At 73.5% G+C, this 56535-nt stretch carries 50 protein-coding genes (1 of these 50 only partly in view); 12 read left to right on the top strand and 38 right to left on the bottom strand.

The window, feature by feature from the left end:
• Window positions 1-2658 carry the 5' portion of an AAA family ATPase gene (locus ACFVHB_RS11740; RefSeq protein WP_380318931.1) on the bottom strand. It extends 438 nt beyond the left edge of the window, so 2658 of the gene's 3096 nt are visible here — the first part of the coding sequence; it begins with the start codon at window positions 2656-2658; its stop codon lies off the left edge, out of view.
• Between the two features lie 625 nt (window positions 2659-3283).
• Between ACFVHB_RS11740 and ACFVHB_RS11735 the strand changes: the two genes are divergently transcribed.
• Together ACFVHB_RS11735 and ACFVHB_RS11730 are read left to right on the top strand one after the other, a co-directional pair.
• A complete protein-coding gene (locus ACFVHB_RS11735) occupies window positions 3284-3934 on the top strand; it encodes a LuxR C-terminal-related transcriptional regulator (protein ID WP_380319001.1) in 651 nt (216 codons plus the stop codon).
• 358 nt (window positions 3935-4292) lie between these two features.
• A complete protein-coding gene (locus ACFVHB_RS11730; protein WP_380318928.1) occupies window positions 4293-6122 on the top strand; it encodes a bifunctional metallophosphatase/5'-nucleotidase in 1830 nt (609 codons plus the stop codon).
• A 140-nt stretch (window positions 6123-6262) separates the two neighbouring features.
• Here the strand turns inward: ACFVHB_RS11730 and ACFVHB_RS11725 are convergent, their stop codons facing one another.
• From ACFVHB_RS11725 to ACFVHB_RS11715, 3 genes are all read right to left on the bottom strand, one after another.
• Window positions 6263-7720 (bottom strand): aldehyde dehydrogenase family protein, encoded by a 1458-nt coding sequence (locus tag ACFVHB_RS11725; RefSeq protein WP_380318925.1) that lies wholly within the window; start codon window positions 7718-7720, stop codon window positions 6263-6265.
• A gap of 80 nt (window positions 7721-7800) precedes the next feature.
• Complete coding sequence (locus ACFVHB_RS11720; protein WP_380318922.1) at window positions 7801-8667, bottom strand: helix-turn-helix domain-containing protein; 867 nt, start codon at window positions 8665-8667, stop codon at window positions 7801-7803.
• Between the two features lie 78 nt (window positions 8668-8745).
• Window positions 8746-10032 carry an MFS transporter gene (locus ACFVHB_RS11715; RefSeq protein WP_380318919.1) on the bottom strand — a complete coding sequence of 429 codons (1287 nt, stop codon included), beginning with the start codon at window positions 10030-10032 and terminating at the stop codon, window positions 8746-8748.
• A 102-nt stretch (window positions 10033-10134) separates the two neighbouring features.
• Between ACFVHB_RS11715 and ACFVHB_RS11710 the strand changes: the two genes are divergently transcribed.
• Window positions 10135-11103, top strand: coding sequence for a DUF5937 family protein (locus ACFVHB_RS11710; RefSeq protein WP_380318916.1), 969 nt, complete (start codon window positions 10135-10137; stop codon window positions 11101-11103).
• Between the two features lie 192 nt (window positions 11104-11295).
• On the opposite strand, the gene ACFVHB_RS11705 is transcribed toward ACFVHB_RS11710, so the two are convergent.
• From ACFVHB_RS11705 to ACFVHB_RS11620, 18 genes are all read right to left on the bottom strand, one after another.
• Window positions 11296-12756 (bottom strand): glutamate synthase subunit beta, encoded by a 1461-nt coding sequence (locus ACFVHB_RS11705; protein WP_380318913.1) that lies wholly within the window; start codon window positions 12754-12756, stop codon window positions 11296-11298.
• Window positions 12749-17353 carry a glutamate synthase large subunit gene (gltB, locus tag ACFVHB_RS11700; RefSeq protein ID WP_380318998.1) on the bottom strand — a complete coding sequence of 1535 codons (4605 nt, stop codon included), beginning with the start codon at window positions 17351-17353 and terminating at the stop codon, window positions 12749-12751. Before gltB ends, ACFVHB_RS11705 begins: the two co-directional genes overlap by 8 nt.
• A gap of 480 nt (window positions 17354-17833) precedes the next feature.
• Window positions 17834-18571: a VIT1/CCC1 transporter family protein gene (locus tag ACFVHB_RS11695; RefSeq protein WP_380318910.1), complete on the bottom strand. Its 738-nt coding sequence runs from the start codon at window positions 18569-18571 to the stop codon at window positions 17834-17836.
• 150 nt (window positions 18572-18721) lie between these two features.
• Window positions 18722-19744 (bottom strand): prolipoprotein diacylglyceryl transferase, encoded by a 1023-nt coding sequence (gene lgt, locus ACFVHB_RS11690; RefSeq protein ID WP_380318907.1) that lies wholly within the window; start codon window positions 19742-19744, stop codon window positions 18722-18724.
• 141 nt (window positions 19745-19885) lie between these two features.
• Window positions 19886-20749, bottom strand: a complete 864-nt coding sequence (locus ACFVHB_RS11685; protein WP_380318904.1) for a DsbA family protein — start codon at window positions 20747-20749, stop codon at window positions 19886-19888.
• 61 nt (window positions 20750-20810) lie between these two features.
• Window positions 20811-21272: a MauE/DoxX family redox-associated membrane protein gene (locus ACFVHB_RS11680; protein ID WP_380318901.1), complete on the bottom strand. Its 462-nt coding sequence runs from the start codon at window positions 21270-21272 to the stop codon at window positions 20811-20813.
• Window positions 21273-21396: 124 nt separating this feature from the next.
• Window positions 21397-21657 (bottom strand): hypothetical protein, encoded by a 261-nt coding sequence (locus ACFVHB_RS11675; RefSeq protein WP_380318898.1) that lies wholly within the window; start codon window positions 21655-21657, stop codon window positions 21397-21399.
• A gap of 186 nt (window positions 21658-21843) precedes the next feature.
• Window positions 21844-22653: a tryptophan synthase subunit alpha gene (gene trpA / locus ACFVHB_RS11670; protein ID WP_380318895.1), complete on the bottom strand. Its 810-nt coding sequence runs from the start codon at window positions 22651-22653 to the stop codon at window positions 21844-21846.
• A 2-nt stretch (window positions 22654-22655) separates the two neighbouring features.
• Entirely contained in the window at window positions 22656-23915 is a 1260-nt protein-coding gene (gene trpB / locus ACFVHB_RS11665) for a tryptophan synthase subunit beta (protein WP_380318891.1), read from the bottom strand.
• Window positions 23916-23961: 46 nt separating this feature from the next.
• Complete coding sequence (gene trpM, locus ACFVHB_RS11660) at window positions 23962-24111, bottom strand: tryptophan biosynthesis modulator TrpM (protein ID WP_380318888.1); 150 nt, start codon at window positions 24109-24111, stop codon at window positions 23962-23964.
• A gap of 10 nt (window positions 24112-24121) precedes the next feature.
• Window positions 24122-24928 carry an indole-3-glycerol phosphate synthase TrpC gene (trpC, locus tag ACFVHB_RS11655; protein ID WP_380318885.1) on the bottom strand — a complete coding sequence of 269 codons (807 nt, stop codon included), beginning with the start codon at window positions 24926-24928 and terminating at the stop codon, window positions 24122-24124.
• Between the two features lie 318 nt (window positions 24929-25246).
• On the bottom strand, window positions 25247-25687 hold the full coding sequence (locus ACFVHB_RS11650) for a DUF2752 domain-containing protein (protein WP_380318882.1): 441 nt from the start codon (window positions 25685-25687) through the stop codon (window positions 25247-25249).
• Window positions 25688-25798: 111 nt separating this feature from the next.
• On the bottom strand, window positions 25799-26041 hold the full coding sequence (locus tag ACFVHB_RS11645; protein WP_380318879.1) for an HGxxPAAW family protein: 243 nt from the start codon (window positions 26039-26041) through the stop codon (window positions 25799-25801).
• Window positions 26042-26286: 245 nt separating this feature from the next.
• Entirely contained in the window at window positions 26287-26892 is a 606-nt protein-coding gene (locus ACFVHB_RS11640) for a TIGR02234 family membrane protein (RefSeq protein WP_380318876.1), read from the bottom strand.
• A 26-nt stretch (window positions 26893-26918) separates the two neighbouring features.
• Window positions 26919-27389, bottom strand: coding sequence for a Uma2 family endonuclease (locus tag ACFVHB_RS11635; RefSeq protein WP_380318873.1), 471 nt, complete (start codon window positions 27387-27389; stop codon window positions 26919-26921).
• A gap of 77 nt (window positions 27390-27466) precedes the next feature.
• Window positions 27467-28990 carry an anthranilate synthase component I gene (locus ACFVHB_RS11630; protein WP_380318870.1) on the bottom strand — a complete coding sequence of 508 codons (1524 nt, stop codon included), beginning with the start codon at window positions 28988-28990 and terminating at the stop codon, window positions 27467-27469.
• A 41-nt stretch (window positions 28991-29031) separates the two neighbouring features.
• Window positions 29032-29412: a phosphoribosyl-AMP cyclohydrolase gene (gene hisI / locus ACFVHB_RS11625; RefSeq protein WP_380318867.1), complete on the bottom strand. Its 381-nt coding sequence runs from the start codon at window positions 29410-29412 to the stop codon at window positions 29032-29034.
• Window positions 29413-29472: 60 nt separating this feature from the next.
• Window positions 29473-29940, bottom strand: a complete 468-nt coding sequence (locus ACFVHB_RS11620) for a hypothetical protein (RefSeq protein ID WP_380318864.1) — start codon at window positions 29938-29940, stop codon at window positions 29473-29475.
• Between the two features lie 125 nt (window positions 29941-30065).
• On the opposite strand from ACFVHB_RS11620, the gene ACFVHB_RS11615 reads away from it, so the two are divergent.
• The 3 genes from ACFVHB_RS11615 (at window position 30066) to ACFVHB_RS11605 (ending at window position 32267) form a co-directional block, all read left to right on the top strand.
• On the top strand, window positions 30066-30674 hold the full coding sequence (locus tag ACFVHB_RS11615; RefSeq protein WP_380318861.1) for a hypothetical protein: 609 nt from the start codon (window positions 30066-30068) through the stop codon (window positions 30672-30674).
• 28 nt (window positions 30675-30702) lie between these two features.
• Window positions 30703-31353: a TIGR03085 family metal-binding protein gene (locus ACFVHB_RS11610; protein WP_380318858.1), complete on the top strand. Its 651-nt coding sequence runs from the start codon at window positions 30703-30705 to the stop codon at window positions 31351-31353.
• A gap of 131 nt (window positions 31354-31484) precedes the next feature.
• Window positions 31485-32267 (top strand): VOC family protein, encoded by a 783-nt coding sequence (locus tag ACFVHB_RS11605; protein WP_380318855.1) that lies wholly within the window; start codon window positions 31485-31487, stop codon window positions 32265-32267.
• 66 nt (window positions 32268-32333) lie between these two features.
• Here ACFVHB_RS11605 and hisF read toward each other — a convergent pair whose 3' ends face one another.
• From hisF to hisD, 8 genes are read right to left on the bottom strand one after another with little or no spacing between them, the layout of a single operon-like run.
• Window positions 32334-33104 carry an imidazole glycerol phosphate synthase subunit HisF gene (hisF, locus tag ACFVHB_RS11600; RefSeq protein ID WP_380318852.1) on the bottom strand — a complete coding sequence of 257 codons (771 nt, stop codon included), beginning with the start codon at window positions 33102-33104 and terminating at the stop codon, window positions 32334-32336.
• Entirely contained in the window at window positions 33101-33541 is a 441-nt protein-coding gene (locus ACFVHB_RS11595; protein WP_380318849.1) for a Rid family hydrolase, read from the bottom strand. The genes hisF and ACFVHB_RS11595 overlap by 4 nt, the downstream gene beginning before the upstream one ends.
• Window positions 33538-34263 (bottom strand): bifunctional 1-(5-phosphoribosyl)-5-((5-phosphoribosylamino)methylideneamino)imidazole-4-carboxamide isomerase/phosphoribosylanthranilate isomerase PriA, encoded by a 726-nt coding sequence (gene priA / locus ACFVHB_RS11590; RefSeq protein ID WP_380318846.1) that lies wholly within the window; start codon window positions 34261-34263, stop codon window positions 33538-33540. Before priA ends, ACFVHB_RS11595 begins: the two co-directional genes overlap by 4 nt.
• 19 nt (window positions 34264-34282) lie before the next feature.
• A complete protein-coding gene (hisH, locus tag ACFVHB_RS11585) occupies window positions 34283-34918 on the bottom strand; it encodes an imidazole glycerol phosphate synthase subunit HisH (RefSeq protein WP_380318843.1) in 636 nt (211 codons plus the stop codon).
• A gap of 58 nt (window positions 34919-34976) precedes the next feature.
• Window positions 34977-35129, bottom strand: a complete 153-nt coding sequence (locus ACFVHB_RS11580; RefSeq protein ID WP_380318840.1) for a hypothetical protein — start codon at window positions 35127-35129, stop codon at window positions 34977-34979.
• Window positions 35126-35719: an imidazoleglycerol-phosphate dehydratase HisB gene (gene hisB / locus ACFVHB_RS11575; protein WP_360191190.1), complete on the bottom strand. Its 594-nt coding sequence runs from the start codon at window positions 35717-35719 to the stop codon at window positions 35126-35128. Before hisB ends, ACFVHB_RS11580 begins: the two co-directional genes overlap by 4 nt.
• A 6-nt stretch (window positions 35720-35725) precedes the next feature.
• Window positions 35726-36826: a histidinol-phosphate transaminase gene (locus ACFVHB_RS11570; RefSeq protein ID WP_380318837.1), complete on the bottom strand. Its 1101-nt coding sequence runs from the start codon at window positions 36824-36826 to the stop codon at window positions 35726-35728.
• A complete protein-coding gene (hisD, locus tag ACFVHB_RS11565) occupies window positions 36823-38157 on the bottom strand; it encodes a histidinol dehydrogenase (protein ID WP_380318834.1) in 1335 nt (444 codons plus the stop codon). Before hisD ends, ACFVHB_RS11570 begins: the two co-directional genes overlap by 4 nt.
• A gap of 92 nt (window positions 38158-38249) precedes the next feature.
• Here hisD and ACFVHB_RS11560 point away from each other — a divergent pair, with 92 nt between their 5' ends.
• The 3 genes from ACFVHB_RS11560 (at window position 38250) to ybaK (ending at window position 41151) form a co-directional block, all read left to right on the top strand.
• On the top strand, window positions 38250-39830 hold the full coding sequence (locus tag ACFVHB_RS11560) for an oxidoreductase (RefSeq protein WP_380318831.1): 1581 nt from the start codon (window positions 38250-38252) through the stop codon (window positions 39828-39830).
• A gap of 72 nt (window positions 39831-39902) precedes the next feature.
• Entirely contained in the window at window positions 39903-40631 is a 729-nt protein-coding gene (locus ACFVHB_RS11555; RefSeq protein WP_380318828.1) for an LON peptidase substrate-binding domain-containing protein, read from the top strand.
• 25 nt (window positions 40632-40656) lie between these two features.
• Window positions 40657-41151: a Cys-tRNA(Pro) deacylase gene (gene ybaK / locus ACFVHB_RS11550; RefSeq protein WP_380318826.1), complete on the top strand. Its 495-nt coding sequence runs from the start codon at window positions 40657-40659 to the stop codon at window positions 41149-41151.
• Between the two features lie 36 nt (window positions 41152-41187).
• On the opposite strand, the gene ACFVHB_RS11545 is transcribed toward ybaK, so the two are convergent.
• The 6 genes from ACFVHB_RS11545 to ACFVHB_RS11520 all read right to left on the bottom strand — a co-directional run bounded on the left by ACFVHB_RS11545 (window position 41188) and on the right by ACFVHB_RS11520 (window position 47592).
• Window positions 41188-41997, bottom strand: a complete 810-nt coding sequence (locus ACFVHB_RS11545; protein ID WP_380318823.1) for a hypothetical protein — start codon at window positions 41995-41997, stop codon at window positions 41188-41190.
• Between the two features lie 83 nt (window positions 41998-42080).
• Entirely contained in the window at window positions 42081-42893 is an 813-nt protein-coding gene (locus ACFVHB_RS11540) for an ABC transporter permease (protein ID WP_380318820.1), read from the bottom strand.
• Window positions 42890-43891, bottom strand: coding sequence for an ABC transporter ATP-binding protein (locus tag ACFVHB_RS11535; protein WP_380318817.1), 1002 nt, complete (start codon window positions 43889-43891; stop codon window positions 42890-42892). The genes ACFVHB_RS11540 and ACFVHB_RS11535 overlap by 4 nt, the downstream gene beginning before the upstream one ends.
• Before the next feature lie 101 nt (window positions 43892-43992).
• A complete protein-coding gene (locus ACFVHB_RS11530; RefSeq protein WP_380318814.1) occupies window positions 43993-45201 on the bottom strand; it encodes an NYN domain-containing protein in 1209 nt (402 codons plus the stop codon).
• Window positions 45202-45563: 362 nt separating this feature from the next.
• On the bottom strand, window positions 45564-46592 hold the full coding sequence (locus ACFVHB_RS11525) for an aspartate-semialdehyde dehydrogenase (protein WP_380318811.1): 1029 nt from the start codon (window positions 46590-46592) through the stop codon (window positions 45564-45566).
• A 109-nt stretch (window positions 46593-46701) separates the two neighbouring features.
• Complete coding sequence (locus ACFVHB_RS11520; RefSeq protein ID WP_380318808.1) at window positions 46702-47592, bottom strand: dihydrodipicolinate synthase family protein; 891 nt, start codon at window positions 47590-47592, stop codon at window positions 46702-46704.
• Window positions 47593-47663: 71 nt separating this feature from the next.
• On the opposite strand from ACFVHB_RS11520, the gene ACFVHB_RS11515 reads away from it, so the two are divergent.
• On the top strand, window positions 47664-48551 hold the full coding sequence (locus ACFVHB_RS11515) for a LysR family transcriptional regulator (protein ID WP_380318805.1): 888 nt from the start codon (window positions 47664-47666) through the stop codon (window positions 48549-48551).
• A gap of 58 nt (window positions 48552-48609) precedes the next feature.
• Here the strand turns inward: ACFVHB_RS11515 and dnaE are convergent, their stop codons facing one another.
• On the bottom strand, window positions 48610-52143 hold the full coding sequence (dnaE, locus tag ACFVHB_RS11510) for a DNA polymerase III subunit alpha (protein WP_380318802.1): 3534 nt from the start codon (window positions 52141-52143) through the stop codon (window positions 48610-48612).
• A gap of 188 nt (window positions 52144-52331) precedes the next feature.
• Between dnaE and ACFVHB_RS11505 the strand changes: the two genes are divergently transcribed.
• Window positions 52332-53660, top strand: a complete 1329-nt coding sequence (locus ACFVHB_RS11505) for a DUF2252 domain-containing protein (protein ID WP_380318799.1) — start codon at window positions 52332-52334, stop codon at window positions 53658-53660.
• Window positions 53661-53664: 4 nt separating this feature from the next.
• Here the strand turns inward: ACFVHB_RS11505 and ACFVHB_RS11500 are convergent, their stop codons facing one another.
• A complete protein-coding gene (locus tag ACFVHB_RS11500; protein WP_380318796.1) occupies window positions 53665-54873 on the bottom strand; it encodes a hypothetical protein in 1209 nt (402 codons plus the stop codon).
• 199 nt (window positions 54874-55072) lie between these two features.
• On the opposite strand from ACFVHB_RS11500, the gene gltX reads away from it, so the two are divergent.
• A complete protein-coding gene (gltX, locus tag ACFVHB_RS11495; RefSeq protein ID WP_380318995.1) occupies window positions 55073-56434 on the top strand; it encodes a glutamate--tRNA ligase in 1362 nt (453 codons plus the stop codon).
• The last annotated feature ends 101 nt before the right edge of the window (window positions 56435-56535 follow it).

Genomic DNA, 56535 nt, shown 5'->3' with positions numbered 1-56535 from the left:
GCCGGTGGCGGCGGCGAGGGCGCGCAGGGCCCGTCCGATGGTGCGGGGGGTGCCCCAGGTCCGGGCGAGCCGTAGTTCCTCCTCGGCGAGGGCGACGGCGGGGCCGGGTTCGCCGAGCAGGGTGTGGCAGTCGGCGGCGGCGGAGCGCCAGGGGGTGACGATCGGGCTGCGGACGTGCCGTTCGTCCTGTCGGCGTCCGCATTCGAGCAGGTCGGCGAGGGCTGCGGCGGGTTCGCCGGTGGCGAGTCGGAGCATGCCGCGGGCGTAGAGGTACTCGTTCCATTCCCAGGAGTCCTGGGCGCGGTCGGCGGCGATGGCGCGGGCGAGGCCGTGGGCCTGCCAGTAGCGGCCGGTCTCGGTGAGGGCGAGGACGGCTTGGGCGACGAGGTGGGCGTTCTGCTGGCCGAGCAGTCCGGCGTAGCGGGCGCGGGTGGCCTGGGCGTCGGCGGGTCCGGGGGTGCCGGGGGTGCCGGGGGTGCCGGGGGTGCCGGCGGGTCCGGGCGTACCGGTGGGGGTGCCGTCCTCGGGCGGGGTGCCGCACCACCAGGACCAGACCGGCCGTTCGCCGCGTGCGCCGGGCTCTGCCCCGGGTCCGGTGCCGTGGCCGGTCCTCCCCCGGGTGCCGGGTCGTTGTCCGGGGTGCGGGCGGGCGGCGGGCGCGGGCCCGGTGAGGGCGAAGTCGTCGAGCAGTGCCTGGTACTCCCCGCGCATCACGCGGGTCTCGGCGCGGACGCTCAGCAGGCACTGGTAGCCGGGGTCGAGCGAGGGGCCGCGGTAGGCGGCGAGGCCGCGTTCGACCAGCCGGTCGGCTTCGGGCAGCAGGTCGGCCCATTGGGCGAGGGTGGCGGCGGAGACCTGGACGTAGGAGCGGCAGAGCGGGTCGACGGGGGCGTCGAGGAGTTCCCGGATCCGGCCGCCGACCTCGGCGGCGGAGAGCGTGCCGCTGGTCGAGTCGAACTCGGTGAGCAGCGCGTACGCGGGCGGCGCGAGCCGCTGGTTGCTGCGGGCGGCGAAGCGTTGGACGCCCTCGACCACCTGGAGCCAGCTGCGGCCGTCGTGGGCGGCGATCAGCGCGGCGGCGGCCTGGACGGCGTGGACGAGGTCGTCGCGGTCGGCGAAGCGTTCGGCGAGTTCCTCCATGAGTTCCAGGGCGGCGGGAGTGTCGCCGCGGGCGGCGAGGACGGCGCCGAGCGTGTTGGCGGTGCGGAAGACGCCTTCGTCGGACTGCTGGAGGTGGACGGCCTCGGCGAGGTGGCGGACGCCGGCGGTGCGCTCGTCCGGGCCGAGGGTGACCTCCAGGCTGCCGAGTTCGGTGAGCACCAGGCCGCGGCGGCGTTCGCCGAGCGGTTCGGCGAGGACGCGGCACAGCAGGGTGACGGCGTCGGCGGGGCGGTCGGCGTCGGCGGCCTTGCGGGCGGCGGCGCGGAGGGTGTCGGCGGCCCAGCGGGGGCCGGGGGCGGGGGTGAGGAGCAGGTGTCCGGCGACGCGTTCGTCGGGGGCGCCGGCGCGGTGCAGGTAGCCGGCGGCGGCGCGGTGGACGTGGGCGCGGTGGCCGGGTTCGTGTCCGGCGAGGACGGCGTCGGCGAGCAGCGGGTGGGTGAAGCGGGGCCAGCGGCCGGGGCCGGGGTCGTCGAGCACGCCCTGGGCGGTGAGGTCGACGAGCCAGCCGGTGAGCCGGTCGGGGTCGGCGCCGGCGAGTTCGGCGAGCATGGCGGCGGGGTCGCCCGCGGCGGGCAGGGGCGTGGTGCGGGCGGCGGGGTGTTCCTGCATCCGGGCGAGGACGCGGGCGGCGTCGAGGGCGTGGTCGCCGCCGCCGCGCAGCCATTCCTCGACGGCTTCGGGGAAGGCACCGCCGGGCAACCGGGTGCAGCGGTCGGGGAGTTGTGGGAGGGCGGGCGCGTCGGGGAGCTGCCGCAGGTCGGTGAGGAGGGCGGTGAGCAGGGCGGGGTTGCCGCCGGTGGCGCGGACGCAGTCGGCGGCGAGGGCGGCCGGGGTGCCGGGGCCGAGGTGGTGTGCGGCGAGGCGGGCGGCGGCGGGGGTGTCGAGCGGGCCGAGGCGGGTGGTCTCGGCGAGTCCGGGGGGCAGGCCTCGGCCGAAGCGGGCGGGCGGGGTGCCGAGGGCGGCCTGCCGGTGTTCGGTGGCGAGCAGGAGGACGGGCAGCCGGTCGATCCGGCGGGCGACCTGGAGCAGCCAGTCGCGGGAGGGCCGGTCGGCGTGGTGGATGTCGTCGACGGCGAGCAGGACGGGGTTGTGGGCGGCGTGCAGGCGCAGGAGGGCCCAGAGGTCCTCGCCGGGTTCGGCCGGTGCGGGGTGGCGGTCGGTGCGGGCGGGGCGGGTGTCGGGGCCGGTCTCGAAGAGCTGGCGGGCGGCCGCGTAGGGGGTGGGGGTCTCGTCGGCGGCGCAGCGGGCGCGCAGGACGGTGGTGCCGTCGGCGGCGGCGCGGCGGGCGGCCTCGGCGAGCAGGGTGCTGCGGCCGGTGCCGGCGGCGCCGGTGAGCAGCAGGACGCCGCCGGTGCCGGCGCGGGCGCGGTCGGCGAGGGTGGCGATGCGGCGCAGTTCGGGGTCGCGGGCGGTGAGGTGCGGTTCGGGGTCGCGGGCGGTGAGGTGCGCGGGCGCGGGGGCGGCCTCGCGCGGGCCGTGGATCCTGACGGTGCTCATCCGCTCTTCCCCTCCCCGAGGTTCCTTTCCGGCGCGGCCGGTCGGGCACTTCCGGCCGCCGTCAGGGGAGACGGTTTGACGTCGGGTCGGCGGCGGGGTCCGGGGCTGTGATCCTCGTCGCATCCGGCCGGGGCCGGTGGGCGGCCCCGCGTGGGGCCGGGGCGTTCCCGTCGGTCCGGCGCGTTCCCCCTGCGTCGGGCCGGTCCGCGGTGCCGGTGCCGGGACGGCGTGAGCGGGCCGGGTGGCCCGGACGCTTGCACGGCACCCTACCCCCGGCGCCGGGCCGGGGGCGGCACCGCCGTGTCGCGTCGGTGCCGCCGGTCCTTCCGATCTCGTGGTGGACCACGATGGCCGTGGCGGGTCCGGACGGGAAGCATGGGACGTACCGGGCGGGCACCGCCGCCCCGGCCGTTCCACCGTAGGGCCCCGTCCGCCGGGTTCGTGCCGCCCCCAGCGCGGCGTCCCGGCCGTCCGGACGGCGGCCGGGAGGACTTCCAGGAGGGGGCCAGCCGTGACTGTCCTGCACACCGATCACGACCGCCGCGGGGTGCCCCGCCGGCTGCCCGCGGCGGCGGCGCCGCCGCGTGCCGTTCCGGCCCAGCGCCCGGGGCCCGCCCGGCGTGCCGTGCCGGCCGCCGCGGCCCCGGCCGGCGGCCGGACCGCTGTGGTGGTGCGGGCCGCGGATCCGATCTCGCGGGCCGGTGCGGAGGCGCAGCTGCGCCGCCATCCGGCGCTGGAGCTGGTCGCGGAGGACCCGGCGGGGCCGTCGGGCGTCGTCACCGTGCTGCTGGCCGATTCGGCGGACGCCACCGTGGTGGGGACGCTGCGCCGGCTGGTGCGCGACGGGGACCCGCGGGTGGTGCTGGTGGTCGAGCGGATGCGGGAGTCCGAGCTGCTGGAGGCGGTGGAGTGCGGGGTGGCGGCGATCCTGTGGCGCCGGGAGGCGACGGCCGAGCGGCTGGGCCGGGCGGTGCTGGCCGCGGCGCGCGGGGAGGGTGACCTGCCGGCCGACCTGCTGGGCCGGCTGATCACGCAGGTGGGCCGGTTGCAGCGGAGTGTCCAGGGGCAGCCCGGACACTCGCCGTCGGGCCTGTCGGAGCGGGAGTCGGACGTGCTGCGGCTGGTGGCCGAGGGCTTCGACACCGGGGAGATCGCGGCCCGGCTGTCGTACTCCGAGCGGACGGTCAAGAACGTGCTGCACGGTCTGACCACCCGTCTGCAGCTGCGCAACCGGGCGCACGCGGTGGCCCACGCGGTGCGCGAGGGGTACATCTAGCCGGCCCGCCCGGGTGTCCCGTGCCGCGGGCGGGGCCAGGGCCTGTCTGGCACGTCACCCGGCGCGGGCGGGGCACGTCACCCGGCGCGGGCGGCGCACGCGCCCCGGTGCGGGCGGGGCACGTCACCCGGTGCGGGCGGCGTGCCTCTCGCGTCCTCTCCCGGCCGCGAGGGCGCGGCACCCACCCGTCCGCGTCGCGAACGAGTCGCCAAGATCTCACCTGTTGGAAACGTCCGGGGGCTATCAATCCGCCAGGTCGCGCGGCACACTTCTACGCGCGTACCTCTACGCGCGTCACCACCACCCCGTCGACGCATCGTTGACGTTCCGTTCGCAGTCCCACCCGGGAGAGTCGTCCATGCCCCTGAACCGCCGTGACTTCGTCACCCGGTCCGCCGCCACCGCCGCCGGCGCCGCCCTCGCCGGAGGCGCCACCTTCGCCGCCGCCTCCCCCGCCGCGGCGGCGAGCCCGGACGACACCCGCGCGAAGGGCAAGCCGGCCAAGAAGCAGGCCTTCACCGTCATGGGCACCACCGACCTGCACGGCCGGGTGCTCAACTGGGACTACTTCACCGACGCGGTGTACGCGGACAAGGCGCACAACGAGGTCGGCCTCGCCAAGATCTCCAGCCTGGCCAAGCAGGTCCGCGAGGAGAAGGGCTGGGACCGCTGCCTGCTGATCGACGCCGGCGACATCATCCAGGGCACCCAGCTGACGTACTACTTCGCCCGGGTCGAGCCGATCGCGACCGACGCGGACACCGCCCCGGAGCACCCGATGGCGCTCGCCATGAACCTCATGGAGTACGACGCGGCGGCGATCGGCAACCACGAGTTCAACTACGGCATCCCCACACTGCGCGCCTTCGAGGAGCAGCTGGACTTCCCGCTGCTGGCGGCCAACGCGCTGCACGCGAAGGACGAGAAGCCGGCCTTCAAGCCGTTCGTCATCAAGGAGCTGCACCTGGGCGGCGGCCGGCCGCTCAAGGTGGGCATCCTCGGGCTGACCAACCCCGGCATCGCGATCTGGGACAAGGCCAACGTCTCCGGGAAGATGGTCTTCCCCGGCATCGTCGAGATGGCGAAGAAGTACGTGCCCCGGATGAAGGCGGCGGGCGCGGACATCGTCGTGGTGTCGGCGCACTCCGGCATCGACGAGGCCACCACGTACGGCGACCAGCTGCCCTGGCCGGAGGACGCCTCCGGTGAGATGGCCGAGACCGTGCCCGACATCGACGCGGTGCTGGTGGGCCACACCCACAAGGAGGTGGCGCAGCGGCTGATCGTCAACAAGCAGACCGGCAAGACGGTCGTCCTCTCCGAGCCGCTCTGCTGGGGCCAGCGGCTGACCTGCTTCGACTTCGAGGTCGAGTTCGACCAGGGCGTCTGGAAGCTGGTCTCGCTCTCCTCCCGGGTGCTGAACTCCAACACGGTGCCGGAGGACCCGGAGATCGCGAACGCGCTCGCGGACCAGCACAAGAAGGTCGTGGCCTACGTCAACCAGGTGATCGGCACCTGCAAGGCCGAGCTGTCGATCTCCGAGGCCCGGTTCAAGGACACCCCGATCATCGACCTGATCGGACGGGTCCAGGCGGACACGGTGAAGGCCGCGCTGGCCGGCGGCCAGTACGCGAAGCTGCCGGTGCTGGCGCAGGCCGCGCCGTTCAACCGCACGGCCGTGATCCCGGCCGGGCAGGTGAAGCTGCGGGACGCGGCCGGGCTGTACATCTACGAGAACACCCTGGAGGCCCGGATCCTCACCGGCGCCCAGATCAAGGACTACCTGGAGTACTCGGCGAAGTACTTCGCCCAGCTCGCCCCCGGCGCCCCGGTCGACCCGGACAAGCTGACCAACCAGCAGGCCACGCCGGACTACAACTTCGACTCGGTGTACGGCGTCTCGTACGACATCGACATCACGCAGCCGGTGGGTTCGCGGATCGTCAACCTGTCGTTCGAGGGCAAGCCGATCGACCCGGCGGCCGAGTTCGTGCTCGCCGTCAACAACTACCGGGCCAACGGCGGCGGCAACTTCCCGCACGTGGCCAAGGCCAAGATGGTCTGGTCGAACTCGGACGAGATCCGCAACACGATGATCGCCTGGGTGAAGGCGAAGGGCGTCATCGACCCGGCCGACTTCGCCTCCGTCTCCTGGCGCCTGGTCCGCGCCGGCCAGCCGGTGTTCTGACCCACCCGGAGAACCGCGCCCGGCACGCGCCCGGACACCCGCCCGCAGCCCCGGTCCGTCCCCGACGGCCGGGGCTGCGGCGCTCGCCCGCGGGGCGCCGTCCGGGCGCCCCGGCGAGAGGATGGCCCGGACCACACCGGTCAGAACGGGAAGCGGCTGCGGCCGTGCTGGATGGAGATCCACTTCACCGTGGTGAAGGCGTCGACCGTGGACTCGCCGTTCAGCCGGCCGACGCCCGAGTTCTTCTCGCCGCCGAAGGGCACGACCGGCTCGTCCGCGATGGTGCCGTCGTTGACGTGGATCATGCCGGTCTCGATCCGCTGCGCGACCCGCACCCCGCGCTCGACGTCCGCGGTGTGGACGGCGCCGCTGAGGCCGAACGGCGTGTCGTTGGCGATCCGGACCGCCTCGTCCTCGCCGTCGAAGGGCACCACCATCACGACGGGGCCGAAGAGTTCGCGCTGCAGGATGGGCGCGTCCGCCGGCAGGTCGCCGAGCACGACCGGGTCCATCAGGCTGCCGTTGGTCTCGCCGCGCAGCAGCGCGCGGGCGCCGGCGGCGATCGCCTGGTCGACCTGGGCGGTGATGGCGTCGGCCTGGACGGTGTTGATCAGCGGGCCGATCTGGGTGGCCGGGTCCTTGGGGTCGCCGACCCGCAGCGAGGCGATCTTGGCGACGAACTTCTCGGTGAACTCGGCTTCAACACTGCGGTCCACCAGCACCCGGTTGGCGGCCATGCAGACCTGGCCCTGGTGCGCGAAGCGGCTGAACACGGCGGCGTCCACCGCGTAGTCGAGGTCCGCGTCGTCCAGCACGATCAGCGCGCTGTTGCCGCCGAGTTCGAGCACGGTCCGCTTGAAGTGCGAGGCGGCGACGGTGGCGACGTGCCGGCCGATCTTGTCGGAGCCGGTGAAGGAGATCACCTTCGGCACCGGGTGCTCGATGAAGGCGTCGCCGATCTCGGCGATGTCGGTGACGACGACGTTGAGCAGGCCGGCCGGCAGGCCCGCCTCCTCGAAGATCTTGGCGATCAGGGTGCCGCCGACCACCGGGGTCTCCTGGTGCGGCTTGAGCACCACGCCGTTGCCGAGCGCCAGCGCGGGGGCGACCGCCTTCAGCGACAGGAACAGCGGGAAGTTGAACGGGCTGATCACTCCCACCACGCCGACCGGCAGGCGGTAGAGGCGGTTCTCCTTGCCCTCCACCGGCGAGGGCAGCAGCCGGCCCTCGGCCCGCAGCGACAGCTGCATCGACTCCCGCAGCATGTCCTTGGTGAGGGCGAGTTCGAACCCGGCCTTGAGCGCGGTGCCGCCCAGCTCGGTCATGATCGCCGCGGTGATCTCCGGCTCGCGCTCCTCCACGATCCGCAGCGCCCGCTCGAAGACCAGCCGGCGCGCGTAGGGGTTGGTGGCGGCCCACTCCTTCTGCGCCCGCTCGGCCGCCCGGTAGGCCCGGTCGACCTCCTCGACGGTGGCGACGGTGATGGTGGCGAGCTTCTCGCCGGTGTAGGGATCGACGTCGACGATGTCCCAGGAGCCGCTGCCGGCCCGCCACTCTCCGTCGATGTACTGCAGCGCCAGCTCGGAAAGGTACGACATCTGATCCCTCTCATGCCGATTCGGGAAGACCCTGGAGCCGTCCTCGATCAGATCTGATCGGGGCTCATCGTACTTACGCTTCAGAGCTCTTGGCGTACGGAGCGGAGAAGTTCCCGGGTCCGCTCGGGGCTGAGCGAGTCCGCGGCCAGGCCGTCCATCGCGCTCGCGTACTCGGCCACCTCGGCGGGCTTGTCGAGGTACAGCGCGGTGGTGAACTGCTCCAGGTAGACGACGTCCGCGAGCTCCGGCTCGGCGAAGCCGAGCACCGAGAACGCGCCGCCCTCCGCCCGCAGTCCTCCGAACCCGAGCGGCATCACCTGGAGCACCACGTTGGGCAGGTCGGTCAGCTCCAGCAGCCGGTCGATCTGCGCCCGCATCAGCTCCGGCCCGCCCCACGGGCGGCGCAGCGCGGCCTCGTCCAGTACGGCGAGCAGCCGCGGCGCGCGCTCGGCGGTGAGCACCCGCTGGCGGTTCAGCCGGACCTCGACCCGCCGCTCGACCTCCTCGGCCTCGGTGACGTGCCCGCCGTGCGTGATGACGGCCCGCGCGTAGTCGGCGGTCTGCAGCAGCCCGTGGACGAACTGGACCTCGTAGCTGCGGATGTCGGCGGCGGCCTCCTCCAGCCCGAGGTAGGTCTGGAACCAGCCGGGCAGCACGTCACCGTACGCGTGCCACCAGGACGTCGCGTTGGCGTCGCGGACCAGGCCGAGCACGGAGGCGCGCTCCTGCTCGGCCTCGACGCCGTACAGGGTGAGCAGGTCGGCGACGTCGCGCTCCTTGAAGCCGACCCGGCCGAGCTCCATGCGGCTGATCTTGGACTCGGAGGCGCGGATCGAGTAGCCGGCCTCCTCCCGGCTGACACCGCGGGCCTCCCGCAGCCTGCGCAGCTGCGATCCCAGCAGTAGGCGCCGTACGGTGGCACCCCCGCCCGCCTGAGTCATGCTCATCCGTCAACCTCCGCACCTCGCGCAGCCCCCCGGCCGTCGGCCGCAGTCTGCCACCTGACACCGACGAACAACAGTCCGTCAGCGCATGCGTTCCAGCCGTAGCAGGCCGGGCACCGCGGCCAGGCCCAGCGCCGAGAGGAACAGCCAGGGCCAGGCGGGGCCGTGGCCGAGGAGCAGGGTGAGCAGACCGGGGGCGACGGCCTGGCCGGTGTTCCAGGAGAGCTGGTAGACGGCGAGGTATCGGCCGCGCCGGTCCGGGTCCGCGAGCGAGACGCTGAGCTCCTCGGCGAAGGGGGTGGCGACGGTCTCGGCCACGTTGAAGACGGCCATCGCCACGAACAGTCCGGCGGGCACCAGCCACCCGGGGGCGGCGGCCAGCAGGGCGAACAGCGCGAAGGAGAGGGCGTTGAGCAGGGATCCGGCGGCGACCACCCGGGTCGGCCGGAAGCGCTCCAGCCGGCGGGCCACCGCGTTCTGGGTGAGCACCACCTGGACGCCGTTGAGGACCAGCAGCGGGCCGGCCAGCCAGGCGTCGCGGTGCAGGCCGTCGGTCAGGTAGACGGCGAGCAGCATGCTGATGATCATCGAGCCGAAGACGAAGGCCAGGTGGACGACGACCAGCAGCAGGTAGCGCCGGTCCCGCAGCACCGCGCGGTAGCCGCCGCGTTCGCGCGCCGCGCGCTCCCCCGCGCCCGGCGCCGCGGCGGCCGGGGTGCCCGCGCCCGGCGCGACGGCGGTCCGGGATCCCGCGCCCGGCGCGGCCGCGGCCGGCCGCCAGGAGGCCAGCAGGCCCGCCGCCACCGCGTAGCTGGCCGCGTTGAGCAGCACCAGCGCCCGCAGCCCGCCCGTCCCGCCGCCGGCCACCAGGACGGCGCCCAGCGCCCCGCCGAGCCCCATCCCGGTGTTGCGCAGCGTCTGCACCAGCGCGAACCAGCGGGTCCGCTCCCCCTCGGCGGAGGCCAGCACCACCAGGCCGGTGCTGGAGGTCCAGTAGGAGACGTGCCCGATCTGGGCGAGCAGGCAGACCAGCACGATCTGCCAGGCCCGGCCGGCGGCCAGGAAGCCGCAGTAGGCGAGTGCGGAGAGCGCGTTGCCGCCGGCCGCCACCGCGCGGGCGCCGTACCGGTCGATCAGCGGGCCGACCACGATCGCGGTGGGCAGTGCGAGCAGCCGGGCGGTGGAGACGGCGGCGCCGATCCCGGCCAGGGTGAGGGTGGTGGTGCGGGCGAAGTAGACGAGGGTGAAGGCGAGGATCAGCCCGGTGCCGAGGCTGTCCACGAGGTGGGCGCCGATCAGGCGGTGGCGGCCGGCGGTCCGCGGGAGGCCGAGCCGGTCGCGGAGCGGGGGGAGGGTGGCGGTGGTCATGGACCGAGCCTGGCTGCGATGATCTTCCCTGCCCATCGATTCCATCCTGGTCGAATCCTCGGGCGCACCGGGCACCGTCGACCGGGAACCAGGGGGGCCACCGTGATCATCTGGACGTTCTCGCCGCAGGACCTCGCCCGCACCAGGTTCGCCTGCTCGCCGCTCTGCGAGGTCGCCCTCAGCGTCGAGGTGCTGAAGGACCCCGGCCGGCACGGCGTCCACCTGCCCTGGGTGCGGCAGGCCCGGCAGCGGCTGGCCGGGGTCGGCTGGGAGCTGCTCCACCAGCTGGTCCGGCTGCCCACGGTCTACGTGCCGGACTTCCTCACCCCCGTCCCGCCCGGCTCGACCCTGACGATCGACCAGGAGCTGGCCGCGCTGGCCGCCGCCGACCCGGCCGCGATCCGCCGCGACCTGGACCGGATGGAGGGCGAACTCCCCCCGCTGGTCGCCGCGTTGCGGGACGACCCGGAGGCCGGCACGGCACGGCTGGTGGCCGAGGTGCGGGCGTACTGGGAGGCCGCGATCGCCCCGCACTGGCCGCGGATCCAGCGGCTGGCCGAGGGCGAGGTCCTGCGCCGGGCCCGTCAGATGTCCGCCGGCGGCCCGGCCGCGCTCTTCGCCGACCTGCACCCGCGGGTGAGCTGGGAGCGGGACACGCTGCGGATCGGCCACCGGCCGTCCGACGTGCTGCGCCGGCTGGACGGCGAGCTCGGCCTGGTGCTGGTGCCCACGGTGTTCGCCTGGCCCGGGGTGTTCTCGCAGGTCAACGCGCCCTGGCAGCCCGGCCTGATCTACCCGCCGCGCGGGGTGGCCACGCTCTGGGAGACCTCCGGCGCCGCCGTCCCGGACGGCCTGGCCCGGGTGATCGGCCGTACCCGGGCCCGGCTGCTCGCCGAGCTGGACGCGCCCGCCTCCACCACCGAACTCGCCGCCCGGACCGGCTTGTCCGCCGCCAACGTCTCCCACCACCTCACCGCGCTGCGCGAGGCCGGACTGACCGCCCGCCACCGCACCGGCCGCACGGTGCTGTACGCCCGCACGGAGGCGGCCGAACTCCTGCTCCACGGCTGAGGAGCACCCCGCGGCCCCGGAAACGAAAAGGCGCCCGCCCTCCACTGGTCGGGGAGAGGGCAGGCGCCATGGCACCGTGCAGGCCCGGCGACGCTGGCGGGGGCAGCGGCTCGAACTCCCGGTGATGCGGCACCGGGCGATCAGGGGTCCGGACCCGCCGGCGGTGGGGCCGCCGGCGGGCTCGGGCGTGCGTCAGACCACCAGGGGGCGGTCCGTCGGACGGATCGGGGCGGGCAGCGGGGTCTTGCCACCCAGGTACTTGTCCACCGCGGCGGCGGCCGAACGGCCCTCCGCGATGGCCCAGACGATGAGCGACTGGCCTCGGCCGGCGTCACCGCAGACGTAGACGCCATCGACGTTGGTGGCGAACTTTCCGTCGCGGGCAACATTACCGCGTGCGTCGAGCTCGACGCCCAGCTGCTCGACCAGGCCGTTCTTCACGTCCGTACCGGTGAAGCCCATGGCCAGGGTGACCAGCTGCGCCGGGATCGACCGCTCGGTGCCCGGCACCGGCTCGAACTTCCCGTCCTTGAACTCGACCTCGACGAGGTGCAGCTCCTGGACGTTGCCGTCCTCGTCGCCCGTGAAGTGGGTGGTGTTGACGGAGTAGACCCGCTCGCCGCCCTCCTCGTGCGCCGAGGTGACCTTGTAGGTCATCGGCATGGTCGGCCAGGGCTGGTGGCCGGGGCGCGCGTCGCCGGGCCGCGGCATGATCTCCAGCTGGGTGACCGAGGCCGCGCCCTGGCGCAGCGCGGTGCCGAGGCAGTCGGCGCCGGTGTCGCCGCCGCCGATGACGATGACGTGCTTGCCCTTGGCGCTGATCGGCGGCTCGACGAAGTCGCCCTCCTGCACCTTGTTGGCCAGCGGCAGGTACTCCATGGCCTGGTGGATGCCCTTGAGCTCGCGCCCGGGCACCGGCAGGTCACGGGCGGTGGTGGCGCCGGCGGCGACGACGACGGCGTCGAAGCGCTCGCGCAGCTGCTGCCCGGTGATGTCCTCGCCCACGTGGACGCCGGTGCGGAACCGGGTGCCCTCCGCGCGCATCTGCTCGATGCGGCGGTTGATGTGGCGCTTCTCCATCTTGAACTCGGGGATGCCGTAGCGCAGCAGGCCGCCGATGCGGTCGGCGCGCTCGTACACCACCACGGTGTGCCCGGCCCGGGTGAGCTGCTGGGCGGCGGCCAGACCGGCCGGGCCGGAGCCGACCACGGCGACGGTCTTGCCGGAGAGCCGCTCCGGGATCTGCGGCGTGACGCCGCCGCGGTCCCACGCCTTGTCGATGATGGTGACCTCGACGTTCTTGATGGTCACCGCGTCCTGGTTGATGCCGAGGACGCACGCCGACTCGCACGGGGCCGGGCAGAGCCGCCCGGTGAACTCCGGGAAGTTGTTGGTCGCGTGCAGGCGCTCGATGGCGCCGGACCAGTCGTCCCGGTAGGCGAGGTCGTTCCACTCGGGGATGAGGTTCCCGAGCGGGCAGCCGTTGTGGCAGAACGGGATGCCGCAGTCCATGCAGCGGCCGGCCTGCTTGGTGATGATCGGCAGGAGGCTGCGCTCGACGTACACCTCGTTCCAGTCCCGCAGACGGACGTCCACGGGCCGGCGCTCGGCCAGCTGCTTGCCGGTGGTCAGGAAGCCCTTGGGGTCAGCCACGTGCCGCCTCCATCATCTTGCGAGTGGTCTCGGCCTCGGAGAGGCCATCGCGCTCAGCGGCGTCCTTGGCGGCGAGCACTGCCTTGTAGTCGGTCGGCATGATCTTGGAGAAGCGGGAGACTCCGCTGCCCCAGTCCGCCAGGAGCTCGGCGGCGACGGTGGAGCCGGTCTCCTCGTAGTGCTGCTGCACGGTCTCGCGCAGCCAGTCCCGGTCGGCGGCGGTCGGGGCCTCGATGCCCACCATGCCGTCGTTCACGTTGGCGGGGCGCAGGTCCAGCACGTAGGCGATGCCGCCGGACATGCCCGCCGCCAGGTTGCGGCCGGTCTCGCCGAGGATGACGACCCGGCCGCCGGTCATGTACTCGAGGCCGTGGTCGCCCACGCCCTCGACCACCAGGGTCGCACCGGAGTTGCGGACGGCGAAGCGCTCGCCGGCCTTGCCGCGCAGGTGGATCCGGCCGCTGGTGGCGCCGTAGCCGATGGTGTTGCCGGCGATGACGTGGTTCTGCGCGTCGTTGCCGATGGCGGCGGCGTCGCGGGCCGGGCGGACGATCACCACGCCGCCGGAGAGGCCCTTGCCGACGTAGTCGTTCGCGTCGCCCTCCAGCCGCAGGGTGACGCCCTTCGGCACGAAGGCGCCGAACGACTGGCCGGCCGAGCCGGTGAAGGTGACGTCGATGGTGCCCTCGGGCAGGCCCTCGCCGCGGTACCGCTTGGTCACCTCGTGGCCGAGCATGGTGCCGACCGTGCGGTTGACGTTGCGGATCGGCAGCTGGATCCGGACGGCGTCGCCGCGCTCCAGGGCGTCCTGGGCGAGGTCGATCAGCTGGTTGTCCAGGGCCTTGTCGAGCGCGTGGTCCTGCGTGGTGGTGCAGTGCAGCGAGGCACCCTCGGGCAGCTCGGGGACGTGGAAGAGCGGGGCCAGGTCGAGCCCGGCGGCCTTCCAGTGGTCGATCGCGGCCTGCGCGTTGATGTGCTCGGCGTGGCCGACGGCCTCCTCGATCGAGCGGAAGCCCAGCGAGGCCAGGATCTCCCGGACCTCCTCGGCGATGAACTCGAAGAAGTTGACCACGAACTCGGGCTTGCCGGAGAAGCGGTCGCGCAGCACCGGGTTCTGGGTGGCGACGCCGACCGGGCAGGTGTCGAGGTGGCAGACGCGCATCATGATGCAGCCGGAGACCACCAGCGGCGCGGTGGCGAAGCCGAACTCCTCGGCGCCCAGCAGGGCGGCGATGACGACGTCCCGGCCGGTCTTCAGCTGACCGTCGGTCTGGACGACGATCCGGTCGCGCAGGCCGTTGAGCAGCAGGGTCTGCTGGGTCTCGGCGAGGCCGAGCTCCCAGGGGCCGCCCGCGTGCTTGAGCGAGGTCAGCGGCGAGGCGCCGGTGCCGCCGTCGTGGCCGGACACGAGCACCACGTCGGCGTGCGCCTTGGAGACGCCGGCCGCGACGGTGCCGACGCCGACCTCGGAGACCAGCTTCACGTGGATGCGGGCCGCCGGGTTGGCGTTCTTGAGGTCGTGGATCAGCTGCGCCAGGTCCTCGATGGAGTAGATGTCGTGGTGCGGCGGCGGGGAGATCAGACCGACGCCCGGCGTGGAGTGCCGGGTCTTGGCGACCCACGGGTAGACCTTGTGGCCGGGCAGCTGGCCGCCCTCGCCGGGCTTGGCGCCCTGGGCCATCTTGATCTGGATGTCGTCCGCGTTGACCAGGTACTCGGAGGTGACGCCGAACCGGCCGGAGGCGACCTGCTTGATCGCCGAGCGGCGCTCCGGGTCGTACAGGCGGTCCGGGTCCTCGCCGCCCTCACCGGTGTTGGACTTGCCGCCGAGGCGGTTCATCGCGATGGCCAGCGTCTCGTGCGCCTCGCGCGAGATCGAGCCGTACGACATGGCGCCGGTGGAGAAGCGCTTGACGATCTCGGAGACCGGCTCGACCTCGTCGACGGGGATCGGAGTACGGCCGAGCGCGTCCAGCTGGAACAGGCCGCGCAGCGTCATCAGCCGCTCGGACTGCTGGTTCACCCGGTCGGTGTACTGCTTGAAGATGTCGTACCGGCGGTTGCGGGTGGAGTGCTGCAGGCGGAACACCGTGTCCGGGTCGAACAGGTGCGGCTCGCCCTCGCGGCGCCACTGGTACTCGCCGCCGATCTCCAGCGCGCGGTGCGCGGCCGGGATGCCGGAGGCCGGGTAGGCCTTGGCGTGGCGGGCGGCCACCTCCTTGGCGATCTCGTCCAGGCCGATGCCGCCGAGCTTGGTGGTGGTGCCGGCGAAGTAGGTGCCGACCAGCTCCTCGGAGAGGCCGATCGCCTCGAACACCTGCGCGCCGCGGTAGGAGGCGACGGTGGAGATGCCCATCTTGGACATGACCTTGAGCACGCCCTTGCCGAGCGCCTTGATCAGGTTCTTGATGGCCTTGTCGGGCTCGACGCCCGCGTCCAGGTACGTGCCCTGGGCGACGAGGTCCTCGACGGACTCCATGGCCAGGTACGGGTTGACCGCGCCGGCGCCGTAGCCGATCAGCAGCGCGACGTGGTGCACCTCGCGGACGTCACCGGCCTCGACCAGCAGCGACACCTGGGTGCGCTGCTTGGTGCGGATGAGGTGGTGGTGGATCGCCGAGGTGAGCAGCAGCGAGGGGATCGGGGCGTGCTCGGCGTCGGAGTGCCGGTCGGAGAGCACGATGATCCGGGCGCCGTCGGCGATCGCGGCGTCGGCCTCGGCGGCGATCTCGGCCAGGCGGGCGGCCAGGCCGGCGCCGCCGGTGGCGACCTTGTACAGGCCGGACAGGGTGACGGCCTTGAGGCCGGGCTGGTCGCCGTCGGCGTTGATGTGGACGAGCTTGGCCAGCTCGTCGTTGTCGATCACCGGGAAGGTGATGCCGACCGAGCGGCAGGACGCGGCCTCGGCGGCCAGCAGGTTGCCCTCGGGGCCGAGGTTGGACAGCAGCGAGGTGACGAGCTCCTCGCGGATGGCGTCCAGCGGCGGGTTGGTGACCTGCGCGAACAGCTGCACGAAGTAGTCGAACAGCAGGCGCGGCTTCTCGGAGAGCGCGGCGATCGGGCTGTCGGTGCCCATCGAGCCGAGCGCCTCGCCGCCGGTCTTCGCCATCGGCGCCAGGATGACCCGCAGCTCCTCCTCGGTGTAGCCGAAGGTCTGCTGGCGGCGCGTCACCGAGGCGTGGGTGTGCGCGATGTGCTCGCGCTCGGGCAGCTTGGCGAGCTGGATCTGGCCGGCCGCGACCCACTCCTCGTAGGGGTGCTCGGAGGCCAGCGCGGACTTGATCTCCTCGTCCTCGACGATGCGGTGCTCCGCGGTGTCGATGAGGAACATCCGGCCGGGCTGCAGCCGGCCCTTCTTGGCGACCTTCTCCTGCTCGATGTCGAGCACGCCGACCTCGGAGGAGAGGACGACCAGGCCGTCCTCGGTGATCCAGTAGCGGGCCGGGCGCAGGCCGTTGCGGTCCAGCACGGCGCCGATCTGGGTGCCGTCGGTGAAGGTGACGCAGGCCGGACCGTCCCAGGGCTCCATCAGGTTGGAGTGGTACTGGTAGAACGCGCGGCGGGCCGGGTCCATGGTGGCGTGGTTCTCCCACGCCTCCGGGATCATCATCAGCACCGAGTGCGGCAGCGAGCGGCCGCCGAGGTGGAGCAGCTCCAGGACCTCGTCGAAGGACGCCGAGTCGGAGTGGTCCGGGGTGCAGATCGGGAAGATCCGGCTCAGACCCTGACCCTTGCTGTTGTCGGGGATCAGGTCGGTGGCGAGCTGGGACTCGCGGGCGGTCATCCAGTTCCGGTTGCCCTTGACCGTGTTGATCTCGCCGTTGTGGGCGACGAAGCGGTACGGGTGGGCGAGCGGCCAGCTCGGGAAGGTGTTGGTGGAGAACCGCGAGTGCACCAGGCCGAGCGCGGAGGCGTAGAGCCGGTCCGACAGGTCGGGGAAGAAGGGCTCCAGCTGGCCGGTGGTCAGCATGCCCTTGTAGACGACGGTGCGCGCGGAGAGCGACGGGAAGTAGACACCGGCCTCGCGCTCGGAGCGCTTGCGGACGACGAAGGCGATCCGGTCCAGCTCGATCCCGGCCAGCCCGTCCTTCGCGAGGAACACCTGGCGGAAGCGCGGCATCACGCTGCGGGCGGTGGCGCCCAGCAGGTCCGGGGTGACCGGGACGTCGCGCCAGCCGAGGACGGTCAGGCTCTCCTCGGCGGCGATGGCCTCGATCCGCGCGACGGCGGCCGCGTCGGCGGCGTCCTCGTCGGGCAGGAACGCGATGCCGACGGCGTAGGAGCCGGCGGCGGGCAGCTCGAAGGAGACGTTGGCGCGCAGGAACGCGTCCGGGACCTGGGTCAGGATGCCCGCGCCGTCACCGGAGTCCGGCTCGGCGCCGGTGGCGCCGCGGTGCTCCAGGTTGCGCAGGACGGTCAGCGCCTGCTCGACGATCTTGTGGTCGGCGATGCCGGTCAGCGTGGCGACGAAGCCGACGCCACAGGCGTCGTGCTCGTTTCGCGGGTCGTACAGGCCCTGAGCAGCAGGTCGCGCATCCGGAACGAGCGCGTACGGCGGGCGCGCGGCGCCGGCCTGGGGCTCGTTGGCGGAGTGCATGGATGCAGACAGCATCGGCTCTCCCGTCGTCGTCATTCGAGGTGCAGGTGCAGTAGGGACGACGTTGGCCCTGATGCGATTTCGTGCAAGTTACATGATGCCCAAGATCCCGGGAAGCGGAATGCCGCGTCCACATCGCGGACAGATCCGCAGGTCAAGGATGGGGGAAGGGACATGCCACGGTGCACGTCCCGACGATTGTGCCCGGCGGTCGGCGGCCCGAAACAGGGGCGAAATCCCCCGGCTACAGAAGCCGATCAAGGCCGCCTGCGAATCCAACCCGGAGGCCGGGCCAGGGATGCGATTCAGCGGCTCCCGAGCCCGAATGATGAGACTAGGCCAGGCGACGTCCGCACTCCATGTGCGGAACGTCACGCGATGCGCAGCATAGTCATGCAGTCCGCTGTGTCATCCCACATGCCCGCGTCATCCCCGGCCCCACCGTCATCCCCCGGCCCCACTGCCATCCCGCGTCCCGGGTCACCCCACGTGCCCGCCGATCAGCCAGCCCAGCAGGTACGTCACGCCGGCCGCCACCCCGCCCAGCACCAGCTGGCGCAGTCCGCTGAACCACCAGCTGCGCGCCGTCACCCGGGCCACCACGGCCCCGCAGGCGAACAGGCCGGCCATCGAGAGCAGCAGCGCGGGCAGCAGCGAGGTCGCGCCGAGCAGGTACGGCAGCAGCGGCAGCAGCGCGCCCACCGCGAAGCAGACGAAGGACGAGGCGGCCGCCACCACCGGCGAGGGCAGGTCGTCCGGGTCGATGCCCAGCTCCTCGCGGGCGTGCACCGCGAGGGTCTGCTCCGGGTCCGCCGAGAGCTGCTCGGCCACCTGGCGCGCCAGCTCGGGCTCGACGCCCTTGGCCATGTACACCTGGGCCAGCTCGGCCAGCTCCCCGTGCGGGTTGCGCTTGAGTTCCAGCCGCTCGGCCTCGATCTCGGCCTGCACCAGCTCCCGCTGCGAGGCCACCGAGGTGTACTCCCCCGCCGCCATCGAGCACGCGCCGGCCGCCAGGCCGGCCAGGCCGGTCAGCACCACCGTGCTGTTGGCGACCGAGCCGCCGACCACGCCGGTCATCAGCGCGAAGTTGGACACCAGGCCGTCCATCGCGCCGAACACGGCCGGCCGCAGCCAGCCGCCGTTCACGTCCCGGTGGTGCCCCTCGGCGGGAATGCGGGGGTGGTGCCCGGCCTCGGATTCGATGATGGTGGCGCTCACGGTCTTCGTCCCCTCCGTCTGTTCGCTCGTCTCCCTCGAACGTAGCCCGCCTGACCTGGGCACTTCCAGCAAAGTAAGGCTGTCCGAACAAAGCTTCGGCCGCCCTCCGCAGGGGGTGCGGAGGGCGGCCGGGAGAGCGGGAGGCGCAGGTCAGGTCAGGTTCTTGGCGTCCTTGCCGGACTTCTCCGGTGCGGCGTCGGCCGGCTCGGCGACCGGCTTGCCGGCCGGCTTCCCGTCCACGGAGCGGGACGGCCCGGCCTTCGCCGGCGCGGCGTCGGCGGCGGCGTCGGAAGCGTTGCCGGCCGCGGCGCCGGGAGCGGTGTCCTCGGAGGCCTCCGGTCCGGTCGCCATCGGGTCGATGGTCGCCGGGTCCTCGCGGCCGGGCCGCTTCTTCCCGACGATCACGAAGTACGCGACGGCGGCGAGGAAGACCACGATCGCCACCCAGTCGTTGAGCCGCAGGCCCAGGAACACGTGCGCCTCGTCGATCCGCAGCCACTCGGTCCAGAACCGGCCCACCGTGTACGCGGCCACGTACAGCGCGAAGACCCGGCCGTGACCGAGGGTGAACCGGCGGTCCGCCCAGATCACCAGCAGCGCGACGCCGACGCACCAGAGCGACTCGTAGAGGAAGGTCGGGTGGTAGACGCCCTTGACGACCTCGCCGCTCGGCAGCGTCTTGTCGATCTCCAGGCCCCAGGGCAGCGTGGTCTCCCGGCCGTAGAGCTCCTGGTTGAACCAGTTGCCCCAGCGGCCGAGCGCCTGGGCCAGCGCGATGCCGGGCGCGATGGCGTCGGCGTACGCGGGCAGCGGGACGCCCCGGCGGCGGGCGCCGATCCAGGCGCCGACCGCGCCCAGCGCGATCGCGCCCCAGATACCGAGGCCGCCTTCCCAGATCTTGAAGGCGTTCCAGGGGTTCCTGCCCTCGCCGAAGTACAGCTGGTTGTCGGTGATCACGTGGTAGAGCCGGCCGCCGACCAGGCCGAACGGCACAGCCCAGACGGCGATGTCGCCGACCGTGTGCTTGCCACCGCCCCGGGCGACCCAGCGCTTGCTGCCGAGCCAGACGGCGACGACGACACCGAGGATGATGCAGAAGGCGTAGGCGCGCAGCGGGATCGGTCCGAGGTGCAGGACGCCCCGCGACGGGCTGGGAATGTAGGCGATATCCATGGCAGCTCCGACGCTACAGGGTCGGCGGCCCGCCCCGGACACCCCGTCGGTCACAGATCCCGAACAACAGGGTGCCCGCGGACGCCCGCCGCCCCTCCGGACGGGGAGGGGCGGCGACGCCCGGCCGGCCGGGCCGGCGGGTCAGCCGGCCTTCGGCGACGGGTTGTTGCTCTCCGAGGCGGTGCTGGTCGGGGCCGGGGACTGGCCGTGCGAGCCGGTGGCGCCCAGCTGCTTGCCCTGGTTGGCGGCGTCCACCCACTTCACCAGGTTCTGCGGGGTGATCTCCTCGCTGCCGTTCTTCGGGTAGATCGGCTGGCCGTTGAGCAGCACCGTCGGCGTCGACTTGTAGCTGGACTTGTCGAAGTCCTGCTGCACCGCGGAGACCCAGCCGCTGTACTTGTTGTCGTTGACGCAGGCCTCGAAGGCGGGCGTGACCAGGCCGTCGACCTGCTTGGCGAGGTTGATCAGGACGGCCTTGTCGCCGAAGGCGTCGTTGGTCTCGTCTGGCTGGTTGCGGTAGAGCACGTCGTGGTAGTCGCGGAAGTGCCCGGCGTCCTGGGCGCAGGCCAGCGCGTTGGCCGCGTACTTGGAGCCCTTGCCCGGGACGGCGCGGTCGATGAACGAGACGATGTGGTAGTTGGTGTAGATCTTGCCGGCGTCCTCGAGCTGGTCGACGGTGGGCGAGAACTCGCGCTCGAAGATGCCGCAGGCCGGGCAGCGCGGGTCCTCGTAGACGGTGAGGACGGACGGGGCGTCGGCCGCGCCGACCGGGATCACCAGGTTCTTGTCGCCGATCGTGCCGGTCGGGGCGGCGGCCGGGGTCTCCGGCTTGGAGCGCTCGTTCTGCACCACGACGCCGGTGACCACGGCGGCGGAGATGACGGCCAGCGCCGCCCCGCCCACCATCAGCTTCTTCTTCCGCCGGGCGCGGGCCTCGCCGGCCGCCCGCTCCGCCAGCATCCGCTCGCGGGCGGTGCGCTTGCCTTCTCGGTTCTTCTCGCTCATCTGCCTTGACATCCACAAATCGGGGGGAGGGGCCGGGTCGGGGGGTGCGGGGTGCCGCCGGTCAGCTCGCCAGCCAGCCGTCCACGGAGAACTTGGTGCGGGGCCACCGGATCAGCCAGCCGGCCATCAGCAGGAACCCGGTGTCGCGCAGGATCTCCTGCAGGTACTCGGTCTGCGACGCGTCCACCGCACCGCCGCCGCCGAAGCAGCCGCAGTCGATCGAGATGCCGCGCGCCCAGGCGGAGGCGATGCCCGTGATGAAGGCGAGCAGCAGCACCGCGGAGAGCGCGGCCACCAGCCGCACCCCCAGCCCGATCACCAGCAGCAGCGCGAGCGCCAGCTCCAGGAACGGCAGCGCGTACCCCACCGGCTTGACCAGCGACTCGGGCAGGATCTCGTACGCCCGCACGGCCTGGGCCGCCTCCGCCGGATCGGCGATCTTGGCGAGCCCGGCCCAGCCCCAGACCACGGCGAGGCCCAGCCGCACCGCCGTGCCGATCCATGCCGTCGCCGGCCCGGCCATCCGGGCAACTCCCTCGGGAAACACCGTCACGACCTGATGAACCGCAACCGGTGACGGTGGTTTCCTCCCCGTTCGCGACTTAAGCCGAAAGAGTGAGGGATGCCGATACCGCGTCCGATTCGCTCTAACGCCCGTTCGACCCGCAGGAGTGCGGCCGCCCGGGGTCGTCCAGCGACTGCCGGCCCGGCGGGCGGTAGCGGGCCGCCCGCGCCACCGCGTCCGCCCGGGCCTGCACCGCGCACACGTACGCCTCCCGCTCGGCCCGCTCCGCGCCCCGCTTGGCCAGCGCCTCCCCCACCACGGTGTGGTCCGCCCCCACCGCGGCGCCCAGCACCAGCAGGGCCGCGGCGGCCCGCAGCAGGACGGCTCGCTGGAGACACGGCACCGGCACACCCCTTCGATCGCCTGACACCCCCGAGCACGTCGTTCGTGCACCTGTCCCTCCACTCAACGCCGGTCAACCACACCTGATGCGTTGGAGCGCCGCTGTTCACTCGTTCGGGTTGTCCGGGGGGGAACGCGAACGGCCCGTCACCCCCGGGCTGGGGTGACGGGCCGTCATGAACGGGTACTACCGGCGGCGGACGCCCTCCGCCAGCTCGCCGGCCAGCGTACGGACGGCCGCCAGCGCGGCCTGCTCGTCACCGTCGGCGTCCAGGATCCGCTGGACGAAGGCCGAGCCGACGATCACGCCGTCGGCGAAGCCGGCCACCTGGGCGGCCTGGTCGGCGGTCGAGACGCCGAGGCCGACGCAGACCGGCAGCTCGGTGGTGGCCCTGGTCCGGGCGACCAGGTCCTCGGCGAGGTCGCCGACCTGGGCCCGGGAGCCGGTCACCCCCATCACCGCGGCCGCGTAGACGAAGCCGGAGCCCGCCGCGGTGACCTCGGCGAGGCGCTTGTCCTTGCTGCTCGGGGCGACCACGAAGACGGTGTCGAGACCGTGCTCGTCCGCCGCCTTCCGCCACTCCTCGGACTCCTCCACCGGCAGGTCCGGCAGGATGCAGCCGGCGCCGCCCGCGGCGGCCAGGTCGGCGGCGAAACGCGCGGCACCGTAGCGGTCGACCGGGTTCCAGTAGGTCATCACCAGCACCGCGGCCGCGGGGTGCGCGGCGGCCACCTCCTGGACGGTGCGCAGCACGTCCTTGATCTTCACGCCGGCCCGCAGCGCGATGTCGTCGGCGGTCTGGATGGTCGGGCCGTCCAGCACCGGGTCGGAGTGCGGCAGGCCGACCTCGACGACGTCGCAGCCGCCCTCGATCAGCGCGTTGACGGCCCGCACGCCGCCGTCGACGGTCGGGAAGCCGGCCGGCAGGTAGCCGATCAGCGCCGCGCGGTTCTCCGCCTTGGCGGCGGCGAGGATGCCGCTGAGCTTCGAAGCCATGGTCACTTACCCCCGTTGGCGGAGCCGGCGCCCGGCTCGTCGTACAGGCCGAAGTACTCGGCCGCGGTGTGCATGTCCTTGTCGCCGCGCCCGGAGAGCGAGACCAGGATGGTGGCCCCGGGCCCGAGCTCGCGGCCCAGCTCCAGGGCGCCGGCCAGCGCGTGCGCGCTCTCGATGGCCGGGATGATGCCCTCGGTGCGGGACAGCAGCCGCAGCGCTTGCATGGCGGCGTCGTCGGTGACCGGGCGGTACTCGGCCCGGCCGGTGTCCTTCAGCCAGGCGTGCTCCGGGCCGACGCCCGGGTAGTCGAGGCCGGCCGAGATGGAGTGCGACTCGATGGTCTGGCCGTCCTCGTCCTGGAGGACGTAGGTGCGGGAGCCGTGCAGCACGCCCGGGTCGCCCTTGGTCAGGGTGGCGGCGTGGCGCGGGGTCTCGGCGCCCTCGCCGGCCGCCTCGCAGCCGATCAGGCGCACGCCGGCGTCCGGGATGAACTCGTGGAAGATGCCCATCGCGTTGGAGCCGCCGCCGACGCAGGCGACCACGGCGTCCGGGAGCCGGCCGGTCCGGTCGAGCACCTGCTGCCGGGCCTCGACGCCGATGACCCGGTGGAAGTCGCGGACCATCATCGGGAACGGGTGCGGGCCGGCCACGGTGCCGAACAGGTAGTGGGTGGAGTCCACGTTGGCGACCCAGTCGCGGAACGCCTCGTTGATGGCGTCCTTGAGGGTGCGGCTGCCGGACTTCACGGCCACCACCTCGGCGCCGAGCATCCGCATCCGGGCCACGTTCAGCGCCTGGCGCTGGGTGTCGACCTCGCCCATGTAGATGGTGCAGTCGAAGCCGAACAGCGCGCACGCGGTGGCGGTGGCCACGCCGTGCTGGCCCGCGCCGGTCTCGGCGATGATCCGGGTCTTGCCCATCCGCTTGGTGAGCAGGGCCTGGCCCAGCACGTTGTTGATCTTGTGCGAGCCGGTGTGGTTGAGGTCCTCGCGCTTCAGCAGGATCCGCGCGCCGCCCGCCTCGGCGGAGAACCGGTGCACGTCGGTGAGCGGGCTGGGGCGGCCGGTGTAGTCCTTGAGCAGCGCGTCCAGCTCGGCGGTGAAGGCGGGATCGGCCTTGGCCTTCTCGTACTCCTCGGCGACCTGCTCCACGGCGGCGACGAGCGCCTCCGGGATGAAACGGCCGCCGTAGGCGCCGAAGTAGCCGCGGGCGTCCGGCACCTCGGCGCCGGGCAGGTAGTCCTTGTCGGACTTGTCGGACATGGTGAAGTCCTTCTGGAAGATGACGACAGTGACGGTCGGACGGCGGTCAGCCGTGCGTCCCGCGCCATCGACGGCCCTGCACCTGCCCGGGCTCGCAGCCGATCACGTAGCGCACCCGCCGGCCCAGCACGCGGCGTGCGGGCGCGCGGCAGCCGCGCGGGCGGCAGCCGGGGGCGAGGCGGGTGGCGAGTTTCATGGCGGCGGGGTCAGTCCTTGTGCCGCAGGGCGGGGTGGGCTCCGGCCGCGACCAGGTCGGCCACCGCGGCGCGCGGGTCCTTGCCGGTCACCAGCGACTCGCCGACCAGCACCGCGTCGGCGCCGAGGTTGGCGTAGGAGATCACGTCCAGCGGGCCGCGCACACCGGACTCGGCGACCTTGACGATGCCGTCCGGGATGGCGTGGACGACGTTGCCGAAGGTGTTGCGGTCCACCTCGAGGGTCTTGAGGTTGCGGGCGTTGACGCCGATGATCCGCGCGCCGGCGTCCACCGCGCGGGCGATCTCCTCCTCGTCGTGCACCTCGACCAGCGGGGTGAGGCCGATCGACTCGGCCCGCTCGATCAGCGACACCAGGGCCGGCTGGTCGAGGGCGGCGACGATCAGCAGCGCGAGGTCGGCGCCGTGGGCGCGGGCCTCCCACAGCTGGTACGCGGTGACGATGAAGTCCTTGCGCAGCAGCGGGGTGTCCACCGCGGCGCGGACGGCGTCCAAGTCGGCGAGCGACCCGCCGAAGCGGCGCTGCTCGGTCAGCACGCTGATCGCGGCGGCACCGCCGGCCGCGTAGTCGAGCGCCAGGGCGGCCGGATCGGCGATCGCGGCCAGCGCGCCCTTGGACGGGCTGGAGCGCTTGACCTCGCAGATCACCCGCACGCCGTCGCCCTTGAGGGCCGCGACGCCGTCCTTGGCGTCCGGGGCCTTGGCGGCCAGCTCCTTGAGCTCGTCCAGGGAGACCCGGGCCTGCCGCTCGGCGAGGTCCTCACGGACCCCTTCGATGATCGTGTCGAGAACACTCATGCGCCCACCTCGCTCCGCTCGGCGGGCGCTGAGCGCGACACGCCCCTGTGCTTGGTACTCCCCCGGCCTCCGGCCGGGGGGACCCCCATGCCCCGTTCACTCACGAGCGCGCCCCCATCATTGATGTGCTAGTCGTTCTAGCGCTGAGCCGGGCGCCCACGCGGGCCACCGGCTCTTCGATGGTATCGGCACCCGGGGGCGCGGGGCGCATCCGCACGGCGCGCGTCTCGCGGTACGGACGCCCCCTCGGACCACCGTCCCGAGCTGCGGCTTCACGGTTCCTGCACCGACCGCCCGGGCCCGCCCGGGGGCCGGGCCTCAGACCAGCGGCGGCGCCAGCCCGGCCCCGATCGGCAGGTTGCGCACGACCGTGAACACCAGCAGGAGCAGCCCCACCAGCACCCAGCGCCGCGCCCCGAGCGCGAGCCGGGGCGCCGGCCCCGCGCTCACCGCCGCCCACACCCAGCGCAACCAGAGCACCGCCAGCACCGCGAACAGCAGCACCGCGGGCGCGTTGTCGTGCAGCGCGCCGCTGAGGTCGCCGTGGGTGAGCGCGTGGACGCAGCGCAACCCCCCGCAGCCCGGGCACCACCAGCCGGTGGCGGCCAGGAACGGGCAGGTCGGGTAGTGGCCGGGGGCGTTCGGGTCCACCACGGCGATGTACCCGGTGGGGACGGCCACCGCGGCCAGGGCGGCCAGCGGCGCGCCCAGCCGGCGCAGGACGGACGGCCGGGCCGAGGCGGTGGGAGCGGCGTTCACGCCCCGATTCTGCCCGTCCGACCGGGCCTCCGGGAACCGTGACACCCGGGGACACCGCCGGAACGCGAAACGGCGGGCATGACGCCCGCCGTTCACCGGAGTACCGCAGGATCAGGCGGTGGCCAGCGCGGCCTGCTCCTCGTGGGTGTACACCATCGTGCTGGGCTGCTTGCCCATGCCCGCCATCGACATGGCCTTGCCGACCACACCGCCGAGCACGACGACCGCGAGGCCGGCACAGACCAGCAGCACCGACGGCAGGATCATCGCGACGCCCGCGATGGCGAAACCGATGAAGGTGATGGTCACGCCGGTCCAGGCGGCGGGGGTGTGGCCGTGTGCTGCTGCTGCCATCTGATGCTGCTCCTTGGCTCTCGGGGCCCGGCCGGGCCTGGGGCCGCCGGCGGGTTGACGCGTTCCATTGTGCCGGGCCACATCCGCGCGCCCCAAAGCGGGTGCTCGTCTATCCGGTCACACCGGCCGTCGGGTCCCACCGGCCGTCCGTCCCACCGGCCGTCGGTCCCACCGACCGTCCGTCCCACCGACCGTCCGTCGCACCCGGCGGGCTCGCGCCGCCGCCGGATCAGACCGCCGCCGGATCAGACCGCCGTCGGGTCCTCGCCGCGGTCCAGCGCCTTCCACAGGTCGGCCGGGCTCCCCGCGGCCTTCGCCGGCGCCTTCCGGGTGGGCGCCTCGTAGCGGCTGCCCATGGCCGGCCAGCGCCGCCCGAACCGGACCGTGAGCAGCCCGGCCAGTGCCAGCAGCAGCCCGCCGGCCAGCGCCACCCAGGGCCAGCCGGTGTGGCCGACCTCGGTCGCGGTGCTGCCGGAGAGCGCGAGCTTGCGGGCCGCCTCGCCGTCCAGCGCGGCGGTGTCGCCCGCCCCGGCGGCGGCGGTGGCGGCGGCCCCGAGGCCCGCCAGCAGGGTCAGCACGCCGACCGCCGCCCGGCCGGCGCCGCGCACGGCGAACACCGCGACCGCCGCGGCCAGCGCCACCAGGGCCAGCCCGCCCGGCAGTTCGGAGATCCGGCCGCCGGTGACGGACACCTCCAGGGTGCCGGCCCGGCCGTCGGCCCAGACCCGGCCCACGGCGGTCAGCACCAGCACCGCGCCCAGCAGGGTCAGCAACAGCATCAGGCCGAGCGTCCGGCGGTTCGAGGCGGGGGACGGCGTGGCGGGCGCGGGGGTCTGGTCAGCAGCGGTCACCCGTCCACTATCCCCCGGCCGACGGGTCAGCCCGAACCCGGGGTGGCCGGTCCGGACGGGAACTCGTCCGTGCGCAGCACCAGGGTCCGCCCGCCGAGCGGCAGGAACAGGTCGTTGCCGAACGGCACCCGCTCCGCCTCCCGGTACACCCCCTCGGGGGACGGCGCGGTGTGCACGGTGCAGGCGGCCGCCGCCGGGTCGACCACCACGTACAGCGGCACCCCGCCGCGCGCGTACGCCCGCGCCGCCTCCGCGAGGCCCGGCCGCGCCACCTCCAGCACCGCCTCGACGCCGGCCCCCTGGTACCTGCCCCGGCCGCCGCGCACCGCGTCCGGGGCGACCACCGCCAGATCGGGGGCGAGCCCGCCGGGCGCGTCCGGGAAGTCCACCAGGACGCCGGACAGCACCCTCCCGTGGCCCGCCAACTGCTCCTCGACCTGCCCGGCTGCGCCGAGCACGAACTCCCACCGCTGCTCGTCGTGCGGCACCTCGGACATCCCGGCCGCCTCCCTTGCGACAGTTGCGACAGTTGCGACGGTTCCGGCTACGGCAGTCCCCGTTGCGACGGTTCCGGTTACGACAGTTCCGGCGTCCGCAGCGTATTGGCGGTGGCGACGGCCCGCAGGACGGCGGCCGCCTTGTTGCGGCACTCGGTGTCCTCGCCGCGCGGGTCCGAGTCCGCGACCACACCCGCGCCCGCCTGCACGTAGGCGGTGCCGTCGCGCAGCACGGCGGTCCGGATGGCGATCGCGGTGTCGGAGTCCCCGGCGAAGTCCAGGTAGCCGACGCAGCCGCCGTACAGGCCCCGGCGGGTGGGCTCCAGCTCCTCGATGATGCGCATCGCGCGCGGCTTCGGCGCGCCGGAGAGGGTGCCGGCCGGGAAGCAGGCGGTCAGCACGTCGAAGGCGGTCCGCCCGGGCGCCACCTTGCCGGTGACGGTCGAGACGATGTGCATGACGTGGCTGTACCGCTCGACCTGCATGAAGTCGACCACCTCGACGCTGCCCGGCTCGCACACCCGCCCGAGGTCGTTGCGGCCGAGGTCCACCAGCATCAGGTGCTCGGCCCGCTCCTTCGGGTCGGCGAGCAGCTCGGCGGCCAGCTCGGCGTCCTCGTGCGGGGTGGCGCCGCGGTGCCGGGTGCCGGCGATCGGGTGCAGCATCGCCTCGCCCTCGGTCACCTTGACCAGCGCCTCCGGGCTGGAGCCCACCACGTCGAAGCCGCCCTCGGCGCCGCCGTCCGGCCCCGGGAAGCGGAACAGGTACATGTAGGGGCTCGGGTTGGTGGTGCGCAGCACGCGGTAGACGTCCAGCGCGGACGCCGGGCAGGGCGCCTCGAACCGCTGCGAGGGGACCACCTGGAAGGCCTCGCCGGCCCGGATCCGCTCCTTGACCTCCTCGACGGCCGCCCAGTACGGCTCACCGCCGAACGGCGAGCGGACGTCGCCGGGGCCGGACGGGGTGAAGGTGGCCAGGCCCGGGTCGACCGGCTTCAGCAGGTCGGCCTCCATCGCGTCGAGCCGGGCCACCGCGTCCGCGTGGGCCTCGTCGACGCCGCTGGCCAGGTCGTTGTGGTTGACCGCGTTGGCGATCAGCAGCACCGTGCCGTCGGCGTGGTCGAGCACGGCCAGGTCGGTGGCCAGCAGCATGGTCAGCTCGGGGAGCTTCAGGTCGTCCGGGTTGAGGTCGGGCAGCTTCTCCAGCCGGCGGACGATGTCGTAGCCGAGGTAGCCGACCAGGCCGCCGGTCAGCGGGGGCAGGCCGTCGTCGGTGTGGCGCGGGGTGTGCAGCGCCTCCAGGGTGGCGCGCAGCACCTGGAGCGGGTCGCCGGTGGTGGGGATGCCGATCGGCGGGGCGCCGTGCCAGCGGGCGTCGCCGTCCGGGCCGGCGGTGAGCACGGCGGCGCTGCGGACGCCGACGAAGGAGTACCGGGACCAGCTGCGGCCCTGTTCGGCGGACTCCAGCAGGAAGGTGCCGGGGCGCTCGTCGGCGAGGCTGCGGTAGAGGCCGATCGGGGTGAGGCCGTCCGCGAGGAGCCTGCGGGTGACCGGGATGACCCGGGTGTCGACGGCGAGCTTGCGGAAGGCTTCGAGATCCATGGCGGGCGGCACCTTCGGGAGTCTGGAGTTCCGGTGGGGGGTCAGGAGAGCGGGAGCACGTCGGCGTCGAAGCAGGTGCGGTCGCCGGTGTGGCAGGCGGCACCGGTCTGGTCGACCTTGACCAGCAGGGTGTCGCCGTCGCAGTCGAGCGCGACCGACCGGACGGCCTGGACGTGGCCCGAGGTGTCGCCCTTGACCCAGTACTCGCGGCGGCTGCGGCTCCAGTAGGTGCAGCGGCCGGTGGTGAGGGTGCGGTGCAGCGCCTCGTCGTCCATCCAGCCGAGCATCAGCACCTCGCCGGTGTCGTACTGCTGCGCGATGGCCGGGAGCAGGCCGTCGTCGGTGCGCTTGAGCCGGGCCGCGATCGCCGGGTCCAGGGCGGTGGAGCCGGGGGCGGCGGGCGTGGTGGGGGTGGTGGACATGGGGCCATTGTGTCAGCCCCGCCCGTCCCGCCGGTCCTCCGTCCGGATCGCGGCCGGCGGTCACCTCTCACAACCGGCGGGCCAGATCCGGTGGACGAACAGCCCGGCCTCCTGGGCCAGCGCGGCCACCCGGGCGGGCTCGCTGCCGGGTTCGCCGTCCCAGACCGCGATCAGTTCGTCGATCATGCCGACCAGGGCCCGCCCGGTGTCGTCGCCGAGGCCGCCGTGCTCGACGGCGGCGAGCCGGTGGACGGCGTTCGCCTCGTTCATCAGCCGCAGCCGGGTGCCCCGGTGGTGGTCGTCGGCCCGGCCGACCACGGACGCCCCCGCCGGGACGATGATCTCCAGCTTGCCGCCGTGCTCCAGCACGGACCGGGCGAACCAGGTCTCCGGGCCCTCGTCGGCGCAGGTGACGCCGACCAGTTCGTACGGGCCGAAGGTGGTGACCAGCCTCCAGAGGTCCCCGCGGACCAGCATCTCGGTGATGCCACCCGACAGGCCCCGGTGACCGGTGATTCCGACGCGCATCCGCCTACTCCTGGGATCGTGTCGTGCCGGGGCCGAGCCTATCCGACCGCTCCCGGGCCGCTCCGCCGGGACGAGTTGTGCCAACCGCCTGCCGCGCGGCCCCGGCTTGGGCCATCCTCGTGGCCATGACCTCCGAGCAGCCGACCCCCGAGCCGCCGGCCCCCGCGCGGCCGGGCCCCTCCCGGCCGGGCGAAGCCGCCGCCCGCCCGTCGCGCGGCCTCGTCCTCGCCGTGGCGGCCGTGGTGGTCGTGCTGCTCGCGGTGGTGGCCACCGTACTGCTCCGGCCGGAGCCCGCCCCGCTGCCGCCCCCGCCCTCCCCGAGCCCCACCACCCCGGCCCCGACGCCCACCCCCTCGCCCACCCCCACGCCGACCCCGGCCAGGGTGGTGCCGTACACCTTCTTCCCGGTCGGCTCCTGCTTCGACCAGCCGCAGCAGACCAAGACGGTCACCAAGCCGGAACCGCGGCCCTGCGAGGGCGAGCACGACGGCGAGGTGGTCGCCACCCCGCTGCTGCCGGACGGCCTGACGGAGACCCAGCTGAACAAGGCCGTCCGGGACGGCTGCAAGGAGCCGCTGACCGCCGCCGCGGCCCGCCAGGGCGGGGGGACGTTCTACCCGCTCCCGATCGGCCCGCCGATGGCCCAGTACCAGCAGGGCTGGCGGGACTACACCTGCTCGCTGACCTCCGGCACCCACCCGGGCACCCCCAAACTCACCGGCCACCTCAAGTGACGGCGTGAGTACCGCCTAGGCTTTGGCCATGTCGAACCATGCCCTCGCCGAGCGTCACCGACTGGCCGAACTCCTGGCCGCCGCCGGGCCGGACGCGCCCACCCTCTGTGCCGGGTGGTCCACCCGCGACCTCGCCGCCCACCTGGTGATCCGGGAGCGCCGGCCGGACGCCGCGGCGGGCATCCGGGTGGGCCCGCTGGCCGGCTGGACCCACCAGGTGCAGAGCGGGTACGCCGAGCGCCCGTACGAGGAGCTGCTGCGGATGTTCCGCTCCGGCCCGCCGCTGCTCTCGCTGTTCGCCCTGCCCGGCGCCGACGAGGCCGCCAACACCGTCGAGTACTTCGTGCACGCCGAGGACGTCCGCCGGGCGGGCGCCGGGTGGCAGCCGCAGCCGGTGCCGCCGGGCCGCGCCGAGGCGCTCTGGCGCCGGCTGCCGCTGCTGGCCAAGCTGGAGGCCGGCCGCCGCTCCCCCGCCCGCCTGGAGCTGCACCACCCCGACGGGCGGACCGTGACGGTCGGCCCCGCGGGCGCTCCGGTCGTGCGGATCACCGGCGAGCCGGGCGAGCTGCTGCTCTTCGTCTACGGCCGCGGCGAGCGGACCGAGCTGACCGTGGACGGCGCCCCCGACGCCGTCGAGGCCCTCCGCCACGTCCTCCCGCTGCCGCCCACGACGGGCTGACGGCCCGCGGCCGTGTCCCGGCTGCGGATGTCGGTGGTGGGGTGCAGACTCGCAGAGGGCCGGGGTGGGGCGCGTCCGCACCCCTGGGAACCCGCCCGGCCGTCCGTACCCGTCGAAGGAGCAACCACCCCATGCTCACCACCGACTTCCCCAACGGCTCGCCCTGCTGGATCGACCTGGGCAGCCCGGACCCGGCCGCGGCCGCCGCCTTCTACGGCTCCGTGTTCGGCTGGACCTTCCAGCCGCTCGGCCCGGAGGCCGGCGGCTACGGCTTCCTGCAGGCCGACGGCAAGACCGTGGCCGCGATCGGGCCGCTCACCGAGGAGGGCGCGCAATCCGCCTGGACGACGTACTTCAGGACGCCGGACGCGGACGCCACCGCCCGGGCGGTGACGGACGCGGGCGGCACCGTCCGGGTCGCGCCGTTCGACGTCATGGACGCCGGGCGGATGGCCCAGCTGACCGACCCGCAGGGGGCCCAGTTCGCGATCTGGCAGGCCGGCACCACCCAGGGCCTGGACGCGGTCTCCACCGACAACGCGCTGGTCTGGACGGAGCTGCACACCAGCGACCAGGAGGCCGGCTTCGCCTTCTACGAAGCGGTGTTCGGCTGGCGCAACGAGCCGTTCCCGGCCCCGGGGATGACCTACCTGGTGGTCTCGCCCGCCGAGGGGGACGTGAAGGCCACCAGCTTCGGCGGCATCGCCCCGGTCATGGGCGAGGGCCAGCCGCCGTCCTGGACGCCGTACTTCGCCACCGAGGAGGTGGACGAGCTGGTCGGCCGGGCGGAGAAGGCCGGCGGCAAGGTGCTGATGGGCGCCGAGGACGTGCCGAACGTCGGCCGGATCGCCTGGCTGGCGGACCCGTTCGGCGCGCCGTTCGCGCTGATCAAGGGTGAGCCGCAGGAGTCCTGAGCAACGCCGTGGGCCCGCCGGACACCGCCCGACGGGCCCACCACGGTCGTCAGCGCGGCGGCCGGTTCACCGGACGGGGTGGCCGGCCCCGCGCAGCGCGTTCTTGACCTCGCCGATCCGCAGGTCGCCGAAGTGGAAGACGCTGGCGGCCAGCACCGCGTCGGCGCCGGCCTCCACCGCCGGGGCGAAGTCGGCGAGCTTGCCGGCGCCGCCGGAGGCGATCACCGGGACGGAGACGCTCTTGCGGACGGCCCGGATCAGCTCCAGGTCGTAGCCGTCCTTGGTGCCGTCCGCGTCCATCGAGTTGAGCAGGATCTCGCCCGCGCCCAGCTCGGCGGCCCGGCCGGCCCACTCGACGGCGTCCAGGCCGGTGCCCTGGCGCCCGCCGTGGGTGGTCACCTCGAAGCCGGACGCGGTCTCGGTGCCCTCCGGGCAGCGCCGGGCGTCCACCGAGAGCACCAGCACCTGGCGGCCGAAGCGCTGCGCGATCTCGCGGACCAGCTCCGGGCGGGCGATCGCGGCGGTGTTGACGCCGACCTTGTCGGCGCCGGCCCGCAGCAGCTTGTCGACGTCGTCGACGGCGCGGATGCCGCCGCCGACGGTGAGCGGGATGAAGACCTGCTCGGCGGTGCGCCGCACCACGTCGTAGGTGGTCTCGCGGTCCCCCGAGGAGGCGGTGATGTCGAGGAAGGTGAGCTCGTCGGCGCCCTCGGCGTCGTAGAGCTTGGCCATCTCGACCGGGTCGCCGGCGTCGCGCAGGTTCTGGAAGTTGACGCCCTTGACCACTCGGCCGGCGTCGACGTCCAGGCAGGGGATGACACGTACTGCGAGGGTCACTGCTGTTTGCCTTCCAGAATCTTGGCGAGCCCGGCTCGATGGGCGTCGATCTCGACCTCGACCATCATCCGGGAGTCGACCAGGCCCTCGACCACCACCAGGGTGGAGGCCGGACGGACCGTGTCGAAGAGGAACTTGTGGGCGCGGCCGATCTCGGCGCAGTCCCGGACGTGGGTCGCGTACATCCGGGTGCGGACCACGTCCGCGAGGGTGAGGCCGAACCGTTCGAGGGCCTCGCGCGCCGTCCGGAAGGCGGCGAGCGTCTGCCCGTACGGGTCGCCCTCGTGGTGGACGACGCCGTCCACGTCGAGGGCGGTGGCGCCGGACACGAGGACGAAGTCCCCGGCCGCGACGGCTCGGGAGAAGCCGAACTCCTCTTCCTGGGGGAAGGAGCCGGGTACTCGGTCGAGCCGCCGGGCGGCCGGGCGTTCGCTCATCGGGACACTGCCTCCAGGGCCTCTTCGAGGGTGAACTTCTGCTCGTAGAGTGCCTTGCCGACGATCGCTCCCTCGACTCCCTCGCCGACCAGGCTGGCGATCGCCCGCAGGTCGTCCAGCGAGGAGACGCCGCCGGAGGCGACCACCGGCTTGTCGGTCGCGGCGCAGACGTCGCGCAGCAGCTGCAGGTTGGGGCCGGTCAGGGTGCCGTCCCGGTTGACGTCGGTGACGACGTAGCGGGCGCAGCCCTCGGCGTCCAGGCGGGCCAGCACGTCGAAGAGCTGGCCGCCGTCGCGGGTCCAGCCGCGGCCGCGCAGGGTGGTGCCGACCACGTCCAGGCCGACGGCGATCTTGTCGCCGTGCTCGGCGATGACCTTGGCGACCCACTCGGGGCTCTCCAGGGCGGCGGTGCCCAGGTTGACCCGGGTGCAGCCGGTGGCGAGCGCGGCGGCCAGCGACTCGTCGTCGCGGATGCCGCCGGACAGCTCGACCTTGATGTCCAGCGCGCCGGTGACCTCGCGCAGCAGGTCGCGGTTGCTGCCCGTCCCGAAGGCGGCGTCGAGGTCGACCAGGTGGAGCCACTCGGCGCCGGCGTTCTGCCAGGCGAGGGCGGCGGCGAGCGGCTCGCCGAAGGAGGTCTCGGTGCCGGAGGCGCCCTTGACCAGGCGGACGGCCTGGCCGTCCCGGACGTCGACGGCGGGCAGCAGTTCGAGGCGGCTCATCGTTACAACTCTCAGCTCGTCAGAGGGTGTTGACCCAGTTGGTCAGCAGGGCGGCGCCGGCGTCACCGGACTTCTCGGGGTGGAACTGGGTGGCCCAGAGCGGGCCGTTCTCGACCGCCGCGACGAACGGCTGCCCGTGCGTGGCCCAGGTGACCAGCGGCGGGTGGATCCGCGCGCTGTGCACCTCCATGTCCCAGCTGCGCACCCCGTAGGAGTGCACGAAGTAGAAGCGGGTGTCGGCGTCGAGGCCGGCGAACATCCGGCTGTCCGCGGGGGCGTCCACGGTGTTCCAGCCCATGTGCGGGACGACCGGCGCGTCCAGCGGCTCGACGGTGCCGGGCCACTCGTCGCAGCCGGCGGTCTCCACGCCGTGCTCGACCCCCTTCTCGAAGAGGATCTGCATCCCGACGCAGATGCCCATGACCGGGCGGCCCCCGGCGAGCCGGCGGTCGATCAGCCAGTCCCCGCGGACGGCCTTCAGCCCGCGCATGCAGGCCTCGAAGGCGCCGACGCCGGGGACGAGCAGGCCGTCCGCCTCCATCGCGGTGGTGAAGTCGGACGTGACGGTGACGGTCGCGCCGGTCCGCTCGACGGCACGCTGTGCCGAGCGCAGGTTGCCCGACCCGTAGTCGAGCACGACGACGTTCTTGCCCATGTTCAGGTGTCCATGTCTGTTGGCGTTCTCTCGGCGTTCTTCCGGGCTGCCGGCGCGCCTAGAGGCGCATCACGCCGGAGGCCAGGCAGAGCACCGAGCCGATGGCGAGGACGGCGATGACCCCCTTCGGAAGCTTCTGCTTCCAGAACGAGATCACCCCGCCCGCCAGGAAGAGTCCGACGAAGATGAGGACGATCGCGGCCTTGCTCACAGCGCACCCTTGGTCGAGGGGAGGATGCCGGCCGCGCGCGGGTCGCGCTCGGCGGCGTAGCGCAGCGCCCGCGCGAGCGCCTTGAACTGGCACTCCACGATGTGATGGGCGTTGCGTCCGTAGGGTACGTGGACGTGCAGCGCGACCTGCGCCTGGGCCACGAAGGACTCGAGTATGTGCCGCGTCATGGTGGTGTCGTAGCTGCCGATCATCGGCGCCATGTTCTCCGGCTCGCTGTGCACGAGGTAGGGGCGGCCGGAGAGGTCCACGGTGACCTGGGCGAGCGACTCGTCCAGCGGCACCGTGCAGTTGCCGAAGCGGTAGATGCCGACCTTGTCGCCGAGCGCCTGCTTGAAGGCGGCGCCGAGTGCGAGGGCGGTGTCCTCGATGGTGTGGTGGGTGTCGATGTGCAGGTCGCCGTCGGTCTTCACGGTGAGGTCGAAGAGGCCGTGGCGGCCGAGCTGGTCGAGCATGTGGTCGTAGAAGCCGACGCCCGTGGAGATGTCGGTCCTGCCGGTGCCGTCGAGGTCGATCTCGACCAGGACCGAGGTCTCCTTGGTGGTGCGCTCAACGCGTCCGATGCGGGACATACGGGGTTACAGCTCCTTGATCACGGTTGCGACGGCGTCCAGGAAGGCGTCGTTCTCGGCGGGGGTGCCGGCGGTGACGCGCAGCCACCCGGGGACGCCGTTGTCCCGGACCAGGACGCCGCGGTCGAGGATGGCCCGCCAGACGGCGTGGGTGTCGGCGAAGCGGCCGAACTGGACGAAGTTGGCGTCCGAGTCGGTCACCTCCAGGCCCAGCCCGCGCAGCGCGGCGACCAGCCGGTCGCGCTCGGCCTTGAGCCGGCCGACGTAGCCCAGCAGGGTGTCGGTGTGCTCCAGGCAGGCCAGGGCGGTGGCCTGGGTGACGGCCGACAGGTGGTACGGCAGCCGGACCAGCTGGACGGCGTCCACCACGGCCGCGTCGGCGGCCAGGTAGCCCAGGCGCAGGCCGGCCGCGCCGAAGGCCTTGGACATGGTGCGGGAGACCACCAGGTTGGGGCGGCCCTCCAGCAGCGGCAGCAGCGAGGCGCGGTGCGAGAACTCGACGTACGCCTCGTCGACGATCACCAGGCTGGGCCGGGCGGCCTGCGCGGCCTCGTACAGCCGCAGCACGGTGTCGGCGGCGACGGCGGTGCCGGTCGGGTTGTTCGGCGAGCAGACGAAGACGACGTTCGGCCGGTGCTCGGCGATCGCCGCGACGGCGGCGTCCACGTCGATGGTGAAGTCCTCGTTGCGCGGACCGGAGATCCACGCGGTGCCGGTGCCCCGGGAGATCAGGGCGTGCATCGAGTACGAGGGCTCGAAGCCGATCGCGGTGCGGCCGGGCCCGCCGAAGGTCTGCAGCAGCTGCTGGAGGACCTCGTTGGAGCCGTTGGCGGCCCACACCTGCTCGCGGGTGCGGGCGAAGCCGGTGGTCTTCGTCAGGTAGGCGGCGAGGCCCTCGCGCAGCTCGACCGCGTCGCGGTCGGGGTAGCGGTTGAGGTCGCGGGCAGCCTCGGCGACGCGCTCGGCGATCCGGGCCACCAGCTCCTCCGGCAGCTGGTACGGGTTCTCGTTGGTGTTCAGCTGGACCGGGACGTCGAGCTGCGGCGCACCGTACGGGGACTGGCCGCGCAGCTCGTCCCGGATGGGAAGGTCGTCGATCTTCGTCACGCGCCGGGAACCGTCCACTCGCTGTGCCAATTCTGTTCGTCTCCGACGAAACGGGCCTTGATGGCGTCACCGTGACCGGGCAGGTCCTCGGCGTTCGCCAGGTTGACGACGTGCGCGGCGATGCCGGCCAGCGCCTCGCGGTCGTACTCGACGACCTGGACGCCGCGCAGGAAGGTCTGCACGGACAGCCCCGAGGAGTGGCAGGCGCAGCCGCCGGTGGGCAGCACGTGGTTGGAGCCGGCCGCGTAGTCGCCCAGCGAGACCGGGGTGTAGCGGCCGATGAAGATCGCGCCCGCGTTGCGGACGCGGGCGGCGACGGCGTGCGCGTCCCGGGTCTGGATCTCCAGGTGCTCGGCGGCGTACGCGTTGACCACGACCAGGCCCTGGTCGAGGTCGTCGACCAGGATGATGCCGGACTGCCGGCCGCCCAGCGCCTCGGCCACCCGCTCGCTGTGCCGGGTGCGGGCGACCTGGGCCTTCAGCTCGGCCTCGACCGCGTCGGCCAGCTCGACCGAGTCGGTGACCAGCACCGAGCCCGAGGTCGGGCCGTGCTCGGCCTGGCTGATCAGGTCGGCGGCGACCTCCGCCGGGTCGGCGCTGTCGTCGGCGAGGACGGCGATCTCGGTCGGCCCGGCCTCGGAGTCGATGCCGATCCGGCCGGCGAAGTAGCGCTTGGCGGCGGCGACGTAGATGTTGCCCGGGCCGGTGACCATGTTCACCGGCTCGCACTCCTCGGTGCCGAGGGCGAACATCGCGACCGCCTGGGCGCCGCCGACCGCGTACACCTCGGTGACGCCGAGCAGCGCGCAGGCCGCCAGGATCGTCGGGTGCACCCGGCCGCCGAAGGCCTTCTGCGGCGGCGAGGTGACGGCGATGCCCCGCACGCCCGCCTCCTGGGCCGGCACCACGTTCATCACCACGGAGGACGGGTAGACGGCCAGGCCGCCCGGCACGTACAGGCCGACCCGGTCCACCGGCACCCAGCGCTGGGTGACCGTGCCGCCGGGCACCACCCGGGTGGTGTGCCCCTCGCGGCGCTGGTCGGCGTGCACGATGCGGGCGCGGCGGATCGACTCCTCCAGCGCGGCGCGCACCTTCGGGTCCAGCGTCTCCAGGGCCTCGGCGAGCTGCTCCGCGGGCACCCGGGTGGACTCCAGCCGCACGCCGTCGAAACGCTCGGTGATCTCGATCAGCGCCGCGACCCCGCGATGGTGGACGTCCTCGGCGATCGGACGCACCTTCTCCAGGGCGGCCGCGACGTCGAAGTCGGCACGGGGCAGCAGGTCACGCGGGTCGTCGAGCGAGCCGCGCAGATCGATTCGAGAGATCACGCCACCCAGTGTAAGGAGTGGCCGGAACGCGCGGTCCGGCATTTCAGTCCGTGATACGAAAGGCGAGACAACCGGGGGAAGCGGGGGACGACATGGCCGAGGGCGTGCCGCAGGACTGGTCGCGGACGGAGCAGGGGCTCTGGGAGGCGTTCCGGCTGGGCGACGTGTACGACCTGCGCAGCGGCGACGCCGAGCAGGACGACCCGTTCGGCGGCGCCGTCTGGGGGCCCGAGCGCGCCGTCCGCGCGGACGTGCTGGCCCACCTGCTGCTGGCCGGTCCCGCCGCCGCGCCCGGGCGGGTCGCCTCGCTCCGGCTCACCGGCGTCCTCGTCACCGGCTCGCTGAACCTGGCCGGCGGCACCATCGGTCAGTACGTGGAGCTGCACGACTGCCGCTTCGAGCACAAGGTGCTGATCTCGGAGGCCGAGGCGGGCACGCTGCGCTTCGTCACCTGCCTGATCCCCCGGATCGAGGCGTCCCGACTGGCCACCTCCGGCGACCTGCACCTGGCCCGCTGCCGCATCCCCCAGGGCATCCGGCTCACCGACGCCCGGATCGGCACCGACCTGCTGCTCAACCAGGCCGTGCTGGGCGGCGACCGGTTCGGCCGGGCACTGTCCGCCGACGGCATGGCGATCCACCAGGACTTCGAGGCCGACCGCCTGGAGTCGCACGGCGAGGTCTCCCTGCGCACCGCCCGGATCGGCGGCCGGCTCTCGCTGCGCGGCGCCCAGCTGCGGGCCGTCCCCGGCAACCGCAACGCCCTCAACGCCGTGCGGATAACCGTCGGCCACACGCTGTACCTCAGCGGTTCGGCGGACGGCGGCTGGTACGGCTCGCAGACCTACTACGGCTCCGGCTACGGCGAGATCCCGCCGCCCGGCTCGCCCAGCACGCCGTTCCGGGCGCACGGCCAGGTCCGGCTCTCCGACGGCCGGTTCGAGAACGCCTGCCTCCTCTCCGACGCCGAGTTCCACCTCGGACCGGGGGACGAGGTGACGCTGCGCCGCATCCAGACGCCCGAACTGCGGTTCACCTGCCGCTTCCCGAACGACGGCGCCGTCTCGCTCTCCCGCGCCCGGATCGGCAACCTGGTCGACGCCCCCGGTGCCTGGCCGAGCGGCCGGCAGCTCTCCCTCACCGGTTTCACCTACGAGTGCCTGCGCCCGGCCGCGCCGTTCACCGTCCGTCAGCGGATCGACTGGCTGGAGCGCTCCTCGGTCGAGTTCCAGCCCGAGTCGTACGAGCAGCTGGCCGCCGCCCTGCGCCGCGACGGCGCCGACGACGACGCCCGCGAGGTGCTCTACGCCAAGCAGCGCCGCCGGCGGCGGACCCTGCCGCTGCCCGCCCGGATCTGGGGCCTGGTGCAGGACGTCACCGTCGGCTACGGCTTCCGCCCCGGCCGGGCCGCGCTCTGGCTGCTGCTCGCCTGGGCACTCGGCGGCTCCTACTTCGCCGCCCACCCGCTGGAGCCGCTGAAGGCCGACGAGCAGCCGCACTGGGACCCGGTGCTGTACGCGCTGGGCCAGCTGCTGCCGCTGGTCGACCTCGGCCAGCAGGGCTGGAACCCGGGCGGGTTCTCCCGCTGGGTCTCCGCCGGCCTGGTGATCGTCGGCTGGGTCCTGGCCACCACCGTCGCCGCCGGTGCCACCCGCACGCTCCAGCGCGGCTAGGGCCCGGCAAGATCCGCCGCAGGCCCTAAACCCCTGGGCGGACAGGGTGCCCGGGGAACTACGCTGTGCGCCGTGACAGAACGGCTGCCGCTCTTCCCGCTGAACACCGTGCTCTACCCGGGCCTGGTGCTGCCCCTGAACGTCTTCGAGGAGCGCTACCGCCGTCTGGTCGCCGACCTGCTCGCCCTCCCCGAGGACCGGCCCCGCCGGTTCGGCGTCCTCGCCATCCGGGACGGCCGCGAGGTCGCGCCGGTCCGCCCCGACGACGGCCCGGCCGGCCCGCTCGACGGCCTCGGCACCGTCACCGGTGACCCGCTGGAGGCGATGTACCACATCGGCTGCGTGGCCGACCTCGCCTCCGCCCAGGAGCAGCCCGACGGCCGGTACGAGCTGCTGGTCACCGGCACCACCCGGTTCCGGCTCCGCTCGGTGGACACCGGCGGCCCCTACCTGACCGGTGAGACCGAGCCGGTCGAGGAGGAGCCCGGCGAGGGCGCGGGCGTGCTGGCCGCCGGTGTCGAGCGGGCCTTCCGCGCCTACCAGAAGCGGCTGGCGGGCGCCCGCGAGGCCAGCACGGTCGGCAGCCAGGACCTGCCGGACGACCCGCAGGTGCTCTCCTACCTGGTGGCCGCCGCCTCGGTGTTCGAGACGCCGGTCAAGCAGGAGCTGCTCGCCTGCCCCGACACCGCGCAGCGGCTGCGCACCGAACTGGAGCTGCTGCGCCGCGAGACGGCCGTGCTGAGCTGGCTGCCCTCGCTCCCGGCGGTCGACCTGACCCGCCAGTCGTTCAGCCCCAACTGACCACCGCCCCCGGAGAGCCCCGCAGATGGCCAAGAAGACGAAGAAGGGCGGTCAGGGCACACCCGCCACGGTCGCCCTGGAGAACGCCGCCGTCCCGTTCACCGTGCACGCCTACGCGCACGACCCGGCCGCCGCCTCGTACGGCGGCGAGGCGGCCGAGGCACTCGGGGTCTCCGCCGAGCGCGTGTTCAAGACGCTGGTCGCCGACGTGGACGGCGTCCTCACGGTGGGCGTCGTCCCGGTGGCCGGGCAGCTGGACCTCAAGGCGCTCGCCGCGGCGGTGGGCGGCAAGCGCGCCGCGATGGCGGACCCGGCGGCCGCCGAGCGCAGCAGCGGCTACGTCCGCGGCGGCATCTCCCCGCTCGGCCAGCGCCGCCCGCTGCGCACCGTGGTGGACGACAGCGCGCTCGCGCACCCCACGGTCTACGTCTCGGCGGGCCGCCGCGGCCTGGAGGTCGAGCTGGCCCCGGCCGACCTGGTCACCCTCACCGGCGCCCGCACCGCCCCGATCGGCCGCTGACCGGGCGCTGACCGGGGCCCGCCCCGGCGCGGCCGGTCAGGACTTCGGCCCCTCCCACCGCGCCCCGTCCTGCGGGTGGGAGTCCTGCGGGTGGGAGTCCTGCGGGCGCCCGTCCTGCGGGTGGGCGCCCTGCGGCGGCGTGCCCGTCCCGGCCCAGTAGGGCGGCGGGTCCTCCTCGCGCTTGCCGAACGCGGCCGACAGCGCCAGCAGCACGACCATCGCCGCCATCGGCCAGGCCAGCAGCGCGCCGTACGCGCCCAGGTCGATGTCCGCGTCGAAGTGACCGCCGTTGCCGACCCGCTTTGCCTCCGCGACCAGGTCGCTGCTCGGGCCGAGCCGCCGGCCCAGCTCCCACGCGCCGAGCGAGGCCAGCAGGCCGCCGACCGCGAGGCCGACCGCCACCGCGATCCCGCCGCCGCGGCGCCGGGTGACCAGGAACGCCCCCAACGCGGTCAGGATGCCCATGCCGAGCCCGATCAGCACGAAGACGCTGTCCGCGCCGGCCCGCTGCTCGCCCTCCGGGTCGCCGTAGAGGATCTTGTTGCCGTCGACCACCAGCGGCACCTTCGGCGCCAGCCACGCCCAGAGTCCGGCCATCGCCAGGCCCAGCAGCAGGCAGACCAGCGTCGTGACCGCGCCGACCTTCAGCTCGGGGCGCAGCCGCTCCGCCACGGGCGGGCGCTCCGGGCCGGACGGCACGCCCGCCGGCAGCGGCGCGACGCCCTCGCCGCCCGGGGCCGGCGGCGCGTACGGGTTCGGGGCGGCGGCCGGGGCCCGGTCGGCGGGGTCCGCGTCGGTGCCCGCAGCGGCGCGCAGAGGATCCGGAGGTGTGTTCGGTACGGTCACGGGCCCATCGTTTCACGAGCGCCGCCCGAACGGCCCCGCCACCCGGGCAGCGGACGGCTCCGGAGGCCCGGGCCGACCGGGCCCTACCGCGTGGTGGCCCGCCGGTACGCCCAGGTGGCGGCCGCCAGCGACACCACGCCCACGCCGGCGCAGACCGCGAGGTCCCCCGCGACCGCCGCCCAGTCCGGGTCGGGCGTGAAGGTCCGGGCGAAGGCCTCGACGCCGTAGGTCGAGGGCAGCAGGTCGCGCAGCCAGAGCACCGGCTGCGGCAGGTGGTCGACCGGCAGCACGCCCAGCAGCAGCGCCGCCGACATGCCGAGCTGCCCCAGCATGGTGGCGATCTCCTGCTTGGGCGCGAGCAGCCCGCAGACCGCGCCGAGCCCGGAGAGCGCCGCGCCGGCCAGCGGCACCACCGCGAGCAGCACCCACAGCTGGCCCAGCGGCAGTCCGAACGTCACCGCCCCCGCGGCGGCGGTCACCAGCGTGCCCGGCAGTGTGAACGAGGCGTACGCGGCCGCCGCCCCGAGCACCACCGAGGCGGCCGGGACGGGCAACGTGGCGTAGTGGTCGAGGCCGCCGGTGGCCCGCAGCCGGCCGAAGTACTGGGCGAGCAGGTTGAGCGCGACGAAGGCGACCACCAGCACGCTGGAGCCGGCCACCACCGAGCGCGCGGCCGAGGTCTGCCCCGCGTCGACGACGCCCCGCATCATCACCAGGATGCCGAGCGACTGGAAGGTGGCGACGAACAGCAGCGGGATGCGGGCCACCTTGGCCCGGGCCAGCTGCGCCCGGTAGACGGCGGCGAGGGCGGGCAGCAGCCGGGCGGCGGGGGCCAGCGGGGCGGGCCCGGCGTCCGCGAGTCCGGCGGGCTGCGGCGGCGCGGAGAGCAGCGTCACTTGGCCAGGCCTCCATGGCGGCCGCCCAGCTTGAGGTAGGCGTCCTCAAGGCTCGGGGTGGCCAGGGTGAAGTCGTCCAGGGCGGCGAAGGCCGGGCCGGTGGTGACGGCGGCGACCAGTTCGCGGGCCTGCTCGGGGGTGGTGCGCACGGTCCAGCGCCGGCCGGTGCGCTCGGCCCGCGCGGCGAGGTCCGCGACGGCCGGCACCGCGAGCGGCGCCTCGTCCCGCCAGACCAGGTCGAGCCGGACGTCGCCGTCGACCAGGGCCTTGAGCCCGCCGGGCGTGTCGCAGGCGATCACCCGGCCCTCGTCCACCACCGCGACCCGGTCCAGCACGGTCTCCGCCTCGATCACGTTGTGGGTGACCAGCAGCACGGTGGTCCGCCGCTCGGCGCGGCGCCGCTCGACGGCGGTCCACACGGCGCGGCGGGCGATCGGGTCCATGCCGGTGGTCGGCTCGTCCAGGACGAGCAGCGGCCGGTCGCCGACCAGGGTGGCGGCGAAGCAGGCGAGCCGGCGCTGGCCGCCGGAGAGCTTGGCGAGCGGGCGGTGGGCGAGCGGCTCCAGGGCCAGCTCGGTGAGCACCTCGTCCGCCGCGGCGCGGGCCTGCGCCCGGGAGAGGCCGCGCAGCCGGCCGGTGGTCTCGGCGGCGAGCGCGACGGTCAGCTCGTCCAGCGCGGTGGACTCCTGGCCGAGGTAGCCGAGCAGCCTGGCGGCCCGCTCGGGGTGGCGGACCACGTCGTGGCCGAGGATCTCGACGGAGCCGGAGTCGGGGCGCAGCAGGCCGGTGAGCTGGCGGACCAGGGTGGACTTGCCGGCCCCGTTGGGCCCCAGCAGCCCGAAGATCTCGCCCTGCCGGACGGTCAGGCTGATGCCGTCGTTGGCCCGGATCGGGGCGATGGGGCCACCGCGCCCGGTGCGGTACGTCTTGACCAGGTCGCGGACGGCACAGCACGGCAAGGAGGTGTCCTGGGGTGCCCGCCCGGCCGCGTTGTTCACGAGCGAAGACTCTACGCCGTGGAGACCGCGAACCGGACAAGGGGGCCCGATCCTCCGAATCCGCCCGCCGCACCCCGCGGGTCCCGTCCTGGATCAGGAGCCTAGTCGTCCACGACCAGGTCCCCGCCGGGGACGCGGACGGCCAGCTCCTTCCAGAAGCCGGCCCGGATCGCGTACCGGTCGTGCTCGTCGATCTGGTCGTCCTTGTGCGCGAGCAGCCCGAACCGGGCCGCGTAGCGGAGCAGCTCGCCGTCGACCCGGTGCGGGATGCGCGGGTAGTCGGGCCAGAGCACGGTGAGCCGCTCGACGTCGCCGAGCCGTTCGGTCCAGCGGCGGGCGAACACCTGGCCGACCTCGTGGGCGTCGCCGCCGATGGAGGTGATGTCCTCCTCGCGGTCGGCCCAGCGCTGCTCGGCGGTGGTGAGCTGGGCCAGGGTGGGCAGGCTGTCGCCGGCGGTGGCGGCCTGCTCGGCGGCCGGCCGTTCGACCCAGCCGCGGTCGGAGGACCAGCGCAGCACCGGTCCGGTCGGGTGGTGGGCGGCGGCGGCCGGCGGGGCCGCGGTGCGTCCGGCTATGTCCTTGGGGGTCGGGACCACCTTGAGCGCCGTGGCGGCCGGTGCCGGGCGCCCGTTGGCCGCCGCCGGCACCGCGGCGGGGGCGGGCTCGGCGGCGGGCCGGACGGCGGGCGGTGCCGCGGGCGGGGCGGCGAGGATCTTGGCGATCTCGTGCCGGGGCCCGGGCGCGGGGAAGACGGTGGAGGTCTCGCGCAGGCTGAAGGAGCCCTCGATCCACTCCCGGTCGAGCACCCGTCGTTCGTCGGCCTCGCCGACGAGGTCCTCGGACTGGTTGAAGTCGCCGTCGGCGGCCTGCAGGGCCCAGAGGTGGACGACCACGCCGTGTTCCTTGGCGGACATCATGCCGGGCAGCAGGTCGCCGTCGCCGGTGATCAGCACGACGTCGGCGCAGGCCCGGTTGCGGGCGAGTTCGGAGAGCTCGGCGTGCATCGCGGCGTCCACGCCCTTCTGCACCCAGCGGCCCTCGGCCCGGGTGAGGGCGCCGAGCCGGACGGTGACCCGGGGCAGGACGCGGAGCCGGCGGTGTTCGGGCATCGGGCGCCGGTCGGGCGCGGCGTCGAACCAGTAGATCCGGAGCAGCGGCAGGCCGGTCTCGGCCTCGGCCCGCTCGCGCAGGGCGGTGATCAGCGCCGTGTGGTCGACGGTGACCCGGGAGCGGGAAGGGTCCCCGGCGAGCAGGCTGGCGGCGGCGCCCAGCAGGTATCCGGCGTCCACCAGGACGACACAGCGGTCCATCGCGCACCTCTTTTCGCTCGCCCTCGCGGTCCGGCGCCGCCGTGGTGCGGCGGTCCCGGGTGGGCGCGGTCCGCCCGGCGCTCGGGCCCGTGCGGGGTGAGGGGTGCCCGTGGTCGCCCGATCGTTGGGTCACCTTTACCCCTGGTTCGCGCGCCGAACCTCGGCGGATGTCGCGGTCCGGCAACGGCGCCGCGGCTCCCGCGTGCGGCGACGGCGAGGCGGCGAGGGCGGCGGCAAGGCGGCGGCGGGGCGGCGACGGCGGCGCCGCGGGAACGCCGGACGGCCCGGGGGAACGCCGAACGGGCCCCCGTCCGAGGACGGGGGCCCGCCGGGTGCACGGGTGCGCGGGTGGGGGCGGGCGGTCAGCCCTTCAGCTCGGCGGCGACCAGCTCGGCGAGCTGGACGGCGTTGAGCGCGGCGCCCTTGCGCAGGTTGTCGTTGGAGACGAACAGCGACAGGCCGTTCTCCACCGTCTCGTCCACCCGGATCCGGCCGACGTAGCTCGGGTCCTGTCCGGCGGCCTGGAGCGGGGTGGGGATGTCGCTCAGCTCGACGCCGGGGGCGCCGGTGAGCAGCTCGACCGCGCGCTCCGGGCTGATCGGGCGCTCGAAGCGGGCGTTGATCTGCAGCGAGTGGCCGGAGAAGACCGGGACGCGCACGCAGGTGCCGGCCACCTTGAGCTCGGGGATGCCGAGGATCTTGCGGCTCTCGTGGCGGAGCTTCTGCTCCTCGTCGGTCTCGTTGGAGCCGTCCTCCACGAGGGAGCCGGCCAGCGGCACCACGTTGAAGGCGATCGGGCGCCGGTAGACCTTCGGCTCGGGGAACTCGACCGCGGAGCCGTCGTGGGCGAGCGCGGAGGCGCCGTCCACGACCTTGGCGGCCTGGTCCTGCAGCTCGGCGACGCCGGCCACGCCGCTGCCGGACACGGCCTGGTAGGTGGAGACGATCAGCGCGGCGAGGCCGGCCTCCTCGTGCAGCGGGCGCAGCACCGGCATGGCGGCCATGGTGGTGCAGTTCGGGTTGGCGATGATGCCCTTGGGGCGGTCGGCGATGGCGCCGGGGTTGACCTCGGAGACGACCAGCGGGACCTCGGGGTCACGGCGCCAGGCGGAGGAGTTGTCGATGACGACCGCGCCGGCCGCGGCGACCTTCGGGGCGAGGGCCTTGGAGGTGGCGCCGCCGGCCGAGAAGATCACGATGTCCAGGCCGGTGTAGTCGGCCGTGGCCGCGTCCTCGACGGTGATCTCGGTGCCCTGCCAGGGCAGCGTGCGTCCGGCCGAGCGGGCCGAGGCGAACAGGCGCAGCTGCTCCACCGGAAAGCTCCGCTCCGCCAGGATCTCGCGGACGACGCCGCCGACCTGGCCGGTGGCCCCGACAATGCCGATCTTCATTCCGACTACTCCTCTTGATGTCGCTGGTCACAGCCGCACTCCGCCCATCATGCCTTGTCATCGGGGTGGCGCGACCTGGTATTCCACGGTGTGAGAGGCCCCGACCCGATCAGTGGTCCAGACCAGTGGCGAGTTCGAGGGCGCGCGCCACCTCCGCCGGCCCGGCCGGCAGCAGCGGCAGCCGGACGTCCGGGGTGGGGATCCGGCCCTGGGCGTGCAGCACGCCCTTGACCACGGCCGGGTTCGGCGCGGCGAAGGCGGCGGCCGCCAGCGCGGCCAGCCGGTGGCCCAGCGCGCGGGCCCGCGGGACGTCCCCGCGCTCCCAGGCGGCGGCCAGTTCCACGAACCGCGCGGTGGCCAGGTGGGCGGACGCCGGGATGCCGCCCGCGCCGCCCAGCGCCAGCATCGCCGGGAGGAAGACGTCCTCCCCGGACAGCACCGCGAAGCCCTCGGGCCGGCCGGCCAGCAGTTGCACGGCCGTCTCGTCCAGCCCGCCGGTCGCGTACTTGACGCCCACGACGCCGGGCACCGCGGCCAGCTCCAGCAGCGTGGCGGCCGACAGCTGCTGACCGGTCCGGTACGGGATGTGGTAGACGACCAGCGGCACCGAGCTCGCCCCGGCCAGCGCCCGGAAGTGCGCGACCGTCCCGGCCTCGCCCGGCCGGACGAAGGACGGCGCGGTGACCAGCGCGGCCGCCGCCCCCGGCACCCGCGCCCGGAGCCCGGCCAGCTCCTCGGCGGCCGCCCGGGTGTCCGGGCCCCCCGCGCCGACCAGCAGCCGGCCGCCGCGCTCGGCGCAGACCGCCGCGCAGACCTCGACCACCGCGCGCCGCTCGTCGGCGCTCAGCGTGGCCGGCTCGCCGGTGGTGCCGAGCGCCACCAGGCCGGCCGCGCCGTCGTCCAGCACCGAACCGGCCAGCTTCTCCAGCGCGTCCAGGGCCACCGAGCCGTCCTCGGCGAAGGGGGTGACCAGCGGGACGTAGATGCCCTTGAGTTCCATGGGCACGATCCTGCGGGGCGCCATCGCACAGGTCCAGTTCACATTTCCGATGCTTCTCGTAAGCTGAGCCGATGCTCGACGTCCGACGCCTGCGCCTGCTGCGCGAACTCGCCCACCTCGGCACCATCGCCGCCGTCGCCGAGGCGCTCTCGTTCAGCCCTTCGGCGGTCTCCCAGCAGCTGTCCGTCCTGGAGAAGGAGGCCGGCGTCCCGCTCTTGGAGCGCACCGGCCGCCGGGTCGCCCTCACGCCGGCCGGGCTGGGCCTGGTCCGGCACGCCGAGGCCGTGCTGGAGCGGCTGGAGCTGGCCGGCTCCGAACTCGCCCACGCCAGGCAGGGGTTGGCGGGCCCGCTGCGGATCGGCACCTATCCGTCGGCGGCCCGCTCGATCATCCCGGCGGTCCTCGCCGAGCTGGCCGGCTGGCACCCCGGCCTGGAGCCGATGGTCACCGAAGTGGATCCGGCGGCCGTCGCGGCCGCCCTGCGCGCGGGCGAGCTGGACGTCGCGCTGGTGCACGAGTACGACCTCGTCCCGGCCGACCCGGAGCCCGGCCTGGCGGTGACCCGCCCGGTCTTCACCGAGCCGATGTACCTGGCGGCCCGGACGGCGGGCACGGTCGCCGAACAGCGCTCCGCGCCGTGGATCATGTCGCCGCCGGGCACGCTCTGCCACAGCATGGCCGTCCGGGCCTGCGAGAGCGCCGGCTTCGCGCCCCGGATCCGGCATCAGATCGACGACTTCGCCACCGTGCTGGCCCTGGTGGCGGCCGGTCAGGGCGTGGCGCTGGTCCCGCACCTGGGCACTTCGCAGCCCCCGCCCGGCGTCGTCCTCACCCGGCTGCCGATGTACCGCCGCACCCGCGCCGCCTTCCGCGCCGGCGCCGGCTCCCACCCCGCGATCTCGGCCTTCGTCTCGGCCCTCCACACGGCCGTCCCCCCGGGCCTCGGCGGCGGGACGTGACGCCGTGAGGCGCGGCGGCGGGCCGCGGTGACACCGCGGCCCGCCCCCGCGCGGTGGCTCAGCCCGCCAGGCAGCTCGGCCCGAGCAGCTGCTTGAGGTCCCCGAACAGCGCCGGGTCCGACTTCACCCGGTGCCGGTCCAGCCGCAGCACCGTGGTGGTCCGCGTCCCCTCCAGCCGCAGCCGCACCTCGGTCGTCCCCTTGTGGCTGCTCAGCACCTCGCCGAGCCGGGCGACCAGCGGCGGCGTCACCTTCACGCTCGGGATGTTGATCACGATCGGCGCCTCGGCGTGCGCGTTCGACAGGTCAGGGACGGACAGCTCCATCCCCATCAGCCGCGGCACGTCCTCCCGCTTGTCCAGCTTGCCGCGGACGAACACCACGGCGTCCTCGACGAGTTGGGACGACACCAGCTGGTAGCTGGCCGGGAAGAACATGCAGTCGATCGAGCCGGCCAGGTCCTCCACCGTCGCGATGGCCCAGGCGTTGCCCTGCTTGGTCATCTTCCGCTGGAGGCCCGAGATGATGCCGCCGATGGTGACGATGGTGCCGTCCGGGCGCTCCGCGAGGTCGGCCACCGCGCAGTCCGCCTTGTCGGCGAGGACGTGCTCGATGCCGTGCAGCGGGTGGGAGGAGACGTACAGGCCGAGCATCTCCCGCTCCTGGGTGAGCAGGAAGGACTTGTCCCACTCCTCCTCGGAGAAGACCACGTCCAGGCCGAAGCTCGGCTCGTCGCTGACCGCGTCGCCGCCGAAGAGGTCGAACTGCCCCTCGGCCTCCTTGCGCTTGACCCCGACGACGTTGTCGATCATCGGCTCGAACTGCGCGGTGAGGCCCTTGCGGGTGTGTCCGAGCGAGTCGAACGAACCCGCCTTGATGAGCGATTCGACGGTCCGCTTGTTGCAGACCACCGACTCCACCTTGTCCAGGAAGTCGGGGAAGGAGGCGAACTTCCCCTTCGCCTTCCGCGTCCGGATCATCGACTCGACCACCGGCCCGCCGACGTTGCGGATCGCGGTGAGGCCGAACCGCACGGTGGTGTCCCCGTGCGGGGTGAAGTCCGCGTCCGACTCGTTGACGTCCGGCGGGAGCACGTTGATGCCCATCTTCCGGCACTCGTTGAGGTAGACCGCCGACTTGTCCTTGTCGTCCTTGACCGACGTGAGCAGGCCGGACATGTACTCGGCCGGGTAGTTGGCCTTGAGGTAGGCCGTCCAGTACGAGACCAGCCCGTACCCGGCGGTGTGCGCTTTGTTGAACGCGTAGCCGGAGAAGGGGACGAGGACGTCCCAGACCGCCTGGATCGCCGCGTCCGAGTAGCCGCGCTCGCGGCAGCCCTTCTGGAACGGGACGAACTCGGCCTCCAGGATCTCCTTCTTCTTCTTGCCCATGGCACGGCGCAGCAGGTCCGCCTGGCCGAGCGAGTAGCCGGCCAGGATCTGCGCGGCCTTCTGCACCTGCTCCTGGTAGACGATCAGGCCGTACGTCGGCCGGAGCACCTCCTCCAGCGGCTTCTCCAGCTCCGGGTGGATCGGGGTGATCTCCTGCTGGCCGTTCTTGCGCAGCGCGTAGTTGGTGTGCGAGTTGACGCCCATCGGACCCGGGCGGTACAGCGCGAGGACGGCGGAGATGTCCTCGAAGTTGTCCGGCTTCATCAGGCGCAGCAGCGAACGCATCGGCCCGCCGTCGAGCTGGAAGACGCCGAGCGTGTCACCGCGGGCGAGGAGCTCGTAGGTCGGCTTGTCGTCCAGGGGCAGATCAAGCAGGTTGATCTTGACGCCCTTGTTCTTCTCGATCGCCTTGACGGCGTCGTCCATGATCGTCAGGTTGCGCAGGCCGAGGAAGTCCATCTTGAGAAGGCCGAGGCCCTCACAGGTGGGGTAGTCGAACTGCGTGATGGTGACGCCGTCGGTGTGCCGGGTCCAGACCGGGATGTGGTCGGTCAGCGGCTCGGCGGACATGATGACGCCGGCCGCGTGCACGCCGGGCTGGCGGATCAGGCCCTCGATGCCGCGCGCGGTGTCGATCACCTTGCGGACGTCCGGGTCGTTCTCGTACAGCCCGCGGATCTCGCCGGCCTCGCCGTAGCGCGGGTGCGAGGGGTCGGTGATGCCGGAGAGCGGGATGCCCTTGCCCATGACGTCCGGCGGCATCGCCTTGGTGATCCGGTCGCCCATCGCGTACGGGTAGCCGAGGACGCGCGAGGAGTCCTTGATGGCGGCCTTCGCCTTGATCGTGCCGTACGTGACGATCATGGCGACCTTGTCGGAGCCCCACTTCTCGGTCACGTACCGGATCACGTCACCGCGCCGGCGCTCGTCGAAGTCGATGTCGACATCGGGCATCGAGATGCGCTCGGGGTTGAGGAAGCGCTCGAAGATCAGGCCGTGCGGGATCGGGTCGAGGTCGGTGATGCCCATCGCGTAGGCGACCAGCGAGCCGGCCGCCGAACCACGGCCCGGACCCACCGCGATGCCCTGGCTCTTCGCCCACATGATGAAGTCGGCGACCACGAGGAAGTACGCCGGGAACCCCATCTGGATGATGGTGTCCATCTCGTACTCGGCGAGCTTCTTGTGCTCCTCGTCGTACCCGTTCGGGAAGCGCCAGTCCATGCCCTCCCAGACCTTGGACTTGAAGAAGTCCGCCTCGGACTCGAAGCCCTCCGGGATCGGGAAGCGCGGCATGAGGTTCTTGAACTCGAACATGCCGGTGGTGTCGACCCGCTGGGCGACCAGCAGCTGGCTGTTGCGGCAGCCCTCCTGCCAGGCGTCCGAGGAGTCCAGCGCGTACATCTCGGCGGCCGACTTGATGTAGTAGCCGGTGCCGTCGAACCGGAAGCGGTCCGGGTCGGAGAGGTTCTTGCCGGTCTGCACGCAGAGCAGCAGGTCGTGGGCGCCGGCGTCGGCCTCGGTGGTGTAGTGCGAGTCGTTGGTGACCACCGGCGGGATGTTCAGCTTCCTGCTGATCTCCAGCAGCCCGTCGCGGACCCGCTTCTCGATGTCCAGGCCGTGGTCCATCAGCTCCAGGAAGTAGTTCTCCTTGCCGAAGATCTCCTGGTAGTCGGCCGCGGACTTGAGCGCCTCGTCGAACTGGCCGAGGCGCAGCCGGGTCTGCACCTCGCCGGAGGGGCAGCCGGTGGTGGCCATCAGGCCGGCCGCGTGCTCGGAGATGATCTCCTTGTCCATCCGGGGCCACTTCACCAGCCAGCCCTCGGCGTACGAGCGCGAGGTCAGCTTGAAGAGGTTGTGCAGGCCCTCCTTGTTCCGGGCCCAGATGGTCTTGTGGGTGTAGGCACCGGATGCCGAGACGTCGTCCTTCTTCTGGTGCGGCTGGCCCCACAGGATGCGCTTGGTGTTGGAGCGCGACTCCGGCGCGACGTACGCCTCGATGCCGATCACCGGCGTGATGCCCGCGGCGGTGGCCTGCTTGTGGAACTCGGCCGCGCCGTACATGTTGCCGTGGTCGGTCATCGCGACGTGGGTCTGGCCCAGCCGCTCGACCTCCTTGAACAACTGCTTCAGCCGGGCGGCACCGTCCAGCATCGAGTACTCGGTGTGGACGTGCAGATGCGCGTACGGCTGATCGCTCAAGGCGGGGCCTCCGGAGGCTTGTGCTTGTCTGGTTGGCCGGCGAACGCGCAGGTCACCGATGGTGCCTGGAAACAAATACGGTCCGAGCCACTCCCGGGGCCCGGACCAGCACTCACACGTTCACGCCCCTACTCTAGCCTCCAGACGCACCTGCCTCCGGCCAGCCGCCGCGCTTCGAAGGAACGCCCATGCCTCACCCGCAGCCCACCGCCACCGACCGTGCCGAGACCATACTCGGCGTCTTCGACACGGCCTTCGGTGACCTGCTCGCCAAGGACCCGGCGGCCTTCCGGGTGAAGTTCCGGAAGATGGCCGCCTCCGCCTTCGCCTTCTACCGGGGCACCGCGGCGCTCTACTACGCCGACCTCACCTCCGCCCCCTTCCAGGACCACGGCGCCGCCTTCCTGGACGAGCGCACCAGCCGGGTCTGGATCCACGGCGACCTGCACGCGGAGAACTTCGGCAGCTACCTCAACGCCGAGGGCCGCCTGGTCTTCAACGTCAACGACTTCGACGAGGCCTACGTCGGCGCCTTCACCTGGGACGTCCAGCGCCTGGCCGCCTCGCTGGCGCTGATCGGCTACGCCAAGGCGCTGTCCGACGAGACGATCACCCAGCTGGTCACCGCCTTCGCCGACGCCTACCGGGCCCGGATCGCCGCCCACGTCACCTCCGGCGACGCCGCCCCGTTCACCCTGGACACCGCCACCGGCCCGATCCTGGACACCCTGCGGCAGGCCCGCCTGCAGACCCGGGTCGCGCTCCTCGACGGCGACACCGTGGTCGAGGGCTACGACCGCCGCTTCCGCCTCGGCGGCGGCGCGATCGAGCTGGACGAGCCCACCAAGGCCGAGGTGCTCGCCGCCTTCGAGGCCTACCTCGCCACCCTGCCGCCCTCCTCCCGCACCCGGCCCGAGGCGCTGCGGGTCAAGGACGTCGTCGGCCGCCGCGGCATCGGCATCGGAAGCGCCGGCCTGCCCTCGTACAACCTGCTGCTGGAGGGCCACACCGACGCCCTCGAGAACGACGTGATCATCTACATGAAGCAGGGGCAGACCCCGGCCGTGTCGCGGCACGTCACCGACCCGGCGATCGCCGGCTACTTCGAGCACGAGGGCCACCGCACGGTGATCTCGCAGCGCGCCCTCCAGGCCCACAGCGACCCGTGGCTCGGCCACACCACCCTGCACGGCCGCGGCCAGCTGGTCGCCGAGGTCTCCCCGTACGCGACCGACCTCGACTGGACCGACCTCAACGAGCTGCCCGACCTGCTCGCCGTCACCGAGTACCTGGGCCACGCGACCGCCACCATGCACGCGGCCGCCGACGAGTCCTCCAGCGGCCACACCCTGGTGCCGTTCTCCACCGAGCACGCCATCCACGAGGCCATCGCCCGCGACGAGGCCGGCTTCACCGCCATGCTGGTCGACTTCGCCCACGCCTACGGCGCCCGGGCCCGCGCCGACCACCAGCTCTTCGTCGACCTCTACCGCAACGGCCGCATCCCGGGGCTCTGACGGGTCAGGTCAGGGCCGCCAGCCGCTCCCCGGCGGCGGCCCTGACCGCGGGCTCCTCCATCGGGTCGTCCCGCAGGTACGCCAGCCGCTCCCGGACCTCGGGCCGGTCCGGGGCCTGCGCCACCGCCAGCAGCCGGGCGTCCTCCTCACAGTCCCAGAGGCACTCGACATACACCTGGTCCAGCCCGGCCGGCTCAATGGCGGCCAACGCCTCCAGGTATGCGGCCCGCTCGTACGAGTGCGGCGTCCACAACCAGAACCGCCGCAACAGCGACACCGCGTCCTTGGCCCCCGCCCCGCACCGCGCCAGCCCCCGGGCCGACAGCAGCGGCCCGCACCAACGCCGCTCCACCCAGTCCCGCTCCAGCTCGGCCACCAGCAGCGGAGCGTCCTCGGGCTCGCCGTACGCGGCCAGCACCTGGTGTCCGAGCCCGGCCAGCCACGGTTCCCCGGCAGCCGCCCATTCCCGGGCGGCCGGCATGGCCAGCGCCCCCAGCTTCCGGACCACGATCGGCAGCCGCGGCAGCGCGTCCGCGCCGCCCGCCGCCTTCAGCGACGGCACCAGCGGGACCAGGCCCGCCTCCGGCTCCCGGGCGTCGAGTGCGCAGAGCGCGCTCACCTTGCGGTTCTCCGGCTCGGCCGGGTCGGCGAGCAGCTCCAGCAGCCGCGCGCTCGCCACCTCGGGCATCGGGTCACGCCCGCGGACCACGCGCTCCGGCACCGGCGCGGCCAGCCCCCAACGGTCCCACGGCTCCCCCCACAGCTCCTCCGTAAGCCCCCTCGACCGCTCCCGCGCCACGTCCGCCAGGTCGTCCCACCACTCGACCGGCCACGCGTCGGCCACGGCCTCCAGGACGTCCCGCCAGTGCTCGCCCTCCCGGACGTACGCCCGCAGCGCCTCCCGGGCCTCCGCCGACCCGCCGCGCGCCAGCAGCTCCAGCACCCGGGTGGCCCGCTCACAGGCGTCCTGGCCACCCGCCAGCGTCTCGACCACCGGCCCGAGCGGCAGCGCCAGGTCCCGCACCAGCCGCGCCACGTACAGCGCCCGCTGGTCGACCGAATCCCACCGCCAGTCCCACCGCACGCACCCGTACACCAGCTCGGCGGCGGCCGCCGGATCCTCCTGGGCCATCCGCGCCCCGAGCCCCCGCCCCCGCTGCAACAACCCGGGCAACGTCCCCGCCGGCGCGTACTCGTATCTCCGCTGCGTCACCATGCCATCCTCCCCCAAGTCAGTGATCAAGGACGGCTTCCGGGTGCCCGCCCCGGTGCACGCTCCCCCCGGCCCTTCCCGGACGTGACCTCCGGCGGCCGGAAATGGCAACGGGAGAGGGCGGCCTGACCACTACTCTGCAGCCATGACAGCCGCACCCTCCCCCGTCCGCGTACGTTTCGCCCCGAGCCCGACCGGCATGTTCCACGTCGGTGGTGCCCGGTCGGCCCTGTACAACTGGGCGACGGCGCGACAGCAAGGGGGGACGTTCGTCCTCCGGATCGAGGACACCGACGCGGCTCGCAACCGGCCCGAGTGGACGGACGGCATCATCAGCGCCCTCGCCGCCATCGGCATCTCCGCGGCGGACCCGGCCTTCGAGGGCCCGTACTTCCAGTCCCACAACGCCGACCGCCACCGCGAGGCGGCGCAGCAGCTCCACGACGCCGGCCTCGCCTACTACTGCGACTGCACCCGTGAGCAGGTCGCCGAGCGGACCGGCTCGCCCCAGCTCGGCTACGACGGCTTCTGCCGGGAGCGTGACCTCGCGTACGAGCCGGGCCGCGCCCTGCGGTTCCGGACGCCCGACGAGGGCGAGACCGTCGTGGTCGACCTCGTCCGGGGCGAGCCCTCGTTCCCCAACGCGGCGATCGAGGACTTCGTCATCGCCCGTGGCGACGGCAGCCCGGTGTTCCTGCTCGCCAATGTGGTCGACGACCTGGACGAGGGGATCACCGAGGTCATCCGGGGCGAGGAGCACCTGTCGAACACCCCCAAGCAGCAGCTGCTCTGGCAGGCCCTCGGCGCGCAGCCTCCCGTCTGGGCCCACCTTCCGGTGATCGTCAACGAGAAGCGCCAGAAGCTCTCCAAGCGCCGGGACAAGGTCGCCCTGGAGGACTACCTCGCCGAGGGCTACCTCCCGGACGCCCTGGTGAACTACCTGATGCTGCTCGGCTGGGGCCCCAAGGACGACGTCGAGATCCGGCCGTACCCGGAGCTGGAGCAGCTCTTCCGGGTCGGGGAGGTCAACGGCGCCTCCGCGTTCTTCGACGTGAAGAAGCTGGCCGCGTTCAACGGCGAGTACATCCGGCGCCTGCCGCTGGAGGAGTTCATCACCGCCTGCCGACCGTGGCTGTCCGCGCCGAAGGCGCCGTGGCCCGCCGGGGCCTACGACGCGAAGGCCTTCGAGGCCGTGGCCGCGCTGGCCCAGACCCGGATCACGCTCCTCTCCGAGATCACCGGCTGCGTGGACTTCCTGTTCCTCGACGAGCCGGTGCGGGACGAGGCGTCCTGGTCGAAGGCCATGAAGGCCGGCGCGGCCGAGCTCATCCGCTCGGCCAGGGTCAGGCTGGCCGGAGTCGACTGGGAGGCCGACGCCCTGAAGCAGGCCCTCGAAGAGACGGCTGCGGAGCACGACCTGAAGCTCGGCAAGGCCCAGGCCCCGATCCGCGTCGCCGTGACCGGCCGCACCATCGGCCTCCCGCTCTTCGAGTCCCTGGAGGTCCTCGGCCGCGACCGCACCCTCGCCCGCCTCGACAAGGCGCTGAGCGACCTGGCCTGACACAGAACCGTGCCGGGGGGGGCCAAACCCCCGCCCCCGGGGGGCGGGGGGGCGGCGCCGCCACCGGCTCCCGGCTGGTCACCGGGACCACCGCCCTGCAC

It is taken from the genome of Kitasatospora sp. NPDC127111 (assembly GCF_042677465.1).
In the GTDB taxonomy this organism is placed as follows: domain Bacteria; phylum Actinomycetota; class Actinomycetes; order Streptomycetales; family Streptomycetaceae; genus Kitasatospora.
The sequence above is the reverse complement of the archived record's forward strand: the minus strand, read 5'-3'. Positions and strand labels throughout refer to the sequence as shown.

Bases quoted from the DNA above. Each gene is read 5' to 3' on its own strand.
- trpC (WP_380318885.1), bottom strand. From the start codon at position 24,928: ATGAGTGTTCTCGACACGATCATCGAAGGGGTCCGTGAGGACCTCGCC.
- trpM (WP_380318888.1), bottom strand. From the start codon at position 24,111: ATGAAACTCGCCACCCGCCTCGCCCCCGGCTGCCGCCCGCGCGGCTGC.
- trpA (WP_380318895.1), bottom strand. From the start codon at position 22,653: ATGGCTTCGAAGCTCAGCGGCATCCTCGCCGCCGCCAAGGCGGAGAAC.
- hisH (WP_380318843.1), bottom strand. From the start codon at position 34,918: ATGGGCAAGAACGTCGTCGTGCTCGACTACGGGTCGGGCAACCTGCGC.
- ACFVHB_RS11560 (WP_380318831.1), top strand. From the start codon at position 38,250: ATGGCCGAGGGCGTGCCGCAGGACTGGTCGCGGACGGAGCAGGGGCTC.
- ACFVHB_RS11680 (WP_380318901.1), bottom strand. From the start codon at position 21,272: ATGGCCGGGCCGGCGACGGCATGGATCGGCACGGCGGTGCGGCTGGGC.
- ACFVHB_RS11530 (WP_380318814.1), bottom strand. From the start codon at position 45,201: ATGGACCGCTGTGTCGTCCTGGTGGACGCCGGATACCTGCTGGGCGCC.
- gltX (WP_380318995.1), top strand. From the start codon at position 55,073: ATGTTCCACGTCGGTGGTGCCCGGTCGGCCCTGTACAACTGGGCGACG.
- ybaK (WP_380318826.1), top strand. From the start codon at position 40,657: ATGGCCAAGAAGACGAAGAAGGGCGGTCAGGGCACACCCGCCACGGTC.
- trpB (WP_380318891.1), bottom strand. From the start codon at position 23,915: ATGTCCGACAAGTCCGACAAGGACTACCTGCCCGGCGCCGAGGTGCCG.
- ACFVHB_RS11615 (WP_380318861.1), top strand. From the start codon at position 30,066: ATGACCTCCGAGCAGCCGACCCCCGAGCCGCCGGCCCCCGCGCGGCCG.
- ACFVHB_RS11515 (WP_380318805.1), top strand. From the start codon at position 47,664: ATGCTCGACGTCCGACGCCTGCGCCTGCTGCGCGAACTCGCCCACCTC.
- ACFVHB_RS11685 (WP_380318904.1), bottom strand. From the start codon at position 20,749: ATGAGCGAGAAGAACCGAGAAGGCAAGCGCACCGCCCGCGAGCGGATG.
- ACFVHB_RS11520 (WP_380318808.1), bottom strand. From the start codon at position 47,592: ATGGAACTCAAGGGCATCTACGTCCCGCTGGTCACCCCCTTCGCCGAG.
- ACFVHB_RS11720 (WP_380318922.1), bottom strand. From the start codon at position 8,667: ATGAGCATGACTCAGGCGGGCGGGGGTGCCACCGTACGGCGCCTACTG.
- priA (WP_380318846.1), bottom strand. From the start codon at position 34,263: ATGAGCCGCCTCGAACTGCTGCCCGCCGTCGACGTCCGGGACGGCCAG.
- ACFVHB_RS11635 (WP_380318873.1), bottom strand. From the start codon at position 27,389: ATGTCCGAGGTGCCGCACGACGAGCAGCGGTGGGAGTTCGTGCTCGGC.
- ACFVHB_RS11525 (WP_380318811.1), bottom strand. From the start codon at position 46,592: ATGAAGATCGGCATTGTCGGGGCCACCGGCCAGGTCGGCGGCGTCGTC.
- ACFVHB_RS11630 (WP_380318870.1), bottom strand. From the start codon at position 28,990: ATGGATCTCGAAGCCTTCCGCAAGCTCGCCGTCGACACCCGGGTCATC.
- ACFVHB_RS11645 (WP_380318879.1), bottom strand. From the start codon at position 26,041: ATGGCAGCAGCAGCACACGGCCACACCCCCGCCGCCTGGACCGGCGTG.
- ACFVHB_RS11715 (WP_380318919.1), bottom strand. From the start codon at position 10,032: ATGACCACCGCCACCCTCCCCCCGCTCCGCGACCGGCTCGGCCTCCCG.
- hisB (WP_360191190.1), bottom strand. From the start codon at position 35,719: ATGTCCCGCATCGGACGCGTTGAGCGCACCACCAAGGAGACCTCGGTC.
- ACFVHB_RS11620 (WP_380318864.1), bottom strand. From the start codon at position 29,940: ATGCGCGTCGGAATCACCGGTCACCGGGGCCTGTCGGGTGGCATCACC.
- ACFVHB_RS11730 (WP_380318928.1), top strand. From the start codon at position 4,293: ATGCCCCTGAACCGCCGTGACTTCGTCACCCGGTCCGCCGCCACCGCC.
- lgt (WP_380318907.1), bottom strand. From the start codon at position 19,744: ATGGATATCGCCTACATTCCCAGCCCGTCGCGGGGCGTCCTGCACCTC.
- ACFVHB_RS11605 (WP_380318855.1), top strand. From the start codon at position 31,485: ATGCTCACCACCGACTTCCCCAACGGCTCGCCCTGCTGGATCGACCTG.
- ACFVHB_RS11725 (WP_380318925.1), bottom strand. From the start codon at position 7,720: ATGTCGTACCTTTCCGAGCTGGCGCTGCAGTACATCGACGGAGAGTGG.
- gltB (WP_380318998.1), bottom strand. From the start codon at position 17,353: ATGCACTCCGCCAACGAGCCCCAGGCCGGCGCCGCGCGCCCGCCGTAC.
- hisI (WP_380318867.1), bottom strand. From the start codon at position 29,412: ATGTCCACCACCCCCACCACGCCCGCCGCCCCCGGCTCCACCGCCCTG.
- ACFVHB_RS11505 (WP_380318799.1), top strand. From the start codon at position 52,332: ATGCCTCACCCGCAGCCCACCGCCACCGACCGTGCCGAGACCATACTC.
- ACFVHB_RS11610 (WP_380318858.1), top strand. From the start codon at position 30,703: ATGTCGAACCATGCCCTCGCCGAGCGTCACCGACTGGCCGAACTCCTG.
- ACFVHB_RS11595 (WP_380318849.1), bottom strand. From the start codon at position 33,541: ATGAGCGAACGCCCGGCCGCCCGGCGGCTCGACCGAGTACCCGGCTCC.